36 protein-coding genes and 2 pseudogenes (1 of these 38 running past the window's edge) are annotated in these 57,671 nt (G+C 40.1%); 7 read left to right on the forward strand and 31 right to left on the reverse strand.

Translation table 11 applies throughout. The annotated features are described in order from the left end of the window. Both R2Q85_RS23055 and R2Q85_RS23060 read right to left on the reverse strand, forming a co-directional pair. Nucleotides 1–329 (reverse strand): annotated as a pseudogene (locus tag R2Q85_RS23055) (hypothetical protein); the annotation flags it as partial. Between the two features lie 879 nt (nt 330–1,208). Continuing rightward, entirely contained in the window at nt 1,209–2,099 is an 891-nt protein-coding gene (locus R2Q85_RS23060; RefSeq protein ID WP_316814165.1) for an AraC family transcriptional regulator, read from the reverse strand. Between the two features lie 112 nt (nt 2,100–2,211). Here R2Q85_RS23060 and R2Q85_RS23065 point away from each other — a divergent pair, with 112 nt between their 5' ends. The 7 genes from R2Q85_RS23065 to R2Q85_RS23095 all read left to right on the forward strand — a co-directional run bounded on the left by R2Q85_RS23065 (nt 2,212) and on the right by R2Q85_RS23095 (nt 13,157). Next, a complete protein-coding gene (locus R2Q85_RS23065) occupies nt 2,212–2,994 on the forward strand; it encodes a phytanoyl-CoA dioxygenase family protein (RefSeq protein WP_316814166.1) in 783 nt (260 codons plus the stop codon). 8 nt (nt 2,995–3,002) lie between these two features. Then, nucleotides 3,003–4,343, forward strand: a complete 1,341-nt coding sequence (locus R2Q85_RS23070) for a sugar MFS transporter (RefSeq protein WP_316814167.1) — start codon at nt 3,003–3,005, stop codon at nt 4,341–4,343. Nucleotides 4,344–4,483: 140 nt separating this feature from the next. After that, nucleotides 4,484–6,577, forward strand: a complete 2,094-nt coding sequence (locus R2Q85_RS23075; protein WP_316814168.1) for a phosphodiester glycosidase family protein — start codon at nt 4,484–4,486, stop codon at nt 6,575–6,577. A gap of 126 nt (nt 6,578–6,703) precedes the next feature. Continuing rightward, a complete protein-coding gene (locus R2Q85_RS23080) occupies nt 6,704–9,886 on the forward strand; it encodes a TonB-dependent receptor (RefSeq protein WP_316814169.1) in 3,183 nt (1,060 codons plus the stop codon). Nucleotides 9,887–9,904: 18 nt separating this feature from the next. Continuing rightward, nucleotides 9,905–11,263 carry a RagB/SusD family nutrient uptake outer membrane protein gene (locus tag R2Q85_RS23085; RefSeq protein WP_316814170.1) on the forward strand — a complete coding sequence of 453 codons (1,359 nt, stop codon included), beginning with the start codon at nt 9,905–9,907 and terminating at the stop codon, nt 11,261–11,263. A gap of 122 nt (nt 11,264–11,385) precedes the next feature. After that, nucleotides 11,386–12,564 (forward strand): Sb-PDE family phosphodiesterase, encoded by a 1,179-nt coding sequence (locus R2Q85_RS23090; RefSeq protein WP_316814171.1) that lies wholly within the window; start codon nt 11,386–11,388, stop codon nt 12,562–12,564. Nucleotides 12,565–12,617: 53 nt separating this feature from the next. Then, nucleotides 12,618–13,157, forward strand: a complete 540-nt coding sequence (locus R2Q85_RS23095) for a hypothetical protein (RefSeq protein ID WP_316814172.1) — start codon at nt 12,618–12,620, stop codon at nt 13,155–13,157. Between the two features lie 207 nt (nt 13,158–13,364). Here R2Q85_RS23095 and R2Q85_RS24630 read toward each other — a convergent pair. The 29 genes and pseudogenes from R2Q85_RS24630 to R2Q85_RS23245 form a co-directional block, all read right to left on the reverse strand. After that, a pseudogene (locus R2Q85_RS24630) lies at nt 13,365–14,356 on the reverse strand (aldose epimerase family protein). A 347-nt stretch (nt 14,357–14,703) separates the two neighbouring features. Continuing rightward, entirely contained in the window at nt 14,704–16,494 is a 1,791-nt protein-coding gene (locus R2Q85_RS23110) for a DUF4091 domain-containing protein (RefSeq protein ID WP_316814173.1), read from the reverse strand. Between the two features lie 129 nt (nt 16,495–16,623). Continuing rightward, nucleotides 16,624–16,878, reverse strand: a complete 255-nt coding sequence (locus R2Q85_RS23115) for a hypothetical protein (RefSeq protein WP_316814209.1) — start codon at nt 16,876–16,878, stop codon at nt 16,624–16,626. Nucleotides 16,879–16,918: 40 nt separating this feature from the next. Continuing rightward, the gene (gene eda, locus R2Q85_RS23120) at nt 16,919–17,542 is read right to left on the reverse strand and encodes a bifunctional 4-hydroxy-2-oxoglutarate aldolase/2-dehydro-3-deoxy-phosphogluconate aldolase (protein ID WP_316814174.1); all 624 of its coding nucleotides are present in this window, start codon (nt 17,540–17,542) and stop codon (nt 16,919–16,921) included. Nucleotides 17,543–17,545: 3 nt separating this feature from the next. Continuing rightward, nucleotides 17,546–18,235: a creatininase family protein gene (locus R2Q85_RS23125; RefSeq protein WP_316814175.1), complete on the reverse strand. Its 690-nt coding sequence runs from the start codon at nt 18,233–18,235 to the stop codon at nt 17,546–17,548. Continuing rightward, the gene (locus tag R2Q85_RS23130; protein ID WP_316814176.1) at nt 18,232–19,209 is read right to left on the reverse strand and encodes an ROK family protein; all 978 of its coding nucleotides are present in this window, start codon (nt 19,207–19,209) and stop codon (nt 18,232–18,234) included. The genes R2Q85_RS23125 and R2Q85_RS23130 overlap by 4 nt, the downstream gene beginning before the upstream one ends. After that, nucleotides 19,202–20,539, reverse strand: coding sequence for an FAD-dependent oxidoreductase (locus tag R2Q85_RS23135; protein ID WP_316814177.1), 1,338 nt, complete (start codon nt 20,537–20,539; stop codon nt 19,202–19,204). The genes R2Q85_RS23130 and R2Q85_RS23135 overlap by 8 nt, the downstream gene beginning before the upstream one ends. Before the next feature lie 6 nt (nt 20,540–20,545). Further along, nucleotides 20,546–21,331, reverse strand: a complete 786-nt coding sequence (locus R2Q85_RS23140; RefSeq protein WP_316814178.1) for an SDR family oxidoreductase — start codon at nt 21,329–21,331, stop codon at nt 20,546–20,548. Between the two features lie 6 nt (nt 21,332–21,337). Further along, nucleotides 21,338–22,156 carry an SIS domain-containing protein gene (locus R2Q85_RS23145; protein ID WP_316814179.1) on the reverse strand — a complete coding sequence of 273 codons (819 nt, stop codon included), beginning with the start codon at nt 22,154–22,156 and terminating at the stop codon, nt 21,338–21,340. Nucleotides 22,157–22,181: 25 nt separating this feature from the next. Then, nucleotides 22,182–24,848, reverse strand: a complete 2,667-nt coding sequence (locus R2Q85_RS23150; RefSeq protein WP_316814180.1) for an NPCBM/NEW2 domain-containing protein — start codon at nt 24,846–24,848, stop codon at nt 22,182–22,184. Between the two features lie 10 nt (nt 24,849–24,858). Continuing rightward, nucleotides 24,859–26,721: a right-handed parallel beta-helix repeat-containing protein gene (locus R2Q85_RS23155; protein ID WP_316814181.1), complete on the reverse strand. Its 1,863-nt coding sequence runs from the start codon at nt 26,719–26,721 to the stop codon at nt 24,859–24,861. Between the two features lie 6 nt (nt 26,722–26,727). Beyond that, complete coding sequence (locus R2Q85_RS23160; RefSeq protein ID WP_316814182.1) at nt 26,728–27,642, reverse strand: FKBP-type peptidyl-prolyl cis-trans isomerase; 915 nt, start codon at nt 27,640–27,642, stop codon at nt 26,728–26,730. Between the two features lie 60 nt (nt 27,643–27,702). Further along, complete coding sequence (locus tag R2Q85_RS23165) at nt 27,703–29,298, reverse strand: RICIN domain-containing protein (protein ID WP_316814183.1); 1,596 nt, start codon at nt 29,296–29,298, stop codon at nt 27,703–27,705. Nucleotides 29,299–29,354: 56 nt separating this feature from the next. After that, nucleotides 29,355–30,923, reverse strand: a complete 1,569-nt coding sequence (locus tag R2Q85_RS23170; protein WP_316814184.1) for a RagB/SusD family nutrient uptake outer membrane protein — start codon at nt 30,921–30,923, stop codon at nt 29,355–29,357. A gap of 10 nt (nt 30,924–30,933) precedes the next feature. Then, entirely contained in the window at nt 30,934–34,125 is a 3,192-nt protein-coding gene (locus R2Q85_RS23175; protein ID WP_316814185.1) for a TonB-dependent receptor, read from the reverse strand. Nucleotides 34,126–34,263: 138 nt separating this feature from the next. After that, nucleotides 34,264–35,640 (reverse strand): sugar porter family MFS transporter, encoded by a 1,377-nt coding sequence (locus R2Q85_RS23180; protein WP_316814186.1) that lies wholly within the window; start codon nt 35,638–35,640, stop codon nt 34,264–34,266. Between the two features lie 211 nt (nt 35,641–35,851). Continuing rightward, nucleotides 35,852–36,739, reverse strand: a complete 888-nt coding sequence (locus tag R2Q85_RS23185; protein ID WP_316814187.1) for an AraC family transcriptional regulator — start codon at nt 36,737–36,739, stop codon at nt 35,852–35,854. Nucleotides 36,740–37,240: 501 nt separating this feature from the next. Further along, entirely contained in the window at nt 37,241–38,773 is a 1,533-nt protein-coding gene (locus R2Q85_RS23190; RefSeq protein ID WP_316814188.1) for an arylsulfatase, read from the reverse strand. Between the two features lie 2 nt (nt 38,774–38,775). Further along, a complete protein-coding gene (locus R2Q85_RS23195; RefSeq protein ID WP_316814189.1) occupies nt 38,776–40,014 on the reverse strand; it encodes a glycoside hydrolase family 27 protein in 1,239 nt (412 codons plus the stop codon). Between the two features lie 35 nt (nt 40,015–40,049). After that, entirely contained in the window at nt 40,050–41,666 is a 1,617-nt protein-coding gene (locus R2Q85_RS23200; RefSeq protein ID WP_316814190.1) for a sulfatase, read from the reverse strand. Between the two features lie 10 nt (nt 41,667–41,676). Then, nucleotides 41,677–43,023 carry an MGH1-like glycoside hydrolase domain-containing protein gene (locus R2Q85_RS23205; protein ID WP_316814191.1) on the reverse strand — a complete coding sequence of 449 codons (1,347 nt, stop codon included), beginning with the start codon at nt 43,021–43,023 and terminating at the stop codon, nt 41,677–41,679. A gap of 45 nt (nt 43,024–43,068) precedes the next feature. Further along, the gene (locus R2Q85_RS23210) at nt 43,069–46,191 is read right to left on the reverse strand and encodes a glycoside hydrolase family 2 TIM barrel-domain containing protein (RefSeq protein WP_316814192.1); all 3,123 of its coding nucleotides are present in this window, start codon (nt 46,189–46,191) and stop codon (nt 43,069–43,071) included. A 100-nt stretch (nt 46,192–46,291) separates the two neighbouring features. Further along, a complete protein-coding gene (locus R2Q85_RS23215) occupies nt 46,292–47,830 on the reverse strand; it encodes a sulfatase (RefSeq protein WP_316814193.1) in 1,539 nt (512 codons plus the stop codon). A gap of 28 nt (nt 47,831–47,858) precedes the next feature. Continuing rightward, nucleotides 47,859–49,334, reverse strand: coding sequence for a sulfatase (locus R2Q85_RS23220; protein ID WP_316814194.1), 1,476 nt, complete (start codon nt 49,332–49,334; stop codon nt 47,859–47,861). A 35-nt stretch (nt 49,335–49,369) separates the two neighbouring features. Continuing rightward, a complete protein-coding gene (locus tag R2Q85_RS23225; RefSeq protein WP_316814195.1) occupies nt 49,370–50,827 on the reverse strand; it encodes a RagB/SusD family nutrient uptake outer membrane protein in 1,458 nt (485 codons plus the stop codon). Between the two features lie 56 nt (nt 50,828–50,883). Then, nucleotides 50,884–54,330 (reverse strand): TonB-dependent receptor, encoded by a 3,447-nt coding sequence (locus tag R2Q85_RS23230; RefSeq protein WP_316814196.1) that lies wholly within the window; start codon nt 54,328–54,330, stop codon nt 50,884–50,886. 160 nt (nt 54,331–54,490) lie between these two features. Further along, nucleotides 54,491–55,717 carry a FecR family protein gene (locus R2Q85_RS23235; RefSeq protein ID WP_316814197.1) on the reverse strand — a complete coding sequence of 409 codons (1,227 nt, stop codon included), beginning with the start codon at nt 55,715–55,717 and terminating at the stop codon, nt 54,491–54,493. A gap of 109 nt (nt 55,718–55,826) precedes the next feature. Then, complete coding sequence (locus tag R2Q85_RS23240; RefSeq protein ID WP_316814198.1) at nt 55,827–56,426, reverse strand: RNA polymerase sigma-70 factor; 600 nt, start codon at nt 56,424–56,426, stop codon at nt 55,827–55,829. Nucleotides 56,427–56,667: 241 nt separating this feature from the next. After that, on the reverse strand, nt 56,668–57,671 hold the 3' portion of the coding sequence (locus R2Q85_RS23245) for a cellulase family glycosylhydrolase (RefSeq protein WP_316814200.1). The gene runs 583 nt beyond the window's last position; 1,004 of the gene's 1,587 nt are visible here — the last part of the coding sequence; its start codon lies beyond the right edge, outside the window; its stop codon occupies nt 56,668–56,670.

A 57,671-nucleotide genomic window follows, 5' to 3' on the forward strand; every position in this document is an offset into this window, starting at 1 on the left:
TTAATGCATGTCAAAAATGAAAGCAAAATTTTTATAAAATCTATTTGATCAAATGTTGAACAGAAACCACCCCAATGTACTGTTGTGCCGCCAAAGTAATGTAGCCGCATTGCTTTTAAAGGGTAGTAAGGCTGACCCGTAGTTTTGCCATCGTACAGTTCCTGAATTTTATCTTCGTATTCAAATCCACCACCTTCCAAAAGGATTACTTTATAAGATGTATCAATCCATTCAAGAGCCATAATTATACCGGCTGCCCCTGCACCAATAATACAGATATCTCCCTCTATTACAGTGCCATCATCTATTGTTCTTGCATCAATATACATGTTAATCAGTTAAATGTGAACACTGGCGCGCTTCGGTAACGGATATTACCCATCCGTTGACAACAACTGTTTTACCATTCTCGATCTACTGCCCAATTTTTTTTCTAAGAAGTGATTTCATCCTTCTATCATCAGCGGATGCCGAAAGTCTATTTCCCTGGTCATCGGTTAAAAGCAAGTTTAATAACTGACTGGTACTGCTTTCGGAAGGAAACTTTGCTTTGTAAGCCTTCCCGATTTCAATGAGCATGGCCTCATTACATATAAGCGATAAGTATTCAGGTCTACAAAGCTGTAATCAACTTTTCAGCCTGCTTAAAGCCATAAAAAAAGGAAGACCAGTGGCTGCAACACTAAATAAATACATGAATGTTCTTCTTTTCATAACTTAGGCAATAAAGTATTTAACGTTTTTATCAGCACGGTATAAAACCATAATTTTTCCTGTTCAATTAAAGAATTAGCTACATTTTCAAAACAAGAAACTAACTTCCTGTTATGATAAAAACGCTCACCATCATTTGAACTTCTGGAAGACGTGGATTTAGTTTGGACAGCATTGTAGCAGAAGTTTCCTGCCAAAAAAAAGACAAGTAGTAGCGGTAAGGACGTTAATCAATCTTAACTTCAGTATCCATTGTCCGGGAATCAATGAGCTCAGAAGGCATTTGCTTGCAGCCGTAATCACACTTTCTTCTTCACCCTGATCAGCGGGGGCATAAAGAATATAAAACGCAAATTCATTTATCAACAGAACACTATTCAGACGTTTGGGCTTTCTGATCAAATCATCACTGCATTGACAGCAATGAAAATCGGAAAACGCAAAACACAGCTGCCATGGAAAAGCTGATGGCCATGGTGGAAAAACGATCGAAACTATTTTTTTAAAGTGGCCTTAAATTCTTTAGGTGATAAAAGAGTGTATCGCTTAAAAATAGTAGCGAAATGCTGTGGTGATGAGAATCCGAGATCGTAAGCAATACTGCTCATGGTCACTTCAGTTTGTAATTCCATAATCCTTTTGGCTTCTTCAATCCGCTTGCGTAAGATAAATTCTAAAGGAGGAACACCAAATTCTTGTTTAAACCATGATTTAAATCTTGATTCTGATAAATTAAGCATACTGGACATTAATTCTATTGATAAGGTCTCCTTATAATGGGCAGCTATAAAATGGTCAATTTTAGCAGTATAATCTGAGATTTGCCGCTGTGCTTTGGTTAAGCAGGAAGCAGCCTCAATGGTTTGGAATAGAAATGAAATTATTAAATTTTGGATAACTATTTTTTGCAATTTATGAGCATCCTTTTGTGCCGCCTTAATAATATTTTCAAGTGTTTTTCCCATTTCGGCTGTAGCTTTAAAATGCCTGTTTGGTAAATTTATCAAAGCATCAATAAAAGCCCGGCTATCTGGTTGACTGTACTCAAAGAATTTCTTTTTTACTGGAACATGTATCAGCAGCCAGTACAATACTCCTTTTTCTTCAGGATAGACACCGGTACTATGCACTTCATTCGGGAACGTAACAAATACATCGCCTCCTTTAATCTGATATGTGTTATTGTTAACAGTATAAACCTGGCTGCCTTTATGGCAATAACAAATTTCTATTGTATTTTCATGATAGTGATCGCTCAATTTCGCATGCGCGCAGTTGTATTTATACCTCCCAATAACCAATGCATTGCATAAGCCGTAGTCAGATAAATTGATAATCTGTCTCTCGTTTGTTGAGCTGGTATCTAAAGGATAAACGTTCATCATAGTACTAAAATATTATTGTACAAGTGCATCTATAGCATACTGATTACATTTGATTGTAACGAATATAATATAAATATACTTTTTTCTTTACAAGCATTATACTGATAAATACATGAAAACAAATACATTTTCCATAAGCAGAGATCAAATCAATTTCTTCAATGATGAAGGTTATCTTGTCATAGAGGATATCATCACCAAAGATGAAGTCGAAGCATACAAGCACATTTATGATCAGTTTCTCAATGGCACTATCGATGTTGGCAAAAATCGATCGGACCTGGGTGACGGCCTTGGCAATAACAAAACAACAGAAAATATCACTCAAATTATGTGGCCCAGTGACTTTGTGCCTGATTTATTAGACATGCCTTATCATTTACGTACGTTATTAATTGCTCAACAGATTTATAGCAATGATATGAAAATGGATTTCGATATGCTGATAAATAAAGCGCCGTACTCAAATACCCCAACGCCATGGCATCAGGATGCGGCCTACTGGATTAACCTACCTGACAAGCGTGCACTGAGCTGTTGGCTCGCCCTGGATTACGCTACAAAAGAAAATGGTTGTATGTGGTACGTTCCTGGGTCACATTTACAACCATTAAGAACACACACTTATGCAGGTAAAAACGGAGGAGCACTCGTATGCAAATGCTCGGAAGATGAAGGTATTTATATTGAATTGAAACCAGGCTCATGTATACTGCATCATGGCGGAACCCTCCATTACAGCAGGGGCAATATTACAGCTACATCCAGGCCGGCATTAATTACCAATTATAGATCAGCTGATATGATAGCATTTGAACGTGCACAAAATTTTGATCATGGCCGTAGTGGTAATTCGGCTGATAGGACGGTTAGAAATGATGATTTTAAAAAATAATGAGAATAATGAACAGAATTAAATCAACTGGTAATCAAAAGCAAAATGACTATCGTGCAATCGTAATCATTGGTATCCTCTTTTTCATTTTTGGCTTTATCAGCTGGATAAATTCTGTGCTCATACCATACTTTAAGTTAGCCTGTAACCTGGACAATAAAGAAGCGATGCTTGTAGCCTTTGCATTTTACATATCGTATTTTGTTATGGCGTTTCCTGCCTCGGCAGTTCTAAAAAAGACCGGCCTGAAAAACGGAATGTCTTTAGGCCTGCTTACTATGGCTGTTGGAGCCCTGATTTTCATCCCTGCTGCGTGGAATAGGATTTATTGGCTGTTTTTAATTGGATTATTTGTGCAAGCTACTGGCTTAACCTTATTACAAATAGCTTCAAATCCATATATAACAGTTTTAGGCCCTATTGAAAGCGCAGCCAAACGAATAAGCATCATGGGGATATGCAATAAAGTGGCGGGTGCTGTAGCCCCGTTAATCTTAATACATGCCATTACAAAGAGTCCTGATGAAATAGATCAATTACAAAAAACATTGCCAAGCCTTTCTCTTCAGCAGCAAAATGCAGTTCTGGATGCACTTTCAAACCGGTTAGCCATCCCCTATTTAATCATCGCCATTTTACTTATTGCGCTTTGCATTATGATCAGCTTTTCCCATTTACCTGATGTAGAAGAAATTGAAGAAAACACTGATCAGAAAGTTATTGATACCCGAACTAGTGTTTTAAAATACCCATATCTTGTTTATGGTGCTATTGCTGTTTTTTGTAGTGTTAGTGTTGAGGTACTGGCGATCGATTCAATTATTAATTATGCGCAACATATAGGATTTAGCTTTAAGGAAGCAAAATTCTTTGCCACCTACACGCTAATATTTATGATGGCAACCTATTTATTTGGAGCTTTTGCTATACCAAAAATTATCAGCCAGAAAATGGCACTTCAATATTCAGCAATTATCGGTTTAGTCTTATCATTATCATCCATTTTTATTACAGGGGAGATATCTGTTTGGTGTATTGCCTTGTTGGGCTTTTCTAATGCATTATTGTGGCCGTCTATATGGCCACTGGCAATTGATGGTCTGGGTAAGTTCACCAAACAGGGTTCTGCATTGATGATTATGGGTGTAATCGGCGGCGCGATTACACCTTTAATATACGGTCATTTAAGTGACACGGTTAGCCCACAAAAAGCATACTGGGTATTAATACCATGCTATTTATTTATATATTTTTTTGCTAAAAAGGGTTCTACCATCGGCAAATTTCAACACAAGCATATTGTACAAGACCCGCATCATATCCATGAAGAACAATTCAAAAAAAATTAAAAAAGGAGGTTTTTATTGACAGAAACTTACAACAAGCATTCTGAAAAGCAATAGTCGAAGTAGGGACTACTTACGCATTGTTAAACTATTAGTAATAACCTCTCAATTGTCTAGAAATTAATCTACTAATGAAAAACAGCATGAAAAAGTTAATATTATTATTAGTTGCAGCCATAGTTATTTATTCCTGCAAAAAGCCGCTTACTCCAGACGAAAATGAAAAGGAAAGGGCACCAGCTTATTCAAACGTTTCATCAGCTTTCGGAGGCGGAGGAGGAAGCGATTCCGTTTATAAAGCAGCAACTTTTGCTGGCACACTTGGTTCTTCGGGTTTTGTAAATGGTACTAGCCTAGCTTCAAAATTCAACAATCCCGAAGGTGTCGTATTTGATTCAGGCGGAAACATGTTCGTTTGCGATCGAGATAACAATGTCATCCGTAAAATGACTACAGCGGGCACTGTATCAGTTTTTGCCGGCTCATCAACCGGCTTGCCGGGTTTTGTTAATGGTACAGGTACAGCGGCTAAATTTGATTCACCGATAAAATTGACAATCGATGCCTCAAATAATCTGTACGTATGCGATAGAGATAACGGAGCCATTCGCAAAATTACAGCTGCAGGTGTTGTTACTACATTTGCAGGTGATGGTACCACAGGATTTGCAAATGGTGCCGCTGCCAGTGCCAGATTCAATTGGCCAATAGATTTATGTATAGCGAGTGATGGAACTGTGTATGTAGCGGATTCACGCAACCACAAAATACGTAAAATATCGGGTGGAACTGTAAGCACTTTTGCTGGAGATATAGCAGGTTTTGCCAACGGAACTGGTACTGCAGCCAAATTTAACCAACCCTGTGGCATAACTTTCGGTCCAAGTGGGATTTTATACGTAGCAGATAGATTTAATGCCTGTATCCGCAAAATTACTGTCCCTGGGGCAGTAGTGAGCACCTACATAGGTGCGTCTCCTGTTGCGGGCGTGGCCGATACCGGACATATCGATGGGCCGGTTAACAAAGCTAAGTTCAGAGAGCCTTTTGGTATTGCCTGTACAACAAGCGGCACAATATATGTGGCCGATATTGTAAATCACAATATACGAAGATATGCACCCGGAGGTGACGTGTCGACTATTGCCGGCGACAGTACCGCAGGTGCCCGGGAAGGAGATTTTATCAAATTTAGTACTCCAACAGCAATAACAATTGATGCGGCAGGTAGTTTATTTGTGGCTGATATGGATAATCATGCCATTAGGAAATTAACGACTACTACCCGTGATTTACTTAAAACAAACGGCTGGACATCAACAACCTTAGCGTCTGGATTAACCTGGTATAAAATGAAAAATATCAAATTTTATGCAAGGTACAGTCAGTTAACTCAGGCACAAAATGTTCATGTGCTTATTCTTGATCCCAGTTTGTTTAAATTTGTTGTTAAAACTGCTGCATTTGCGAGTGCGACTACGGTTACGAATCTGGCTAACCCTGTGCCTGGTGCAATAGCTGCTATAAATGGTACTTTTGGAAATCGTGGTTCGAGCGACACCAGTACTTCTGACTTCGATTATCATGCATCTTACATCAGACTTAATGGTAGTAAAGTTGTCGACGCCGATGGTGTAGTTTGGGATAATAACGTTTCCTATTTGAGTCAATATTGGTGGATTCATGAAGCAGAGTTTCATTGGGATTTTAGTACAAATGTGTTTGGAATGAGTAGGGCCAATATGACAGTACATCCTCATGTTTATGATGGCAGTGCTTATTCTTCTTATTCCAATATGATTTCTGGGTCACCATTGCTCGTTAATAACCATACACTAGTTGGATTAGATACTAGCTATTATAGTGGGTATCCTGGAACTAAGCAAGGATTAACAATGCGATATGCATTTCCCAGAACGGCTATTGCTGTACTCGATAATAACCGGATTATGCTCGTCACCGTTGACGGTCACAATACTCCAGATGTAGGGTTAACTGTCCAGGACTTAACAATGTTCCTGCAGCTTTATTTTAACCCAAAATATGCTTTAAATTTTGATGGCGGCGGATCAACAACTATGGCCATAAAGGGTTATGGCGACAATGGAGGGGTCAGTGGCGGATTAGGAGTTGTAAATTATCCTAACTGGCATTCAGGGCCACTGCCATGGCCAACAACCCCATATGCCCGTCAGCGGATTTCTTTAACAAATGTGCTGGTGGTTGTCCCAAAATAATTTAAAATAATATTCAAATCCCTCTGCTGCTTACTGTCAGCAGAGGGTTGAAGATCATTCATTGCTTTAAACAACCACATGGTAACAGGAATCCTTTTGCCCAAAAACATGTAAATTATAAATCAAATGAAAACAAACTTACCATTTAACTACCACAACAGATGGATTTACATTGTACTGTTGCTATGCTATTCTTTGGCTTCCTTTTCACAGGAAAGAACGGGAAGTGTGAACGGCGTGGTCCGCGATGAATCTGGAAAGGCCTTGCCTTTTGTTTCAGTCCTGGCTAAAAATTCACTTACAAACTTGACATCCGGGGCACAAACCGATTCGAATGGCATGTTCAAGTTCTTTAAATTGCCTGTTGATGGCACCTATAGCTTTACTTTTAGCAGTATAGGCTACGAAACCCAAACCTTATCTGGTTACAAAGTGCCTGTGAATGGTAGTAATTCCATAATGATAAAGCTTATCGGGGACAGTAAAGAGTTAAACCAGGTAGTGATTGTTGGCTATGGCAGTCAGCGAAAGCTTGAGGTAAGCTCATCAATCGCTTCTATAAAACCTGATAAAATTGATAAAGGTGCCATAAACGACCCTATAAAATTATTGCAGGGGCGCACTACCGGTGTAAACATACTGACTCCATCGGGAACACCCGGTACAAAGGCCATTGTACAAGTACGCGGAGTATCTTCCATTAGTGGAGGGAGTTCTCCGTTATATGTTGTGGATGGTGTACCGTTTGATGTTACCCCAAACCTTAACCCCGGTGATATTGAGTCTATCGAGGCTTTAAAAGATGCTGCTGCCTCTGCAATATATGGCTCAAGGGCCAACGGTGGGGTGATCATCGTTACCACTAAATCCGGTAAGGAAGGAAAGACAAAGGTAGGGTTAAACTATTTAGCCGGTAAAGGTAACATTCATAATGATATCCCGGTTGCCAATACTGCCCAGTATATCAGTGTAATGCAGGATGCTGTTAGCAATTACAATGCGCAGAAAGGCACGAATATGAGCCTGTATATACCGCCAAATCCTTTAGATGTTGACTGGGGGGAATACATTACCCGAAATTCAGCGTTTAATTCGAGGCTGGAGCTTAACCTCTCGGGTGGGAACAGTACAACCAATGTGTTTACTTCATTCGGTGCCTATACGCAGCAGGGTATCCTAAAAAACAGCCATTACGAACAGTACAATTATCGGTTAAATGCAAACCATGTTGCCAATAAATACGCCACTTTTCATGCCAGTTTATCCGGTTCCTATACCCCTCAAAGGTTACTGGAAGAAACCAGTACAAGTTTAAAACCACTTTATTATACCAGAACAGAGCAGCCCTGGTATGCACCCTACCTGGATGATGGTAATTATACTGTTGCGGGGATTGACGGAATCAGGAACCATAATCCGGTAATGATCGTAAATGAAGAAATCTGGAAACAAAGAAGTTCTGAAATAATAGGCCGGGTTAGCCTGGACCTTAAGCCTTTAAAAGGCTTAACTTTTACACCTTCTGTTAGTGGTTATGGCAATTTATTCATCAACAATAAAAAGCTGACCGCTAAAATGGCTGCCAGAAACGTAACCGCGGGTAATGGAGCTGTGCTGGAAAACCGGAATATTCAATATAAATATGTGATCGATAATGTTTTAAATTATAAAAACAACATAGGAAAACTGGATTATACAGTACTTGCAGGCCATTCTTTCGAAAAGTATGTAAATGATAAATCAGGAATGTACAGCAGCAATTATGCTAACCAGGCCTTTCCGTCTGAAAACCTTGATGCAGTAAATGCAGGGACCAATATTTTTCCGGATGTGATTACTTATGATACCTATGCTTTGGACAGTTATTTCGGAAGGATGACGCTGGTATTTGACAAGCGCTTTATTTTTAACGGCAGTTTACGATACGATGGCTCTTCGGTTTTTTCTGAAAGCAAACGGTACGGGGTATTTCCTTCATTTTCATTGGGTTGGCAGCTCATCAACGAATCTTTTATGAAAGAAAGTTCCTTTGGTAGCCTGTTTTCAGATTTAAAGCTGCGGACAAGCTATGGGGTAACGGGCAGCCAGGCGGGCATCGGTTACTATGCAAACCAATCGCTGGTTTCGGGGGGTAACTCCTATAATAACCAGGGCGGACTAAGGCTGTCGCAGATTGCCCAAAATGTGACCTGGGAAAAAGGCAAACAGTTTAACCTTGGGTTGGATGTTGAAATTTTTAATGGTAGAGTAGGATTAACTGCCGATTATTTCTATCAGAAAACCACCAATCTTTTATACAATAAACCTGTTTATGCCACTACCGGCTATAGTACCGTGGCCGCTAATATAGGTGCGCTTCAAAATAAGGGTTTTGAGCTTGGGATAAATTCAAAAATATTGCAGGGGGAACTCAAATGGGATGTATCTGCTAATATATCTATTGTAAGCAATAAACTTCTTTCCCTATATGACGGGAGCAATCAGTTTGTGATTCCGGGCGCGGGAAGTACAGTACTTGCGGGCGGATCTGGTATTCACGCGCTCATAAACGGAAAACCGATCAGTGCGTTTTATTTACTTAAGCAAACCGGTATTTATCAGTATGACACTGAGGTGCCTGCAAAATTATTGGCCAAGGGTATACGGGCCGGTGACATTATTTACCAGGACGTGAACGGAGATGGAGACATTTCGGCGGCAGACAGGCAATATGTTGGCAAAGCCACACCTGACTTGTATGGGGGTTTTACCAGCTCATTAAGCTATAAAGGCTTTGATCTGAATGTATTTGCCCAATACTCGGTTGGCGCGAAGGTTTTTGCCAACTGGAAAGGGGGTGGGCCGGAAGGATCCCAGACCCTTGGAAATACTTTTTCATCGGTGGTGATTCCCGGCGGAGGCACAGCTATCCAGTTTTCCAATATTGACGAGTATGCTGCAACACATTACTGGAAAGGTCCTGGCACAAGCAATTTTATGCCGAGGGCAATAATGGGTGGTTTTTCAACCGGGTACACGAATGGATACAACCAGGAACCTTCCAGCCACTTTTTGCAGGATGCCTCTTATCTGCGCATCAAAACTATGACCCTGGGGTATCAATTGCCTGCGGCAATTTTAAACAAATTAAAAGTTGAATCCATCAGGATATATACTTCAGTTGATAATTTGTGGACATTGACAAAGTATGATGGTTACGATCCTGAACAGTCTTATGTGACCAATCCGGGTGACCCAAATTATGGGGTTGACTTTGGACTTCAGCCCGCCCTCAGAACTTTTATCCTGGGCATAAATATCAAATTTTAAGACCTAAAAATAGACGATATGAATACTTATAAATTTATATTTTTCAGTGCATTGACCATCAGTATTATGATCTGTGGCTGTGGCAAAGAATTAAACGTTTCTCCTCAAAATGCAATTCCAGAGGGTTCTTTGGGTGTTAATGATATTGCACAGTTAAGAACAGGTATGTATTCCAGGATGGAAGACGTGGCATTTAGCTTCTATTTTGATTTTGACAGGAGAGGTGAAAATCTTCAGGCAGGCCCTGCGGTGCCCGCGTTGATCGATCCTGTTGGTTTAACACCTACAGATGCAGATGTTGCTACCCTATGGCAAAATGCTTATAATGGGATCAGTACCATTAATTTTTTAATTGAATCGGCAGACAATTTAGGTAACAATGCGACAGCAGCCACAAAGTCTTATAAAGGAGAAGCTTTGTATTTCAGGGCCCTGATGTATTATTACCTGGTTACCAGGTGGGGCGGGGTGCCTATCTTGTTAAAAAATACCAACGAAGCGGTTCAGCGGTCTACCGAAGCTGCTGTCTGGGCACAGATCAAAGCCGACCTTCGCGCTTCAAGATCATTGGTAGGCCCGTTTACCAACAATTTCTATGTATCGGACCAGGCTGTAAAAGCATTAATTGCAAAGGTGTCACTGGCAACAAATGATCTTACAGCTGCCGCGCTTTATGCCGATTCTGTCATCAATTTTAGCAGCAACAGATTTGCACTGGCAACTGATGCCACATCCTATTCCAGTATATTTGTTTCCGGATCTACCAGCAAAGAAACCATATTTGCACTGGCCAATAACAGCCCTGCAAATACCCATATTTTATATGGTTTTACAAATGATACCAAGGCTTCCTGGACATTTTCTCCTACTGATTTTATTTACAACAACCTGTTTTCCGACCAAACATCGCCAGTGATAAAGACGGATGATAAGAGAAAGACAGCAACATTTATCGCAGATAAAACACGGATTATCAAATACTCGAACGGAAGGGCCGGACAACAACTAGCCGTCTCGGCAAATCCGAACGCTGCACCTATTGTACTTTCACGTTTAGCTGAAATGTACCTGATCAAAGCGGAAGCACAGGGTGCGGCTAATGGTGCTGCTACGCTTACACCATATTTTGCATCCCGGTATGCCATGTCCCCAAGCCAGGCATCGGTAGCTGCTTTGAATCCAACCCAATATCAAAATCTTGTATTAAATGAAAACCGACGGGAATTTTATACTGAAGGGCATTGGTGGTATGACATTAAAAGAACCGGGAGAACGGATTTACTAACCACACTGGCCGGACGCAACCATTTACTTTACTACCCGATACCACAGGTTCAGCGTGACCTGGCAGGCTATACGCAAAACCCGATTTACTAAGTTTAATACAACAGGAAATAAATTTCATTAACTATAAAATGTTATGGGTAAATTACAATTGTTGTTTCTGTTCCCTTGAAACCATATATAAGCATAAATAGAGAATTACTTAATTTAAATAAATGAAAAATTGTTTAATACTTTACTTTTTATTGTTCGGGCCAATCAGTATCACATCTGCACAAATCCAGGATGCAAAAGAATTACAACGGCGTGTGTTGTTGCCTGACATACCTGGATACAAAACGTTAAAATGCGATTTCCATATGCATACGGTGTTTTCTGACGGACATGTATGGCCTACATTTCGCGTATTTGAGGCTTTACGTGATGATCTGGATGCCATATCACTTACTGAACATACCGATTATGAAGGCTCCCCTGATGATATCAAGAAGGATTTAAACAGATCATATGATTTAGCATCTGAGTACGCCGAAGGAAAAAATATCTTAATTATTAAAGGTGCTGAGATATCTCCCAGGGTACCGCCATATCATAACAATGCATTATTTTTAAAAGACTCAAATTTACCATTTGATTATATGAAGATAAGCAAGAAGCAATTTATCATGAAGGATAACCCAACTCATGCTGATTTGTTAGCACCTTTTCTGGCTGCACAAAAGCAAGATGCTTTTGTGGTATATAATCATCCTGGTAATATGCCTGCATGGGTTGTGCATGATACTGCAGTTTTTACAAATTTTCACAAGGAACTCCTTCAAAAAAATATACTAAAAGGCATTGAAGTAGTTAATTCAGGCATTTATAATGTAACAGCACATAGGTTGGCTATGAAATATAACCTGACAATGCTATGTAATACTGATGAGCATAACGATATGTATCCAAGATACGCTAAAACTCATCGCCCTATGACATTGGTTTTTGCGAAGGAAAAAACTGAAGCGGGCATAAAAGAAGCACTATTAGCTCGGAGAACAGCTTTATATTTTGATGATTATCTGATAGCCAGACAAGTAGAGGCTGAATCATTTTTTAAGGCTGCTATCAAGGTAAAAGCAGAACGGCGTAAGCTAAGGGATGAGCCAATTTTGGTGGTCAAGCTATTTAATGACAGCGATATTCCTTTTAAACTTCAAACATCAGGCCCCTTTACATTGGAAACTTATTCATTGGGACAGATAATCCTTGCACCCCATAAGGAAACAGAATTAACAATAAGGGCGATGTGGCAATATCCTAAACAAATTAACTTTAAAATTAACGTAATGAATATCCTGATATCGCCCGATGAAAGTTTAAAGACAAGCTTTATAGTTTCAACTGAAAATTAGCTCGCCTTAATTTAAAGTCATTTAATATTGTGCACTAAAATTACAGTACAAAATTGAACACGGGAATTGATACAAATAGCACCTCGAAAAAAATTATTGTAAATTTTGATCATCTGGGAATAGAAGAAATTGTTAGGCTGGAGAAATATTCTAATAATAAAATTCAGACATTCGATGGCCAAACGAATTCAGATATAATGGGAATTTGTTATTTGGATAAAGGCAGTCAGATTTATGAAGTAGGAGATGCAAAGTATGCTTTAGAAGGCGAAGATATATTTATCATTTTTCCTAATGAGCTATATAGCACATTAGGAAAACCGAAAGATAAAAGTGTATTGTACTTGTTTCAAATCAAAATCGCGGGCAATGGACGATTTTTAGGCTTTAATGATGAAGAAGCATCATTTTTTGAAACCGCATTGTTAAATATTCCTAGTAGGTTATTTAAAGGATCTTTAAAGTCAAAAGAAATCCTTGATGAACTTCTTGGCCTTGCCATCCAACCTTATTCTGGGTTCCTCAAGATAAAAATTAGAAATTTAACTGTACAGTTTCTTCTGGATGTATTGGATTGTGCTGCTAATGTCTGAGAAAAAAAGGAGTTATACTTACGGTGTTTTAACAAAATCAATTAAAAGAGATAGAGTCAATTCGGATCAACCTGAATGGCAGAGAATATGAGCTTATCCGTAGTTTAAAAGTTGACTGTGCCGCTGCTGATATGACAAATAACTATAAGCCTTGCTTTTTGAGAGCGATAGCGAAAAATGCCGAATGGGGTAATTATCTATTTGTGCTTAATTACTATCAGAATGATAAAATTTATAGCACGTTTGCTCATCGTATTTTTGTCCGATTTTCAAAAAAGTGCTTGGAAACTCAGCATGATTTGGTGAATCAGGATAATATTGCGGTTCTAAGCAAATGCCTGTAAATGGCATAAATTTGCCGGCTAAATAGTTGCCACAATACAATTGTAAACCTGGTGCGGTAGTGCTTACTTCCATACCTCTGCCGCTTAACGGATCTTTTAAAATTGCCGCAAGCATTAGATTTGAGCTATTGGCCAGACAGTAATTTGCAGTGGGGATTTGATGCATAATTGTTTTTATTGTCACCGGTTGACGCAAATCATACATCGTATTTTTTACCTGTTCAACTGTTCCTAATGGAATATTAGTTTCATCAGCTGGAGTATAATTTTGGCAGCTATTCTGAGCGAATGACCAGAAATATCGCGTTTACCACCTGAAAGATTAAAATAACTGTGATTAGTAAGGTTAATCACAGTGTCCAAATCAGTTATTGCCTGGTAGCGGATGGTTAATTCATTCGCATCATTTAAGGTATAGGTTACAGTTACCCGCACATTTCCCGGGTAACCTTCTTCCATATGTGGACTAAACAAAGTGAGTTCCAAAAAAGAGCAGTTTTTTGTAATCAGGGTTCTCTGAATATGCCATAATTTTTTATGAAACCCATTTTTTCCGCCATGCAAATGGTGCACTACATTTTCATTTAAGCCAAGTTGAAACATAGCGTCCCCTACATTTAATTTACCCCCTGCGATACGGTTGGCGTAGCGCCCCACTACCGCCCCAATGTAGTGCTGGTCGTTGTAATAATCAGTCACGTCGGGATAAGACAAAACTAAATTTTCGATATTGCCATATGCATCAGGCATAAATATTCCTTGTATAATGGCACCATAATTAATGATGTCTACTTTATATCCGCTATTATTAATCAGACTTATCTTAATAATCTCACCATCAGCATGTTCACCTATTTTTTTTAGTTACCATCATAAATTTCCAATGCATCACTGTGCCGTCTTTTAAAGTTGCTGCCGTAATTACTTCAACCTGTTCTTGTTTAAAAGGATGTCTAACTGCTAGTTTTCATCTACATCCGGCCAGAGGCTGCTTTTTTAATTCAAAGACCTTAAAATGTCTTCTCATCAAGGCCCCAGGCCATACCATTGGATACGGAAACATCTAAATATTTTACCGTATATGAAATTGAACAAGCTATAACAGAATTGGTTTAAATGTACAAGACAAAATTCCATTTGCCAATATTAAGCCATTGATAATATAAAGCCTGCTTATCTAATGACAGCAGGCTTTTTATGTGCTATTTAGACAAGGATACTGAAATGCTGTTGAGCAGTTGTTTTGCTGTATTCAGATCGCTGTTCCAGCCATCATAGCGGGAATAACTTTTCAATTTATCAATGGCATCATTCAATTTCTTTAACGTAACAAGGTCATTCTTTTGCTCCAGCATGTGCTTTACCACAAGCACTTTCTCATAGTCCTGGATGCCTTCCAGCAAACGCTCGTATCTGATGGAACTTCTGGCTTGCGGATAAGTAATATAAGTGTCTCCGGCAGGCCATGTTCTGAACCTGGAATCTATCAAAGGATTTTCCACCCAGGAATTATAAGCCCAGCGCAACACGCCATTATAGCCTGTAGCCAGGGTATACCAGCCTAAATAAGCAGACTCAGCGGGATCGGAAAAAGTAAATTGATTGGGAAAGCTATTTCCGCAATAGATATAAAAGGTGGTGTTCAACCCCTTATTTCTGCGCTCGGCGATATCATTAGCATCGATCGGATGTTGGACCGCGGTACTCACATCATCACTGTTGGTGTAACGCTTATAGGTCTTCTGGTTATCTGCATAGGCAACGCCAAGCTTGGGGGCTACCTTTTCTATAAGCGCAAATGCCAAGCCCATATCCTCCTTATTCCTTTCATCCAGGGCTATGTTCGTAATTTCGAGCCAGCCTTTTTGTTCCAGATGCTTTGCAAAATCTTTCAGGAAAGGTTCCCACATATCGGTAAATGCTTGGGTGCCGGGCTTGGCTACTACGTTTACAAACTTGCTAGTGATGGCATCTTTATAATGGATTTCATTATTCCAGGGAACAATAGAATAGCAGTTGATCATCTTCTTGATCCCAAGCCCCATCATAAAAGACACCCATTTATCGAAAACCCGATAATTATACGACCAGCTTCCATCCTTTTCCTTTGTCCAGATGATCATATCCTCATAAGGGTCAAAAGTTTGCACATGCCAGGGATCTTTGTTCAACGTAGCCGTAATCACTTTCTGACCGGCATTTGCCAGGAGCTGAATTTGGGGTTTCATGGCCTCGAAATGCGCCCCGCTCCATACCGGTAGTTTATTTATCCGGGCAACTGCTGAGGGGTGTTGCCATTGATCCAGATGAAAGCTCCATGATGAGACTTCCGGAAGCAGCTGACCAATAACATCCAGGGATAAGTTCAGTTTCTGTTGTTTTCCCTGGCGGCTGGTAACCTGTACTGTTGCCGAATAGGAGCCTTGCTTTGCTTTTCTGGGAATTTCTATGGTAATCCACACCGGCCTCACCTTTTTCCTTTCCAGGTTGAAGGAGGAGAGATCGTCCAGCATATCTGCAGATAAAGAACTGGGGAAATCTGCAGCGTTGCGTTTTCCGCAAGCCCGACCAGATCCGTATTCGTCTGTTAATACATACCGTTGGAACCGGGCATAAGCGATTGATTTGAGTGTTTTACCCTTTTTCGATTTAAAATCGGATACCGTTACTTTCAGCCCGGGAATAGAATCTGCGGTCCAGAGTAAGAGTTGGACCGACAAACGTTCTCCTCTCCATCCTACTACCTGCGCTGACCGCTCCATCTTAACCTTGGGCACTTCAGATTTAGCATAACGTTGATCAATAGTAACAAAAGAACTGTGTAAGCCCGGTTTTACCTGTAACCAGTTTTTGTTGTCTGTTCTCAGGGGGTCGTTAGCTTCTGTAAATGTTTGCCCTTTGTCCCAATTCGTTTGCTGACAAAATCCGGCCCCGGAAATTCCGATTAAGGCGCTTAAACAAATTAACTGGTAAAGCTTTGTGGTCACTTTCATAAATTAAAATTTAGTTCTGGTTCGGTTAAATATATCAACTCATGTGATTTCTTTTTTAATCTTTAGCGGATCAGGATGTATTTTCCGGTAACTGTTAATTAATTTTGTGGCAATCAAGATAGATAATGATTATTGATGCAATTTTTTCTTCCTTAAATATTCTAGCAATTGTTTTGGCCTGTCTGTTTGGATAATATTTGCTCCATTATTTATTAACCATCCCCAGGATTGGTCAGGTTCATTCATCTCCACAGCTCTATCGTCATCATGCCCTCCATTATGGTTTGGCCACAACGCATTTACCCATAGTCTGAGTCCCATTTTATTAATATTCGGCATCCACTTTACTATTTCTACGGTGTCTTTATCAAAGGTAGGATGTATTACTGTCCGTTGGTAAGGTTAGTCATAGTGTCCAAATCTATTATTGAGCTAACTTTGCCATTGCTTCTTTGGTATTTGCGGTAATCCGCGCATAGGCGGCCTGATTCACTAAAGCCTCAGACGCTAGCCAAGAACCTCCGATAGCCAACACATTTCCTATGGACAGATAATCATTCATATTGTTCACATTAATACCCCCCATCGGGATAAATTGGATACCTGTATGCAGATAGGGCCCATTCAGGGCATTGATCATTCCAATACCTCCCAGGTTACCTGCCGGAAACAGCTTCATTAATTTACAGCCTAACGCTAATGCCAGTTCTATTTCTGATGGGGTCATCACCCCTGGAATAAATGGAAAGTTGATTTTATCTGCTTTTGCTATGATCTTTGGGTTTAAGCCTGGTGACAGCCCAAATGCAGCACCAGAATCTTTAGCTTGATAGAGCTGCTCAATGGTCAGTATTGTACCCGCGCCAACTAACAAGTGGGGATAGTTTTCACGGATTGCTGTAATCGATTTTATTGTTGAGCTGGTGCGGAAAGTAATTTCCAACTGGTTTAAGCCTCCTGCAATTAGCGCTTCAGCAACTAATATGGCCTTGTCAGGCTGATCAATGGTAACTGCAGGCAGAATTTTTTCAAATGATATTTTTCTCATGCCTTAATCATTTTTAGCCGCCAGTACTTTTTCGGTTAACACCGCCAGTGCTGTCGCGACCACCTTTTTTCCATTTTCTATACTCATTTCACTTGGTTTTCCGTTTATGCCACCAGACGCCGGATCAAGCTCATGTCTCGATCTGATGGCGTGCCATGGCTTTTTAACCTGAAAGTCCTTAATTCTGTCTTTATAAATAATGGTACCGATAGCAGCAGCCACTTCTGTTTCACCTTTATCAGCATGATGGATCCCTGTGATCCCGCAATCTGACCACCAGTTCCAGCAGACACCCTTAAATTTTGGATATTGCTCCCAGACCTTGTAAAAAGCCAATTCGCAGGGGGCTTTGTTGGCGCCATGACCGGTAATAAAAATTATTTTCAGGAAACCCTGCTGGCAGAGGCGGATGCACAGATCGCTGATGACCGACATAAAAGTTGTTGCTGATATGCCCAGTGTGCCGGGATATTCCCGCATCTCGTCGGCGAAAGCGTAAGGCAGCCCAGGAGCAAGGATTACGCCTGTGCCAGATGCGACCTGCCTGGCGAAATAATTTGCGGAATCTATATCAACACTTACCGCCAGGTGGGGGCCGTGTGCTTCTACTAAGCCTAAGGGGATGATCACCGGGAGACTTCTGTCCAGCTGGTTGATTTCTTCAGAAGTTAAATTAATCCATTCGAACATCATATGGCTTTAATTTTTGATTTTTCAATGATCATGGCTGCTGCACCCAGCACGCCTGCAAAGTCCTGCATCGAGGAAACAATGATTTCAACAGGCTGGTTTAAGGAATAGCGGAATACCTGTTTGTTAACTTTCTCCGTTAACTTATCCAGGAAAAGGTCGGCCGATAAACTTGCGCCCCCGCTCAGAATAATTCTTTCCGGCCCATAGGCATGCACGGCATTAATCAGCAAAATGGATAAATTATCAATCCACACGCCCATTTCCTGCAAACACAAGCGGTCTCCGGCCCTGCAGGCATCACTAACACTTTGAAAATCTATAGCATTCGGATTTTCAAAATACAGATCTGTCAAAATTGATGGTATCCCACGCTGTATGGCGCTTTTGACCTGCAAAGCCAATGCAGTGCTGGAACAGAAGATTTCTCCGGTGCCCCGGTTTCCGGTCAGGCAAGTTTGGTCAGCTGTTTTGTTGATAATCAGGTGGCCCAGTTGTGTGCCGAACAGCAGGTGCCTGTCCATTAAAATTTTACCATCTACAATTACACCAGATCCGACGCCCGTACCCAGGGTAACCACAACTGCCCAGTCAATGTCCATCGCCGCCCCGTAATATTTTTCGGCATAAGCAGCCAACCGGCCGTCGTTATCCGCCATAACCGGACAATCATACCTTTCCCTTAACAATTTAACTACCGGAAAGCCTTCCAGCCCCTTAAATTTTCCGGGTAGCAACACCACGCCAAAATCCGGATCAACGCCACCCGATAAGCCTAAACCAATACCTTCAAGTTCACCAGCAGTTTCCGCAAGAATTTTATCTATGTTTTTGGTCAGTATGTTAAAAAATATAGCTGCCCCGTCATTAACCGGGGAGGCAAAGCTCCCTGACCGGAGCAATTTACCTGAAGGAGAAACCATACCGTACTTTACCCTGGTACCGCCAATGTCGAAGGTGAGAAAATAGTTATCCATTTAAATTTAGTTTAGCTCCGGATTCTGTTAATTTTTTACGCAGTACGGTTGGGTCAACCTGAGCCGTATTTTGTCCCTGATTTACCGCCATGGCCGCAGCAACACCAGCCGCCTCGCCCATCACCATGCACTGGGCCATAGATCTTACGCTGCTGTGTGCCACATGGCTCGCAGAAAAGCATCGTCCAGCCACGAGTAAATTTTCGCTCTCCTTTGGGATCAGCGTACGGTAAGGTATCCCCACGCAACTGCCCTCAGGAAGGTATTGCCATTTTGTATCAGCCCCGTCATGGTGGTCTTCCATTGGTGCCCCACATAAACCAATCTGGTCATCAAATTGCCTGGCAGACAGTACATCCTCGCTCGTTAACCGATAATGCCCTGTTATTCGTCTGGTTTCCCGCACACCGATCTGAAAGCCAAAAGTAGAAAGTTCTGCCTTTTCGTAACCAGGAACAAAATCTTTTAAGAACCTGATGTATTCTATGGCCTGTAATCTCCCTTCCATTTCTGCAGTACTCCATAATTCCGGATCGGTGGCATTGATAATTTTTCCATTTCTGCTTTCGTAGGACTTTAGCCTGGTCATTATGGTGGCAGTCATGTGGTCTACTGGGGTGATATGGTCACTTCCTTCCTTACGGGGCAGGTTATACTTTCCGCCAGATGCCGCTTCGGCCATCATCGCGTTGATGTCGTTCTTAGCCACCTGCCTGCGTTTAGCCAGGTCCACATTTACCATTTTAAATGTGGTGGTTAAGGTTTGGGCAGGATCTGTTTCTCCTGCCAGTTCAAATGGGAAACCACCATAATAGCAAACGTCTGCGTCCCCGGAGGCATCGATCACAAATGCGGCCCGGAAGAATGACAATCCGGTTTTGGTTGCTATCAACAATCCTGTGATCCGGCCATTTTCCCGGAAAACATCTTGTACCCATGCATTCAGCAGCACCTGGCATCCGGAAGCTTTCACCAGATTTTCCCACACTACTTTCAGGTACTCCGGGTGATAAGTAATTCCAGTTCCTGCACCAAAGGTATTTGGCCGCTCAAAAGCCGCATTGTAGGCGTTTAGCCCGGTTACTACATCATCTGCCAGGCCACCAACCACTTTAACCGCAGCTGATCCGGGAGTGTAATAACCATAGAAAGTATCCAGCACAGCGGTACTTGTGCCACCAAGGAAAGGCAGCCTGTCAATCAACAGGGTCTTCGCCCCGGCACGTGCCGAAGCGATTGCCGCTGTTGCCCCGGCAGAACCCGCGCCAACTACGATGACGTCAAACCTTCCCGCTGCTGATATTTGTTTTTGATATGTTATTGTATCCATTTCTCTTTACACTAAATCCCAGCCCGCCGCAGTTATCAACGTTTCTCCCGTAATAACCGCAGATTGGCCACTTAACAAAAACAGTGCGGGGCCGGCAATTTCGCTGGCTTCCATTATCCGTCCTGTTAATGGTTGTTTTTGTTTCATAAATTCTATTATTTCTGCATCCTGAGCCGCTCTTTCACTCATTTTTGTTATCGCCAGGCCCGGAGCAATGGCATTGACCCTGATGCCTTGTCTGGCATAACAGGCCGCCATGGTCCTGGTCATGCTTAAAATAGCACCCTTAGATGCTGCATATGCAATGGTGGAGAAGTATTTGGGTTCCGGATCGATGCCCAGTATACTCGCCATATTCAGGATGCAGCCGCGCAGGCCCTGCTCGTCCGGATCTTGTGCCAACATCACCTTCAGCACCTCACGGCACATGCGAAACTGCGTATCTACATTGGTCTGAAGCGTAATTGTCCATCCTTCATCTGTGCACTCATGTGCAGGCCCGTCACCAAATCTCCTGCCGCTGATGCCGGCAACATTGAATAACCCGTCTATTCTGCCGTATTTTGCCAGACAGCCTTCAACCAGTTTTCCAGCTGCGTCAGGATCTGTAAGGTCTCCCGCCAGATAGGCAGCCTCCAAACCTGAAGCATTCAATTCCTCCTGAAACACCCGGCAAGACTGCTCCGTTCTGGCTGTATAAAAAACCTTCGCTCCCTGCTGCAGGGCAAGCTTAATGGTTGCTGCCCCAATACCAGATGAGGCAGTAACCAGGAGTACACGATCTTTCACCATTTCAGCCTAAATATTTGGTTTTACTGCCTGCGGATGATGTTTGGCCATTGCGTATCTTTTCCTTTGGTCACGGAGCCAGGAGTCATAATTATCGGCGGTATTGTCCAGGTGCATATTGCGGAGCACCGGATGTGCGATGCCTCTGCGGTCAAGCTCTTTAATGGTCAACTCGTTGAGCGACTGCGTTACCGCAAGTGCGCCAATTGAGCTTAAAGGGCAAACCTGATAAGTTCCGGTTTGTCCGTTCACACCTACAGTTAAATCACCTGATGGCATGCCATTATCAATAAAGTAGCCATTTTTAGCCGCCTTGACCACATGCCAGAGGTTTAAACCGGAGGAATGTTTTACAGGGGCCTGTTGCGACTGCTCAGCAGAAGCCAGCGCAACCAGGGGTAATTCCGGATACTGCTTATTAAATTCAAGCGCTATATCGACGGCTGCAATGGTAGTTCCGGTAGCAGTCACTACCAATAGCACGTCATTAGGCCCAAAATCTACTTCGGCCAGCTGCTGTTTACCGCTCCCCTCTACTTTTTCAAAGAACTGGCACATTCTCAAACCATTGGAACCGATCACATCCGTAAATGTAGTCAGGCCGCCGGATAAAAGCGGATGAAACCCGGTCAATGCACCCATCCGGACTGTGGTTTCTTCAACAGTAACCCTGGAATGTCCATTGGCATAAATGTGGACCAGCCCCCCGCTTCCAAGTGCGTCAGCATATACGCTCGCCACTTGTTTCAGCAATGCTGTTTGTCTGATCAAATTATTTTTTACAACATCCAGTTGTTCAGGAAAGCTTAATGCCAGATCATCAATCATAATTGTTATCGTTTATTTTTTAGTTTTAGTTGTTATTTTTTATCCGTACAAGGGCACACTGGCTCTGGATGGGGATCTGAATTATATTTTTGCCTTTTATTAATTTAGTGGTATTGATCACTACAGGGCTTTCGCTTCCGGGGAGTAATACGTCTATGGTGTAATTCCCGGATAGCTTCAGCTTAGAAAGGTCAATGGACAAGTCTACCGAAGACATCCCTTTCCTGGCCATCACAACTGGCAGGGCATAACCATTTTCAACCTCAAATAAATTGGCCTTGGCTTCACGATCAATAATTTCATATACATCTGGTTCCAGTACCCATTTCTTTCCCATAATGTCATTGAAAAGTGGTCCGTACCTGAGGTACCAGTAATCGGCAAACTCACCTGGCTTAATCTCGTGGTTATTATCAGGAACGGGTGCTGAGGGGAACACACCCAGGTATAAAAAGCGCTGAAAGTAATAGTCCGGATCTGGCTTTAACGAATATTCGTTCCAGGTCCATGCGGCAACAGGCTTGCGCATCCCCAGAAACACACAGGAATTGAGTCCAGGCCCCATCTCATTGTATTCACTATAGATACCATCAGCATTTTTCATAAGATCCAGCCGCATGGTTAAAATGGGATTTACAAAAACGGATTTGCCCTGTTTATGAAAGATCGGGCCAATTTCATCCATTAAGCCCTTCCAGGAATTTAATAAAGAACGTGCCGGCTTATCTTCAAACCAGGTGGTTCCATCATCGGCATGCACATTGAAATAAATTAACCAATCCATCCTGTCAATACAGATACCGGCTGAGGATGGCAGGTAATCGATGTGGCGCTGAGCCTGGTCTAAAATGAACTGCTTATAATTTTTTCCTGCCGGGTCCATGATAATGGCATCGCCCCAGGTACGGTAATAGGCCATGCTCCCCGTCTGGTCATACAAAATGCCGTCAGCAATTTTACGGTGAAGGAAATTGTTGCCATCCTTCCAGAGGTCTTCCTCCTTCACAGCAGGATCAACACTTTCCGGTCCTTTAACTTTTGTACCGAATTCTGTTACATTGAAGTAATTGAGTACATGAAAACCATTCTTTTTCATCCACGCTGAATATCCCTCCAGTTGCTTCCTGGAGGTTGTAGCCCCAACATAAGGAACGTCTGCGCCAGGATTTTTCGCAGCTTCGGCAGAAGTTGCAAAAGTTTTCCATTTTTCCGCCGGTGGAAGGAACATGCCCATATATGGAAAATCGAAGCTGGCCTTCCAGTTAAATTTAAATGCCATTTTCTTTAATTTCTCTGTCTCAATTTCGCCTTCCCAGCTTGAATAAGCGGCAGCACCCCCAACCTGCTGGGCATTTGCAGCCAGCGGTTCAAAATAATCCGGGTATCTTTTCACCGTCCAGTTCAAGCTACTTTTCCAATCGCCTTTATGGCTAACCAGGTCCATGGAGAACTTCAGCTTGTTTCCACCTCCAATGCGGTGATGGCGCCGCTGAAATTCCACAGTCCCGTCACCAGTGGTGATTAGTTTCATATACAGCAATTTGTCTTCAGGGGACTGGACCAGGCTGATGGCGTAGCCAGTTTTTTGATCAATGATACAAGCCTGTGGGATGGTAAAGAGGTCGCCGGATGTAGGCACTAAGGTACTGGGATTTCCCCCGTACCATCTTGAACTGTTCATCATAGGCCGAACTTCAAGTGGATCGCTCCAGAAAGGTTTAACCAGGTCATTATTTGAAACACCCGGACCTGCTAAATCGGGATTGGACCAGGCTGTCCAGAACCGGGTATCCTTATTTACCGGATAATAAATGGAGGAAACAATTGTTGTACTCCATGGTTTTCCTTTTCCGTAAATTTCAATGTCCCAGCGGATCGAGTTCGATGTTGGTGTATAGGTATCCGTTACCTCACACTGGTTGCCTTTTTCGTCTTCGAAAAGACGGGTAAAGGACAATGCCCCGGCATCCAGCTTTTTCGCACTCAGCAGGCGGAGTTCCTTACACCTGGTAAGCAACGTACTTCCGGCAAGGGCCAGTTTATTTCCTGCTGATACCGCTCCGGTAATTTTTCCGTTTTCGTCAAATTGAAGCGAAAGCCCATTCCCTCCTTTGATTTGGTAGGCTACTTTCGAAGCTGCTGGCTTTTGCAGCTGTTCCACAGCCTCAGTCAACTGCGGTTCCGCCCAGTTAACCAACAGCTGACTTCTGATCTTGCTGGTTGGATAGCCCCCGATTTCGGCATCCACAACACGGAGTTCAAGCTCTTTAATATGGCTAACATCCAGGTCCAGCTGCTTTGCAGTCGTTATTGCCTCCATTGTACCGCTATCATATAATTTATTCCCGTCGCCAAATACCTGGAACTTCACCTTTGCTGTTTCCGGTCCCTTCCCATTTTTTTCAACTCCAACCCAGCTTTTAAACCTCGAATATTTTCCATCCAGGATATAAGTAATGTAACTGTTTGAAGCTATATTGATGCCGTATGCAAATTTTCGGGCACCGATTTGCGGTAAGCGTCCGCCCGGCTCATGGCTCAGGCTAAGCTGTCCGATGCGTTGGGTAGTATAGGTTATCGGAAAATAAGTGAGTTTGATATCCTGCGCAAGCGCTGAATTACTAGCACAGCTTAGGGTGAGGCATACAAAAACTGCTAGGTTGTAAAATACTATTTTGCTGGGTTTAGACATATAATTAGTGTTATTTATCAAAATAAAGTTCTGGTTGTATTAATGATACATCGCTTTTCTGCATATGCTGGATAGAAATATTCTTGCCGAGCAGGTTTTGGTCTATTTTATTGTTCCGTATTTCGACCGCCTTACAACCGATCAGAGAAAAACCTACTTTTCTTTTGTGAAAAGGGCTGAAATCGTAACTTCTTGTAAGTGTATTATTTTCAAATATTAGGCCTTGTACAGATTGTGCAAATAAGATGGGGTAATCGTATGGATTAAAGTTGTTATTGATAATCTGAATGTTTCGATGGTATGTTGGTGTAGACTGGTTCATAATAGGTATTTCTGGAAAAATACTGATGATCGCTTCGCTGAACTGGTAATTTGAAGTAAGTACTGGTGCAAGGAATGTATTTCCTTTAATTACTACATTACTTACCGCACCTGATTCATACCATGAATTCACATCACCTGCGATGAGAATGGCTGAGCCACTGGATCTAAAAATGTTGTTTTCTATCAATACATCCTTAGGTGTGGTTACCAAAATCCCCCTTGCACGGCAACTTTCAAACGTAGAATTTCGAATTGTTGCACTGGGTGTCCAAGTTAGATTTTCAAGTCCGAGACCCTCTTTAACGTATATCGGAATGGCAGTAGTTAAAGTAATTTCAAAATCTGTGGTACTTATTTGTTTAAATGCAGTTACACTTGCTTTCCCTAAAGTCTTTAGTGATGCATTATCTGTAAATCCAATATGATCGCCCTTCCTTGCCCATACCATACCTACACTCATACGCTCCATAAATCTACAGAGGAGTTGGTTTGTACCTAATTTTTTAATCACTTTAACATAAATACCATGGACATTGATGGGATCGTCCATCAGCCCTTCGTACTTACAATTATCTACTAAGATCTGTCCTTTACAGGAAGAAAAATGCATCCCGTCATCATGTCCACTAAAATATCTTCCTTTTTTTGAGTTGGGGATAATATTGACTTTCATGAAGCTGAGGTTTTCTGAAAACTGGCTCAATATGCCCAGACCGGCACAATGATATAGATTAAGATGTTCGATTTTAATATTTTTACTTTCTGTGATGAAGATCCCGGCATGATCCCGGTCGCTGTGCCTGAATATGAGCACATTACCTGGCTTTGGCCTTCGTTTGAAGGAATGATAGAGACGCAAAGTTCCATTTTGGAGTTTTTCGGCGCGATAATTTTGCCACCCTTTACCCAGGGCGTGGTCGTCGCCTGTTCCTGCGGCAATGAGGTGACTGTCATATTCGTACTCCATTACCATTTTAACGCCACTTTTCCATCCTTCTCCAATAAAAGAAAGTTTTCCTGCATCTATTTCATAGGGGTATTGCTTTTCGTCGAGCATTATGGTGATATACGTTGCAGTAGTATCGATAACCCGGGCCTGTGCCGTTAGTGGGATATCCCAGTCTATGTTCAGGTTCTTAATCAGGATATTCGTGCTTTTCTCCACCGTAATGGGTTGCATCCTGTTATGATAAATAAAAGCAGCATCATTACCATCAATTGTTAAATTGGATTGCCCTTCAAGTAAAATGCCATTCCGCTTTGGATTGTTATCTGAGGTGTTTGATTCATAATATACCTTTTCAATGGCATGCTGCGGCCAAAGGTCATAACGTCCCTTTGGAAAAAATAACAGCGGATTCTTTTTCAGCTTACATACTTTTAGTGCCCTCTGTATCGCAGGAACAGCATTCGCTCTACTATTTGGTGTTATGCCATAAGCTGTTACCTTAACAGTGTCAAACAAATCCTGTTTAACTTGATGCTGACCAGCAAAGCCCACTGAATGAAATGATATACATAAAATAACTAAAAAGATACCTTTGATCATACGATGTTATCTGGTTTTAAGATGAATGATATCAAGAATTTCAATGTCACACAATAATGGTGTATATGGTTGTAGTTCTCTGAAAGGATTTGCACCGTAGGCAAGTTTTGAGGGAACGATTAACAAAACCTTAGTTCCTTTTGGAAAGGTTATCAGTGCTTCATAGAAGCCTGAAGTTGGATTCAGCATTGATAAGGGATATTTCATAGGTTTATAGGGGAGAAGTTGATTAAAAATACCACCTTGTTTCGCATTTTCAGCCAAGTTTGTATCAAATACTTTTCCGCTAAAACATCTTAAAGTAGCATTTACCTCTACCGTATCCTCCCTACTGGCAGGCTTGCCTATACCTTTTTCCCTGATAAGGTACATAAGGCCTGAGGAACTTTGCTCTGGTTTTAAATTATTAATTTTAAGATAGCGGCTTATTTTTGCAGGTTCCTGTGCTTTGGCAAGCTCTGCTTCCTTCAGGTAGAAATCATTAATGGCCTTATTAAACAAGCTGTCATTAAGATTTCCGCGGTGGATCACTTTATGTATTTTTACTGAATACTCCAAAAATTTACCGGTATTTACATGTGTCCCTTTGACTTTACCTATTGAATCCAGGCTAACTTTAATGGTCGCGCTATCGCCTTCACTTAGTAAACCAAGTCCCGTAAAAAAATCTCCCCGGAAAGCAGACTCCTCCCGAAATTTAACTATCGGACGGTTGTCATAATCGTTGGAATTATAAACCACTCTCCCGTCATGGCGCTTCTGGATCATTGATAACTTAGTATAGTCACCGACGTTAATAGTGTCGCCACTTTTGTCGTCATGGATGATATACCACATGCCTCCTTGACCTTTTTGAAAGCAGCTTTGTTTCACACAACCTTGAAACATTACAAAAACCAATAAAATGTAAACAATTCTCATATAACTGATTTAAACGAACAAAAAAGTAAACTGCCCAGAGGCAGTTTACTTAATATATGCTTATGGAACAGAAACAAACTGAAATAAATCATTGTCTATAGCATCCGTAGCAAGATATTTCCACTGTTTTACCTGAGCACCCAATGTATTGTTACCACCGGCAACGTTCAGGCACAATCCGCTGTGGCGGGCTATCACTTTGTAATAACCTGCACTAACAGGTATCAATGCCCATTCATCGTTCCATGGATAGGCAGCATTATAAGGCCATTGTATTGCTATCCCGATATCACCGGCACCATATTCTGTTGACCCTCCAGAAATGGCCATATCTTTGCCACTCAGTACATTTATAAACCGGTAATAACCAGATGTTCCGATCTGCGTAAGCGTCCATTGATCATTGTTTACACCATTATCTGCATAAGTCCACTGTACTATTCTGGCACCGTTGGCGGTGGAAGCGTCTTTAACTACTAGTGCCTGGCCGCTATGCTTTGCAATAATTTTATATTTACCATTTGCTATCGAAGCGGTCGGAGCTGGGCCAAATAAAGGCTTCGTGAACTGGCTGCTATAATCCGTCTCATAACTGCTAGTGGATGTCGAATACGTTTTTACACTCACATCATCTCCATCAACAGAAAATTTCATTAGCCTAAGAAGCCCATCGCCGCCATTCACACGGCCCTGATAGTCAGACATATAAGAACGAATGGTACGGCCATTGAAATTATCTTCCCTGTACCCTTCACCTAGCACCGATGTTGCGCCTGATATGTGCCCGCTAAGGAACATAAACACGTTTGGCACAACCTTAAGCGAGTCATAAAGACCCTGTCCCTGAGCTCCGAATCCCCCTCCATCAAAACCTTGCGTACCATTTTGTACAATGTAATGGCTTACAACAATAACTTTGCGGGTAGGGTTAGCCAAACATAATTGCTTTGCCCAGGCCGCCATATTACCTCGATCTGCGTTGTACTGATCGTATTCAATGTAAATGACCATAAAGTTAAGCCCTCCAGCGGTAAAAAAATCGTAGTGGCTATCGTTATCAGTGGTTTTGTAACTGCCTTTCCAGTAAGAATGTGAAGCGTTGTTAAAGTGTGTGCGACCGAAATACTGGTTATATTTTGCTGTTGGGCTGGTTAATGGATTGCCCCAATCGGTATATGGATCAAGTCCCTGGTCATGATTTCCCACGGCCAGACCATAAGGAATATTATCGGTCTCGAGTTTATAATATCCGTTGGTAGCAGCATTCGTCCACTCCCCAACATGGGTTGGGTTATCACCATGCTCCACCACATCGCCTACACCAACCACATAAACGATATTTTGTGCAGTCTTGTTAGCTCTGATCCAGCTTATCTGGGAGTTAAACATGGCTACCGTACCCCCGAAAAAGCCGGCCATATAATGCTGTGTATCTGGCATTACTACCACTGTAAATTCAGTTCCTGCCAAGGAAACGCCTGCAGAACCATTGCTTTGGGCCTTGTTGTCCACAGTCAATGGCTCGGCGGTGATCAGTTCCTCTCTATCACAACTGTTGAATGTAAATAAAATGGTGAGGCTTATTGTTGCCCTACCCCAGCGCAACAATGTTCTGGGGATAATTACAAGGCGTACTTGTTTTATGAATTTTAGCATTCTCATATTTTTTAGTTTATAGCAAGTAACATTCTATTGCCATGGTTAACAATTAATTAATAACCAATATTTTGTGTCAGGCTTGGGTTCAAATCTCTTTCACCTTGTGGGATTGGCCATAGATAAAAAGCATCCACAAAAGTCCTTATATCCAACTGATCACCGTTTATTTTACGGATACTCTTACCATTCATTAGATCCTTAGCAATTCCCCAGCGACGAATATCACTATAATAAATCCCTTCAAATGCAAGTTCTATTTTACGCTCGTTACGGATGATTTCACGCATTTCATCTTTTGTTTTTCCAGGATCAATTGCAGGCATAGCTACGCCGGGCCTGGCTCTAACCTGGTTTATAGCATTATATATCGTTACATCTGGCACTGCGGTTATTTCATTCTTTGCTTCGGCATACATCAACAGAACATCTGCATATCTGAAAACAATAAAATTAAGTGGTGAGTCATTTACAAGATTCCCGGTTACCGTTAAAACATACTTACGAAACAGGTATCCAAGATATGTTGCACTACCGCCCTGTATCTGGATACTAGCATAAGGAAGTCCCCTCCAAACCGCGCCAGGTCGTACAATTGTATAATCTAAACGAGGATCCCTGTTTGAATAAGGATTCGCGGGATCATAACCGGAGGTTGGATCTGTAATAGATTTTCCATTTTTCATTTCATAGCTATCAACCAGTTCACGTGTAGGAAATACAGAATTAAAGCCGGCGCTGCTGGTACTTGCAGGACCAAATCGGGCGTCGTGAACACCACCTTCTCCTAATCCACCTCCAACATACTGAATATCAAAGATTACCTCAGAATTATTCTCCGCTGCTACGCTGGTAAACATTGCTTCATAATTGTTATAGAGGCTATAATTCATAGCCATCACCTGCTGACAGGCAGCAGCTGCCTCGGCAAATTTGTTATCCAGCAAATAGGCTTTTGCCTGCAAGGTAACTGCTGCACCTTTTGTGGCACGCCCTACATCAGTGGTAGTATAAACAGCTAAAAGATTAGCCTGTGCTATGGTACATTCTGCTACTATAAAACTAATAACTTCAGCTTTAGAAGATCTGGCTGGTTGTTCTTCACCTAATTTCAAAATAGAAGTAACGAGCGGCACGCCACCATAAGTATCTACCAAATTATAATAAAATAGCGCACGTAAAAACTTTGCCTCAGCAATTAATCTTGCTTTTAAGGTTGCATCCATTGGTACATTGGGAAGATTTTCTATCGCAAGGTTGGCAAGGTATATTCCTCTGTATAAAGCTTTCCATCTCTCTGGAATGGCACCGGAAGAAGCAGCGTTGTGATTTCCTTTACTAATAAGCTGATATCCAAGACCCGACTCGGACCATATCCAACCATTAGGGGTGATTCCTTCAGTAAACAGATACCAGCCATATATAAATACGCTTTGATTAGCAGCAGCCATACTATTAGACTGCAACTGGTTGTAAATCGCTGCAACTCCTGCTTTTGCATCATCGCTTGTTTTCCAGAAATTAGTATCAGAGAGTTGATCAGATGGCTTACTGTCCAAAAAATCTTTGTTACAGCTGGTTGCTGTCAACAGCACAGCAAGTAATATAAAAAGTGTCTTTTTCATAAAAGTATTTTTAAAATGATACATTAACTCCAAATGATATAATCTTGACATTAGGATATTCAACCATACTATTTGTAGGAGTTGCCGTCTCCGGATCTAAACCGTTGAACTTGGTTTTAGTAAACAAATTCTGGCCGTTGGCATAAATTTGAATATTTGAGGCCAATATCTTATTTGCCCATTTAGCTGGTATAGAATAAGATAACTGAATGTTTTTTAACCGTAGGAAAGAGGCATCTTGCACCCAATAAGATGATGCGATTGTATTGTCTGCATTTCCGTCTGTTGTAACACGCGGTACGGTAGTGTTTTGATTTTCAGGAGTCCATGCTTCAAGAAATTTTGCATTTATAGCTCTCCTATATCTTATCCCACTAGTATACCATAAGTTCTGATAATATCTGTCGACATTGCTTACGCCTTGGAATAAAAAGTTTAGATTAAATCCCTTGTAGCCAATTTCTCCACCAAATCCGTAGTAAAAATTAGGTATATTATTTCCAATAATAACCCTGTCGCTGGCATTGATCACATGATCACCATTCTGGTCTTTATATTTCAAATCACCAGGGCTATTGGTTCCAGAGGTCTTCTGCGCAGGCCAGGCATTAATTTCGGCCTGATTCTGAAAAATACCTACAGCCTCATACCCAAAGATCGAATTTATGGGTTCACCCTGTTTGATAATTAAATTGTTACCAAGACTTTGAATTGTATTTGGATTGCTCTGGAATTTAACAACCTCATTCTCTACATGGTTTAAATTTCCCGTAATACCATAACTGAACGCTCTGAATTTGTTTCTATAGGCTACTTCCAAATCCCATCCTATATTCTTAACAATACCTACATTTTGAAAAGGTGCTACCAGATTTCCTAAAGTAGCCGGTAAAGGCAGTTGTACCAATACATTGTCGGTTTTTTTGTTAAACCAATCCATTGATATATTTAACTTATTCGTAAAGAAACCCAAATCCACCCCTACGTTTGTAGTAGTGGTAGTTTCCCAACTAATTCCCGGATGAGATAACGCGGTAGGTGCAATACCCGAATTCGTAGTGCCGCCAAAAATATAATTCTGTCCTATCCCATAAAGGTTCATAGATCTATATAATGGAATATTCTGATTACCTAATTTTCCCCATGAGCCCCTAAATTTAATGCTACTTATAGCAGGGATATCTGCGCTTTTGAAGAAAGGTTCTTCACTTAGCCGCCATGCTCCTGAAAATGAAGGAAACAATCCCCAACGATTTCCTTTGGCAAAGCGTGAAGATCCGTCGTAACGAAGATTGCTTTGGAATAGGTACTTATCTTTATAATTATAGTCAACACGGGCAAAATAAGATGAGAGGGTAGAAACATTAGATTGTCCGCTAACCCTGGGCTGTGACAAACCTGCATTTAGTTCCCATAGATCATTTGAAGGGAAACCAACCACAATTCCCTGCATAAATCCATCATTGAACTTTTCTCTGCTTATTCCGGCCAAAATATTAAAATGGTGATCCTGATTAAAATCCTTAATATAATTTAAAGTGGAGAAGAAGGTTAAGTTCAGCTCATCGTCATTTCTTTGAGTAAGGGTTGACGGGGTTGCGGCTACAACAGTATTGGCAATCTGCATGGTTTGCATGTTCCAGGTATATTGAATAGGCCCGCTATACTGATAAGTTTTCCTTTGTTGATTTCTAAAAATAGCACTACCATTTACCTGTAGCTTTAACCCCTGTAGTATTTCCCATTCGCTATACAGCTTTGAAAAAATATACTGCTCTTTTTGAGGCGCAAACCATGTTTCGGCGTATTGAAGCGGATTTACTACTTCAATACTTTCATCATTAGTATTTCTTCCGCCATATCTCGTTTCGCCATCAACTATTAATTTAGGGGTAGTGCCCGGTGTGGCATTTGCGCCAAAATTATAGAGCGTAGAAACATTAAATGGTTCGTTTATTGTTTTCAAATTTGCTGAAATGTTTCCACCAACTTTCAATTTTGTGTTGATGTTATGGTCAAGATTCAATCTTAAACTATAGTCTTTCATGTCGGTTTTTATCATTGCACCCTTATTATCAAGGTATTCACCAGACAAATAAAATTTGGTTTTATCAGTACCTCCGCTAACAGATAAATTATGCCTGAGCATGTTACCTTGTTCAAAAATAACCTTCATCCAGTCTGTATTAGGATATAATGTTCTATCGGTAGCATTTCTCCAGGCATCTATTGTAGTTTGCTGAAAAACATTTGCCGCGAGCGGATTATCTGCCTTATAGATCTTGTTCATTGTTTCCATGTAAGTCGCATAATTATTTATCGTCTTAAATAGATTCGTAGCTTCCTGAACACCATAATAGGCGTTATAATTAACTATGGTTCTACCACTCTTTCCCTTTTTTGTTGTTACCAATACAACTCCATTCGCTGCCCGTGATCCATAAATTGCTGCGGAAGCGGCATCTTTCAGAATGGAGATATCAGCTACATCATTGGGATTAAGGTTATTTAAAGTACCAACAATCCCATCAATAAGTATCAATGGATTTGCATCATTTAATGTTCCTACCCCTCGTATCCTCAATGTAGATCCATCTCTGCCAGGTTGACCGGAGGCTTGTGAAACGGTAATACCTGAGGCATTACCTGAAATTGCCTGGGTTAAATTTGTAATAGGCCGGTTCTGTAGCTCTTCATCGTAATTAATAGAAGAAACTGCTCCCGAAAGATCTATCTTTCTTTGAGTTCCATATCCAACAACAACAACCTGGGCCAAACTTTGTGATTGTTCTTTAAGGGTTGCAGCGATCACCGATCGATTATTTATCGGGATCTCAGTGGTGGTGTATCCCACGTAGGAAATGATTAAAACGTCATCGCCCTGAACATTTATTAAACTAAAATCACCCTTACTATCCGTAATAACAACAGCATTGGTTCTTTTGACCTTAACTGCGGCTCCGGGAACAGGCAGGCCTGCTTCATCCTTAACACTTCCGGTAACGTTAATAGCAGTTGATTGAACAGACCATTTAGCTACCGCAGCGTTTCCAGCCGGGACAGTAACGTTTAAATCATTTTCTGAAGCATTAGCTTGCAATGCCGACAGGATTACTAAAACAGTGCTTAGCTTTATAAGCCCTGTAATCTGGAACAAGGTATGGGACCTTCCCATACACCTGAACAATGAATAAAATTTCATACTTTTGTTTGGTTTTTTGGTTGTTTATCGAACAATTCATATTAATCAATTTGCATTGAGCAACACTTACCAGGGATGTGCTAGCATTCCTGGTTTTTGATTAACATCATTTTTGCTTTCTTTTGGTATGCTCCATATTTATTTGATTAAAGTGGTTTCAATTTCTTCGAGAGACTTTCCTTTGGTCTCTGGAACATTTCTCCGGATGAACAGGAAGTAGATTAAACAGATTCCTGCATGTACTGCAAATGTTCCTGGCAAGCCTAAATACGCTTTCATTAAAGGAAAAGATGCTGTGGTAAAGAAGTTGGCCAGCCATAAACCCAAAGTGGCCATGGACATTGCATTTCCACGAATTCTGTTCGGAAAAATTTCTGAAAGTACAACCCAGGTTACAGGGCCGAGGGTTGCAGCATAGATTGCAATAAAGGCCAATACAAATGACAGCACCCAAATTCCCGGAAGCTGTGCGTAAAAGGCATAACCTAGTGCAAGCGCATCTATGAAAAGTAAAATAGATCCCATCATTAATAGCTTTTTACGGCCGAACTTATCGATGGAAGCTATGGCGATGAAAGTGAACAAGAAATTAATGAACCCTAAAATTACAGACTGTAAGAATGCGTTGTCTTCTGGCATTCCTGCCTGTTTAAAAATCTCAGGGGTATAAGAAAATAAGGAGTTCTGGCCAACGGCCTGAGAAAATACCGCAATTAAGATTCCCAAAAACAAGATAAAGGCCACATCGCGTTTAAATAGGTCCTTTACATTTTCTTTTATTTCGTGCGAAAAGCTTCTGGTAATGATTGCTGTTTCTTCCTGTGCATACCCACTGCCACCAATCCTGGTTAAAATGGCTTTTGCTTCTGCAGTTTTTGATTTGCGGATTAACCATCGCGGACTTTCAGATACGATAAACAAGCCGAAGAAAAATAAAAGCGAGGGAACCGCTTGCGATGAAAACATCCAACGCCAATTGTTTTCGCCTGTATTTAGCAATAGATAATTTGAAAGGTAAGCCAGCAAAATTCCGGCAGTGATTGCAAGCTGGTAGAATGCGACAAGGCGTCCGCGTAACGGAGCAGGAGAAATCTCAGCAATATACATCGGACAAACCATAGCCGCAGCACCCACAGCTACTCCGCTGAGCATCCTGAATAAGATAAAAACAGAAAAGCTCTCCGCCCACCCGGTTCCCAAGCCTGTAATTCCAAACAGAAATGCACAGATTAACAAAGTCTGCTTCCGGCCAAGAAGGTCGCTGATTTTACCCGCAAGCAGCGCACCAACAGCAGATCCCAGGTTAATGCAGCCCACGGCCCAGCCAGTACCGACCTCAGTTAAATGAAAATATTCACTAAAGAAACGAACGGTTCCTGAAATAATGGATAGGTCAAAGCCAAATAATAGTCCCCCCATTGCAGCGATAACACTAACCAGGTAAACATAGCTTCGGTTATAGCTGGTTGCGCTCTGCGCGGAAATAACTTCAACATGAGGAATGATTGGTGCCATTGATGTAATTATTAAATTAATCTATATTGGGTAAGAATCTCCGTTTGATAAAAAGGTATACAATAACACGTTCAAACCTACTAATTACGCGTGCTTAACACTATCTTACCAAAATCTCAATTTTATGCTATATTTGATTGATTAACTCAAAGTTATGTCCAATACAGGGCTGATAAAATGAACATTGTTGCCAAAAAGATGCACAATATTACTATTTGTAGCCATGTTTTCCACGATATTGCTTAGGCGATAAACCCATTACTTTTGTAAAAAGCCTTGTAAAATAATAAGCATTGGAAATCCCCACGCTGAGCGCAACTTCTTTGATCCGTTGGTCTGTAAACTGGAGGAACTGGCAGGCCCGTTGAATTTTTAGCTGGGTGAAATACTCCATAGGAGAAACGCCGGTGTTCTTCTTAAAAATATAAGAAAAGTGAGATGCGGAAATGTTGACCAGATCTGCCAGAAAATTAATGGTGAGCGATTTCGCTATATTTTGTTGCATATATTGTATAGCGGCATTCACGTTGTCTAAAACCAGTTGATCGTTCGAATCGCTCTCAAGCTCTTCCGGGAAGAGAAACGAACTCAGGAAACCTATCAAACACATATTTATATAACGGAGATTGTCAAGACCATATCCTCTTTCAATATGTTGATACATTTTCTCGAAAATCCGGATCCTTTTTGGACTATGAAGTATACTTCCTTTGTAACTTCCATGTTTGGATACATGTGCGTCTATAAAGGCATCTGCTGCCTTTCCCTTAAAATGGATCCAGTATATTGTCCAGGGTTCGGTATCGTCGGCCGCATACCTGTGATTGCTGCCTTCGGGTACTAAAAAAAAATCTCCCGGGCTGATGTGAAGCTTATCGCCATTAATTTCAACCCATCCTTTACCTGTAAAACTATATATTAATTTATGATGATCAGCAGCCGGAATTTCGAAGTAATGAAATTTAGCCTGGGGGTAAAAACCAATTCCTGTGATGTAGGCATGTTGAATGAGCTGGAGCTTTGCACTAAGTGCCGCTACTTTGGGCGGAAACCATATGGCTCGCTGTCCTTCAAATCCATGGTCTTTTAACTTTAACATATCATATAATAAGTATATATCAGGATATCCCCGGCTGAAACAAAGTAAAGTAATCTGGAGAATATACGGAAAAGGCTTATAAAAAAAAGAACGACAAGTAATTCTGTACAACACACCCTATATCAAAGAGAAATTTCTTTCAAATAGGTGACGAAGCTCCGCTTGGCTCAGGTTGAAGCTGTATACTTATTTAACTCTTCTTTCGATTTTTTCCTTATTTCAAATGTTGAGGATCCCAATTACCTTCCAGAACAGCTTTAATAATGGTCATGCATGATTTGCCGGTGATATCACGGAGGGCTGCATCGAGCCAGCATTTTGTCCAAAAGAAAAAGCACAGCAACACATCAGCAGGTTGAACAAGCACAATCTCACTATCATCTTCGGGTGAAGACCAACAGGTTAGAAACTTTCAAATGGCTATAAGCCTGCCAGAAAAAGATAATTCTATTATCCTGAATATGAACAACTAGTTTTTACGCTTTAAATTTCCAGTGAAGCCTATTTATCAAAGTCTGGACGGGTTCCTTTACTTTGCTGTATTTTTTTTAATAAAAGTTGCATTTCCAGTTCCTTTTGTGGATATTCTTGTGCTTTATTAATCTCTTCACTAACATCTTTCTGAAGATTATACAATTGAGGGTAAGGTGTTAAACCAGTTTCGATTTTTTTATCTTTCAGCCAAGCAGGAACAGATTGGATCTGAGGGGCGATATATTTCCAGTTTCCAGAACGCAAACCAAGCGTAAAGGATTCTTCTAGCATTAATTTACGCCCATTCTGAGAACTACCAATCCATGCTGGTAATAGATCAAAACTATCGGGTGCATCGCCAGAGTTTAACTTTTGCCCCGTTAAAGTAGCCAAAGAAGAAAACAAATCAACCTGGTTTACCAATGCCTTGCTGATGCCAGGCTTAACTTTTGAAGGCCAGTATACAATAGTCGATACACGTGTTCCCGCTTCATATGCACTGTATTTGCCTCCCCTGAACGGACCCGCTGGCTTATGATCTCCAATAAGTTCTTCTGCTTTGTCTTCATATCCGTCATCAAGAACAGGACCATTATCACTAGTAAAAATGATCATGGTATTTTCTGTTAAGTCAAATTTCTTAAGTACTTTCAACACTTCTCCCGTTGACCAATCCATTTGGCTGATGGCATCACCTCTGGACCCCATTGTGCTTTTCCCTTTAAATCGTGGATTTGGATCTCTTGGAACGTGAATATCGGTATAAGAAAAGTAAAGAAAAAAAGGGTTCTTTCTGTTATCGGCAATAAAATTATTCACCTTTTCCAATAATACAATAGGAATGTCCTGATCTTTCCAAAGTGCCGACGTACCCCCCATCATAAATCCTATCCTGCTTATTCCATCAGTTATGGTATTACTATGCTGGGTATCTGCTCTAAATTTTAATAACTCTGGATGTTCAAGTCCAGTAGGCCAATTCCCAATATTCTTGTTATAATTTACACGGATTGGATCTTTAGGATCGAGATTTACAACACTATGGTTTTCAACAAATACTGTGGGTACACGATCCAATGTTGCTGGTACCAGAAATGAGTAGTTAAACCCTATTTCAAGTGGCCCGGGTTTAATATCTCCATTCCATTGCAGGTTTCCATTACCCAATCCCAAATGCCACTTACCAATAACTGCGGTAGTATATCCCGCCTTTTGTAGCATAGCAGGTAATGTAGGCGTGCCTGGCGAGATCAGCAACGGTGCGTCTCCGGGAAGTATTTCGGCCTTGTTTCGAAAAGCATAGCTTCCTGTAAGTAAGGAAAACCGTGAGGGAGTACATGTTGCGGCTGTGCAATGTGCATCGGTAAACCTAAGCCCATTTCTCGCCATAAAATCAACATTTGGTGTTTCAACGCCCCTAGCCCCATAACAGCCTACGTCACCATAACCAAGATCATCCACGTAGATTATAATGATATTTGGTCTGGAGATTCTTGAATTTTGCGCCAGTACGGCCGTTGCTAATCCAATGCAAAATATAGCTATAAGAATTTTGTTCATTTTTATTTCCCAACAATTACAAACAATCCAGAGCGTGATTTCAACTTTTTGGACACAGATTTAGAAAAACGACCGAGATCCTTTTTCTCATAAACATCAAATATTCTAACTTTTGAAGAAAACCCAATGCTTGCAAGATCAAGTTCAATATCATTAACTGAATCACTTCTATTTAAAAATAAAACGGCAACGTTTCCATTTTTAAGTTTTTTTGCCCAGATCTCTGTATCACCATTGTCTTTGATTAATGTTCCTTGTTCAGTTGGATCCTGATTGATTTGAATGGCAAATTTGTTAAGAATAATGTCTTTTTCATTCATAGTCATTTGCCTAGGATCATTTCCTAAAAACAATGGCGAAGACATGATGCACCATAGTGCAAAATGCGATTTCTGTTCTTCTAAAGTTAACCCCTGCTCACCGGTAACAAGCATATCAGGATCATTCCAATACCCAGGGCCGGCATATTTAGCAGATTGATTGTTCTGTTCGGCGATGGCCATTACGCTTAAAAAGTTCTTTACTTTTTCAACATAATCGAAACTGGCGCCACCGGTTATTTTTGCTGCAATATCGTATGTAGTTCGTGACATCTGACTAATTTTTGGATTCCAATCTCTGAATTCATAAGCGCTGATATTCAGAATAATATCTCTATTGCTCCTTTTGATGATATCACCCCACTTTAAGTAAATGTCCTTTAACAATTCCTCATTCCATCCCCCGGAAAATTTACATTTATCCAACTTGATGAAATCAATTCCCCAATCTACAAATTGCTTTATTTGCACTTCTTCATTGCCGTACCCTCCAACCGGATCTCCACCGCAGTCTTGAGTGCCGGGTACAGTATGTAATCCTAATTTTAGCCCTTTAGAATGTGCATAATCAGCCAATACCTTTATTCCGTTTGGAAACTTAACAGGATGTGGCAACAATTTTCCATTAGGTCCTAGCTTTTTGTCTCGCCAGCCACCATCTATTATTACGTATGTATATCCGGCATTCTTCAAACCCTCAGTAGTCATGGCGTCGATAACCTCTCTTACTACCTTGTCGTTGATATCTCTCTTTCCAAACCAATTCCAGCTGTTCCACCCCATTGGAGGTGTAAGGCCCAAGTCTTTAATATCCTTATTTGCACTTTGAGCACATGACTTTTCTAATGGAATCGCCACTATTAATATGCCAAACAATGACGTCAGCAGTGCCCTTTTATATTGTTTTAATCGATTTTTCATTTTGATATGTTTTGATAGTTAATAGTGCTTGTATTTTATGGAGCTTGTTTTGAAACTGGCATCTCAAAGTCCGTATTATTGATCCATCCAGTCTTTATTTTTTCACCTTTCATATATCTTTCATAAAAATTTCTAACCCCTGGTTGCGCATAAGGATAATGATCAAAAATATCCCCTAGGCCAAGTTCTCTTGGATCTTGCTGATTAGTAAGTTCTTGTTCCATTTGATCTTTCAAACTTTCTTTAACTTTCGTATAGACTGGATCACCTGCAAGATTATGCATGCTGAAAGGATCTTTTTCTATATCATACAATTCTTCTTCAGGCCTTTTTCCAAAAGAAAGTTGCCATGGACGGATATTTTGACCAGCTCTGTGAGCGTTTAAAATGACTGTTTTAGTAGGGCTTCCGTCGGTATCCATGTAACCTGTTTCGGGATTTCCGGATGGCCATCTATTGGCTTCGTAATTTTTAGTATAAATAAACCCGTCTTTTATTATTCCTCTTACGGGATACCCCTCATCATTAGGCCTGCCCACATCCTGTCTTTCCCGACCAAGTAAGACATGATCCCTTGCAGCGTTAATGAGCGTTCCTTTTTCAGAAGAAAGTATATTCATTATCGATTGTCCCTGAATCTGTTTCATATTACTGTCTTTTTCCTTAAGTCCGGCGGCATCTAAAAAAGTGGGTGCAAAATCAATAAAACTAACGTAATCTAATATAATCCGTCCGGGGTGTTTTATATGATTCTTCCACATGATAGCTAGTGGCAAATGATTGTCAAATTCGTATATGTGTCCTTTTACTCTTGGAAATGGCATGCCATTATCTGAGGTTACCACAACGATTGTGTTTTCCAGTTGGCCGCTCTTTTCAAGTAGCTGCAACATTTTTTCAAGATGGTAATCAAAATATTCAAGTTCATAGGCGTAGTCAAGCATATCATTTCTGACCTGTTCATTGTCTATCCAAAAGGGAGGAACAATATCTATATCAGATAGCTTTTTTTTTCCTTTCGCTACGCCCGAACCAAATTCATAATTACGATGGGGTTCCCAGCCTCCATACCAAAAGCAAAATGGTTTATCTTTAGATTTACTTTTTAAAAACTCTTCCAGATTAGCGGTATAGTCGGTTGAAGAAATGCCCATTGTTGGAGCCTCTGTTTTATTGGCATTGAATTCCTTTCCGGTGAGCATACGAGATTTTCCGTTGACCTGCCCCGGCTGTCCTGGAGACCATCCTTTTCCGGTAAAGCCAACTTCATAGCCATTCTCAGCTAAAGATTCCATAAACGTCACGAACTTCGCAGGGAAGTATGCATTATGATTTCCTGCTGCCTCCAATTGCCAGGGATTTCTTCCGGTAAGTACACAGGCTCTTGAGGGTGCACATTTTGCATTGGGAGTATAAGCCCTGGTAAATAATAACCCTTCTCTTGCAACACGATCAAATCCAGGTGTATTGACCCACTTCGTAGTTCCATATGCACTCATGTGCTGAAATGAAGCATCATCAGCAATGCAAAATAATATATTTGGTCGTTTTTCGACAATATTTTCTACACCTACCTGTCCTTTTGCCTTAGAAAACATCAATATCAGCAACAGGATCAACGTGAAATAGTTTTTATATCTTGTTTGATTCATAATAATAGGACTAGAATTCAGCAATTAACTTCCTGTTCTCCAACCAAGCTAGCATATTCAATACCAGATAATTCCAATTTTGAAATCCACGGTTTAAAATAGGTTCACCATTTTCAGGTTGATAATATTCGTGTAATGCACCAAAACGTTCAAAATCCCTTCCAAATAAAATTACCGTTTTTGTAGCAAGCTCTTTTGCCTCTTTGTTGTACCCATATTTAACCAAGCCTTTCCAGGTTAAGTAGTTAGATATTCCCCAAATTGGCCCCAACCATGAGGATGGATTTCCGCTTGCTTTCAGGTTATACATTTTTTCCAGTTTGGAGAGTGTTCTCACACCATAAGGAGCATTAAATGTTCTTGTATCCTTGTAATTTTCTTCTACCATTCTTTTAGCCTGTTCAGGTGTTGCAATTTCAGCCCACATACCCAAAAATCCCGACCATATTCCAATTCGCTGAATAAGTCCATCCCAATCTCTGGGAGCTCCGCTATGACTTGTCCATCCCAATTCGTTCTTCCTGGGCAATAAATTAAGATCTACACTATAAAAAAAACCATCTTTCTCATCCCAGCAATGTTCCTGAATTGCTTTTTTCAGATTTTCGGCATCTTTGGCATATTGGGGTGCTATCTCATTTAAATTTAACTCATTGCATAAATAAACCATTGCTTTAAGTTCTTTATACATAAAGCAGTTTAAAAGAATGGAGGCAGAGCTTCGAGGAGGACGGTCCCATGTAGAAGGATCATTGTCTACTCCTATTCCCCCATCCTTTTGCCAGAAGTAAAGCCCTGTCGCGCGATCCCTGCTATGATTGGTATAGTTGTTCACAAAAGTTTGAAGATGGTAAAATTTATCTCTCAACCATTCTGCCTTACCTTCCTGTTTTACAAGAAAAGCCGCATGTTGGGCGAGACAGGGTTTATGCATATTCTGCGCATAAATCTCTTCAGGCTTCATCTTTACCTTATCTGATTTTCTATTAATATTAATCGGAATCCAACCATCAGGCCCACTAAATGCCAGGAAATTCAGAACGCAGCCCTGTTCATATTTAAGCGCGGCTTTCCGGTCCTCTTCCGTACCTGATTCCAATAGGATCTGCCTTAATGCAATATTGCTGAACCAGGAATCCCAATCCCATAATACGTCGGCATATTGACTGCTGCCCGGCGTTAAAAAAGGGAATTTTAAGGCTCCCCCTTCTTCTCTGTACATTCCTTTATATCCTTTGTAAATTGATTTCTTTATGACGGCACTATATTTCTTCCAGTCCTTATTAGTTTGTGAATATGCTAGGTAGGCATGGAATATGATACCGTTTAAAATAACAATCACTATTGTTTTCTTCATTTGGGATATTTTAATTTTAAATCTCTATTTGTTAGTTAAGCTTGGTTATTTTAAAGCGATCGGTTTAAGGATAAATGAATAGGTATAGATTTTACCAGGCAATTGAAATTCTGGATGCACCCTTGGCTGCCAACTGCTATCGCCACCCAAGCCCATTTGTGCCAGGTCCAGGTTCAGAACTACCGTTTCACCATGCTCCAGCTGTTTTAATTCTCTTGACCTTAATAAAGCCTCATCTGTAAAATCATGGACACTCACATTCAACAAAGGCAGCCCTATGACCCTAAAACCTACATTACTATTGTCAATCTGCATCCAGCGCAAATCTGTTTTATTTCCACTTTCCTGAGCCATTGCATAAGGATAGTATTGATCTGCTACTTTTCCGACATAAACGCCCACCTTTGCTCCTTCTTTTCTATCCTGATAGGTTTCATGCGGACCTGGTCCAAACCATTTAAAATTCACAAAATCAGCCGGCAACTGCATTTGCAATCCTATTTTTGCCAGAGACGGTAATTCTGACTGGGGTGTAAACGTATTTTCAATGGTAATTTCACCATTTCCATTAATCATATAAATGCCTTGATAATCGATTTTGGCATTTTTACCTTGCATATGGTTTCTCAACTTAACAACGATCAAATTATGGTTACGCTGTTCTACAGAGATATCAGCCAAGTTAATTTCCATTTTATCTAATCCCGCCTTTTCCCAGTTATAGGCAAAGGCTTTAATCTTGCCTCCCAGGTCATTATCTGTAGGTACACGCCAAAAGTTTGGCTTTGGTCCCTTAATTATTAAATCAATCCCCCGATAACGATAAGCATTCAACATCGCCATTTTTTTGCTAAATGTTATTTCGAAATCAATTCCCTTAACCAAAATTGAATCTGCATTTTGAGTAAAGCTCAAAGAAGGTCCCAAATCCGCTTTAGCTATTTTATTGTTTTGGATTTTTGCTGGCAGTTTGAATTGTTCCCAGGCTACTTCATGGCCTTTTTCTGCCCATGGTTCGTTACTTTTTAGTCTGTAGCTTATATTCAGTAAATGTTCCTTTTCAGATGTTACATTGCACAATTTATATGGGATGGTAACTTCACAACTTTGCTTTGCCTTGAGATCTAATTTATCCAGCCTGCCTTTTTGTAAGACTGCCCCTTCCTCTAAAAGCTCCCACTCCAGGTTTACAAAACTTAAATCACGAAAATTATAGGCATTCTGTATTTTAATTATGCCTTCATTTAAATCTGTTGCCCAGGATTTGATGTATTGCTGCACTTTTTTTACTTCATGTAACTCAGGCTGTATTTCTCTATCTGCGGTAACCAGACCGTCAGCAGCATTAGCACCGTCAATACCATTTAGGTAATCCCACACGATGTTACCATTGGAACTTTTCATCCGCAAAGTCTGATCTACCCAATCCCAAATAAAGCCTCCCTGCAAGCGCGGATATTTTTCGAAGACATCCCAATATTTTTTAAAATTTCCGACACTGTTTCCCATAGCATGAGCATATTCACAAATTATTACAGGCCTGGAAGGATCTTCATCCATGAATTGAAGTACATCATCTATGGTTGGGTACATCATGGTAATGATATCGTATTTTGAAATCACCTTTTTACTGGTACGGCCTTCATAATGAACAGGCCTGGTATCAAGGGAGCGAATCATAGCAGCCATGGCATCAAAATTTTGACCGGGCCCTGCTTCATTCCCCAATGACCAAAACACAATTGAAGGATGGTTTTTATCCCGTTCTAACATATCTCTGCCCCTTGCTAAAAATGCTTTAAGCCAGATGGGATTATCAGCTAATATTATTTTTTTTGTCCAAAGTTCATGGCTTTCGACATTTGCTTCATCCATTAAATAAAGCCCGTATTCATCACAGAGTTCGTACCATTCTGGTTGATTAGGATAATGTGAAGTCCGGACGGCATTGATATTATATTGTTTCATTAAGATGATATCCTTAACCATTGATTCCCGCGTAACTGTACGGCCATGATCAGGATCAAATTCTTGTCTGTTCACTCCCTTTATGTAAACAGATTTGCCATTTACCAAAAGTTGTCCGTTGCTGATCTCTATCTCCCTGAAGCCTACCTTTGCGCTCAAAACTTCCAGAAGCTCTTTCTTAGGGCCTCTCAGTTGCAATGTGAGCGTATACAAATAAGGAACTTCTGCATTCCATTGGGTTGGTTTTTCGACTTTTTGATCAAAACTCAACGTAATTTCATCCTTAGCATTTATGCTTTTGGGCCCATCAACTGTTTTAGTGAAGACAATTTCTCCCTGATTATTTAACAAAATAGCAGTTACCTTATACTGCTTCATTTTTTTTGGAGCATAATTTTTCAGCTTCGCAGAAAAAGAAAAAGTTGCATCCTGATACTGACGATCAAAATCTGTTGTTATTTTATAATCGCGAAGGTGTACAGTTGGTGTTGCAAATAAAAATACATCACGAAAAATTCCACTTAAACGCCAATAGTCCTGATCTTCCAGATAACTACCGTCTGACCAGTTCAATACTTCAGCAGCTAAGGTATTTTCTCCTGGTTCTAAATAAGGAGTAATATTAAATTCTGCAGGTGTAAAGCCATCTTCACTGTATCCTACCTTTTTACCGTTAACCCATAAATAAAAGGCAGACTGAACTCCTGCAAAATGTAAAAAAACCTGTTTACCTTGCCAATTATCTGGTATTGTAAACTTCATTTGATATAATCCTGTTGGATTATAATCATGGGGGACATTTGGCGGATCTGCTTTAAAGGGATGTTTGATATTAGTAAAAACAGGAGGATCATAAGTTCTGCCATGATTGCGACCATAAACCTGCCAATTTGAGGGGACCGGCAAATCGTCCCAGCTTTTGGTATTATAATTTTTTGCATTAAAGCCTTCGGGCGTCTCATATGGATTTTTCAAATATTTGAACTTCCAGGTACCATTTAATAACTTATAATAAGCAGACTGATTCTTATCAAAAGAAAGTGCAGTCTTAATGTCCTGATAGGGAGTTAGCGTAGTATGTACCGGCTCAGTATTAACATCAAATACACCAGGATTCTCCCAGTCATTCTGCTGTGCCCAAATTATATCCGGATTGCTGAATAGTACAAAAAAAACTAAAAAAAACTTAGTTAAATTCATATATTCCATTGTCAGTTATTTCCATTACAATTTCATTTGTACTACTGAGTTTAAGAAAACTACATGGCGCCGATTATGGCACCACCGCTTTAGGATTAACCTATTTTTTAATTAGATAATCGGGGAAAGGAGCAGTTGATGACGCTGATCCACTTCTTAAATTCATTTGTTTACCAATATTAGGTCTTAGTTGAATAGTAAGGCCACCAGTTTCATCTAAAATCGAAAATAGCTCTTTACCCATATTCTGGATGATTTCCTGGTGATCTTTGCTTGCGATAAGATTTACTGACTCTCTTGTGTCCTGCTGAAGATCGTAGAGTTCTTCGATATCCCAAAGTCCGTAGTAGTAAATATATTTGTATCGGTCGCCTCGCAGGGCAAACATAGTTGGCGTATGTGGCAAATTTCTCTCCCAGTAGTATTCATATAAAATATTTTTACGCCAACCTATCTTTTCGCCCTTCAGCAAGGGAAGAAAACTTTTACCGTCCATATACGAGGGTGCTTTCAGCCCGGCTGTTTCTAGTAAGGTGGATGCGACATCGATATTGGCCACAACCTCTTTTACCAGTGTTCCTGGCTTGATTAAATCAGGACAATGCGCCAGCATAGGCACGCGCATAGATTCTTCGTAGGCTGTTCTTTTATCAATCAGTCCATGTTCACCAAATGAAAAGCCGTTATCCCCCATATAAATAATTAGCGTAGATTCCAATAATCCATTTTCCTTAAGATATTCCATCACTCTGCCAACGGACTCATCAACAGCCAGTAAGGTTTCGCCATATTGTTTATAATACTGAATTAAATTCAGATCAGTCTGATAAGGAAACTCAGAGCCATGAAACGAATTTCTTTGATTATATACCCACATCGGCGCATTTTTATGATTCTTCGAATCCAGGGTAAATGGAGGTTTAAATTCATAATCTGCGAATTTATCCTTATGTCTTTCTGCCGGCTCAAAACGGGAATGCACACCTTTATGAGAAAGGTACAACATAAAAGGTTGCTCTTCTTTTAAACTCTTCAGCCAGTTTAAGGCGTAATCGGTTAGTTCATCAGTGATATAACCTTTTTGCGGCACATGTTTCCCGTTAATATTTAAGCCTTTGGGGCTAGGATAATACGAACCCTGACCACTAAAGGAAAGCCAAAAATCAAACCCCCTTTGTGGTTCATCTGAATTTCCACCCATGTGCCATTTGCCAATCATTGCAGTTTTATAGCCTGCCTTTTGAAGGTACTGAGGATAAAAGATCAAATCAGAAGAAACACCCTTATTATTATTGTCAATTATTTTATGGTTGTGCGCGTATAAACCCGTCAAAATAGATCCACGAGAAGGTGAACATAGAGCAGTTGTTACCATTGCATTTGGCAAATAAGCCCCTTCTTTTGCCATTTTATCCAGATTAGGTGTTTGGATAAATGTTTGTGATTTAAGAAAACCTAATGCATCATAGCGATGATCGTCTGATAAAATAAAAACTATATTACGGTGCTTACCATTCTTTAATTTTTCCAATAATAAGGATTGCTCCTTCCATGAATTCTGAGCCTGCGAAAAGCCCTTCAAAAAAGATAAACATACTAGCACACCTATTACTAAATAATTAATTGCCTTGTATTTCATATTAATTCCTGTTATATTTCATTAGATTTTAAAAGGGTCCGGGATGATTATTGTGGGTAGCATTTCTATCAGAACCGGGCGTTGCACCCCGTTTTCCCTTATTAATTAATGGCTTGAGACTAATTCTGTCATACCAATCTTCCGTTAAGTCCTGAGGCTGCGAATCATCAGTTTCATTTTGCCAGGCCTTCAGAATTTTGGCTAGCTCGACCTGCTTTTTTTTGTATTTATTCCGACCAGATAAATTATTCATTTGTAAGGTATCTGCCATACAATTGTATAATTCATATTGTGGCTGAGGGGTTATAAATATTTTTTTTTGGAAAGTGCTGAGGCTGTTTTCAAGAAATGCCTTTTGCAATTCGGCACCGGAACCACCTTCCATTACATCTGCTGCACCCCGGTTATCCAGATCAGGTAGCCCGTTTTCTATATAAAGAAATTTTTCTGTTCTTACCATCCGTTCAAAAGCTCGGAAATCATGCCAGTTATGTTCAGCAAAAACATAATTCCGGAATTTCTTATCAGGATGTTGAAGTACTTTACTAAAACTCCTACCCTGAAAACAAGATGCTGCTTTCACTCCTGCTAGTTCCAATATTGTCGGTGCAATATCAATAACACTTAACAAACTGTTTGATACCGCTCCATTTTTACCTATTCCTTGCGGCCAATGGATAATGAATGGTGTTTTTATCCCTTCATCGTACATTCTTGTTTTATTTCCCGGGAAAGGGCGTCCATTATCTGCCATTATTATGATAATGGTATTCTGTAAAATACCCTGATCCTCCAACTCCTTTACAACTGTACCTATATAGAAATCAAATCTGCTAACTTCATTATAGTAAGAAGCCAAATCTTCTTTGGTCCTTTCCGAATTCACAAGAGCAGGAGGTACAACCTGTTCTGCTTTATATTTTATAGGCACAAACTGATTATCCCAGGGTCTGTGGGCATCATGTGCTGCAAACCACATGAAAAACGGCTTTTCCCTTGGGCGCTGCTGAAGGTATTGTACCCATTTTTCTGCTCCGCTTGCCCCCCCACCATCAGACGAGGATCCACCAGTCCGATCAAAAACACCTTCCATTGCGTCTCCCCGTTTAGGGAATGCTGATCCAAAATGCCATTTTCCAGCTTGTGCAGTATAATAGCCCACTTCCTTCAACGTTCTTGGAAATGCGATCTGACCCTTAGGAATATCCGAATGTAATTCGGCTGCCCCTGTGTTATGAGGGTATCTTCCCAGGATAATACTTGTACGGCTTGGACTGCATGAGCTTGTGGTGAGGAAAGCGTTGTTAAAGCGTATACCATTGCGAGCCAACTTATCGATATTAGGCGTTTTAATGACAGGATGCCCATAACACTCAAAATCATTATATGAAATATCATCACCAATAATGATAATAACATTAGGCTTCTGTTGAGCAGATAGAATGGATGGCCAAAATCCAAAAATTACAAAAAATAAAACAATTCTTTTATTTATCGGTCGCATTTTTATTGTAGTTTAGATGAGATGTTCTGATCATCTTAGTATCCTAAATTCTGAGGTATATTTTCCGGATTGATTTGAACTTCTTTTCTGGGTATAGGATATAACAGGTGAAAAGGTTTGATTGCATATCCTTTAGCTAATAAAATTTCCTCTGCCTTTTTGAATCGCTTCAAATCAAACCATCTGTGGTTTTCAAAAGCAAATTCTACTCTTCGTTCCTGAAGCAACTTTAGCTTAAATTCTTCATAACCAAGATTACGTGTAACTACAGGTAGCCCGGCCCTTTTCCTTACTTCATCCATAGTATCATAGGCTTCAGGCAGAGGTGCTTTATTGGTTTCATTTATAGCTTCTGCAAGCATGAGCAACACATCTGAATACCTCAGGATGGGTATATTATCTTCCGAATTATTCGCACTGGTAGGAACGCCCCGATATTTATATATTACAAATACATTTGCTGCTTCCTGTTTAGAATAATATTGAATTATAGAATAGGTCCTTCTCGAATCATTAGGTTCATAAGCCGCCCACATATTTGGTGTAGGCAGGTTTATTCCCTGTCCGGTATTACCTAAATATGCAGCCCCATAAATATCCTTTCCGGCAGTCCCATCATTCGTTAAGAAGAAATTGGGATAAGGATTCCCTTCATTAGGAACACTTGACGTATATTGAACTTCGAAGATGGATTCTGCTGTATTGTCTGTATCAAAGGCTGCAGCATAAGTATTCATCAATCTGTAAGTATACGGCGCCTTTCTTAACTCCCGTAATAAAGGAAGAGCTAGATCAGGGCTACCAGCAGTCAAATACACCTTACATAGAAGCGCTTTGGCGGCACCGTTGGTTGCCCGGCCGAGATTTGCGCTATTGTAAGCAAGGGGCAAACCTGTTATTGCCTCTTTTAAATCACTAATGATTGCCTGGTATACCTCGGCTTCAGGAACACGTTTTAAAGCAAAAGATTCGCTGGCAGATTTTATTTCTGACAATGAAACAGGTACTCCTCCGAAGAGTCTTACCAGATCAAAATAAAAAAGAGCACGAAGAAATTTAGCTTCTGCAATATACTGACCTTTAACGATTTGGTCGGAAAAGGAAATTTGCTCTATTTTTGCCAGTAATAAATTGGCTCTTGCAATTCCTGTATACAAACCACTCCAACGGCTTTGGATGTAAATATTCTGATCAGTAAGCTGGAAAAATTCCAGTTCACGCAAATCTCCCCTACCTGCATCGCCTATCCTGGATGGCTGAACCATAGTATTGTCAGTGATTAATTCAGTTAACAGCGCCATATCTTGTGCATAACTTCCCGTTTGAAGTGCATCGTATACGCCCATAACGGCTAAATTAGCATCATCTGGTGTTTTAAATGAGTTTTCTACGCTTGCTTCATCCAGAGGATATAGATTAATAAAATTATCTTTACATCCAGCTAAAATGAATATAAAAGCAAAAGCCAGTAATATTTTATTCAGATTTTTCATTTTTTTATTATTCTAATAGTCAACTTATTTTGTCTTGAATAATTCTGTTATTTAAATTAAAAAGCAACATTTAAACCGAATGTAAAAACTCTTGCCATTGGATAAATCCCTGCATCTATCCCTTGCTCTAAAGGATTTTTTCCACCGGAACCAGTTTCAGGATCGTATCCAGGATACTTATTTGAAACCGTAAATAAATTCTGCCCGCTTACATAAATGCGTGCATTTTGAAGTCTGACATTATTAATTAGTGTTTTAGGAAGGTTATAGGCAAGAGTCACATTTGTTAGCCGAAGAAAAGAGCCATCCATTATGTAAAAATCTGAAGCAACATCGCTTAAGGTAGTAAATCCGAAAACTGCTTTAGGAATGTTACCATTACCTGGATTTTCGGATGAGCGCCAGCGTTCTCTTGCTAGTCCAATTTGATTTACGTTTCCATTTAGATTAAGTGCGGCAGGGTCCTGATAATAAATATCATTTCCATAAGACCCGTTCATTATAATATTTAGTTCGAAGCCTTTAAATGAAAAGTTATTCGTAAATCCAAAGATGAAATCAGGATTAGGGTTACCGGCAAAATCAAGATCATTATTATCTACTTTGCCATCATTATTTACATCTTTAAACCTACGGTCGCCTGGCTGAGGACTGTTATCCTGAGGAACATGGTTCATTACCTCTTCCACAGAATTAAATATTCCATCTGTTACCCTTGTATAAAAAAGGCCCATCGGCCGCCCTACCGCCGTTCTTGAATAATTGCCTGCATCAATAAAATCTCCGGCAGATCCACCAAGAGAAATTACTTTATTCCTATTAAGAGATACATTAAAATTAGTATTCCATTTAAAATCACCAGTTAAATTTTTAGTATTTACAGCCATTTCGAGCCCCCTGTTTTCAACTTCACCTATGTTTTCAAGCGATGTACCAAAACCCGAAACCGCAGGTATGTTGACAGCTAATAACAATCCATCGGTATTTGACTTATAAGCATCAGCGGTAAATTCTATCCTGTTCTTTAAAATCCCAATATCTAGCCCAGCATTGAAAGAACGCATGGTTTCCCATGTTATAAAAGGTTTTGCTAATCTTCCTGAATTGTTGCCATTAACAATTGTTTGACTTGTGCCGAGAACATATGCATTCCTTACAATATTTGGGATAAAAGCATAATTCGGGATACTGTTGTTACCCGAAATACCATAGCTCAATCTCCATTTAAGATTTGAAATGTAAGAAGCACCTTTCATAAAAGCTTCTTCCGACATGCGCCATGCAAATGCTGCTGACGGGAACGTTCCGTATTTATTTTTTTCTCCAAATCTTGATGAACCGTCTCTCCTCAAAGTAGCTGTAATCAGATAGCGGTTATCAAATGCGTAGTTGATACGTCCATAATAAGACAATAATGATGATTGATTACGAAGCTCTGTCCCTGACTCTACCGTACCCGCACCCGAAATATACTGTACATTGTCATTTGGAAAATTGGTGCCATTGATCTGAATAAATCTATAATCATTTTTTTGAAGAGAAAATCCGGCGATAGCTGTAATCCTATTTTTTTCATTAATTGCTGTTTCGTAAGCAAGTAAATTCTCATTCAGCCATTCAAGCTCCTGGGAAGAAGAGGCGGATCCTGATGGAATGCTTGGCGGAGGTGAGCCTGCACGCCCTGTTTTGGAACTTAGAAAAGTATGCATCCGGTTAAAATTAGCATCAACACCAATAGAAGATCTGAATTTTAAATTGTCTAAAATCTGATATTCCAAAAACAGATTACTTAGCACCCGACCCTGATCTACATCATACTTATCTTCAATTATCTTGGCAACAGGGTTATCAATAGCGCCTATACTTCCCAATGTGGTCGCTGTACGCAGGGCAAGGGGATTCTCGTAATTTCCATCTGGCAAATATGGGCTAATTAGAGGAGGCATTCTTAAAGCCATCCCTAATACGCCTCCACTACTAAAATGTCCGTCACTTCTTACTCCGCCATTGATCGTATAGGAAGGAGTAAGTCTCAAACCAATATTCAATTTTTCATTAATTTTTGCATCTATATTGGCTCGAAATGCATATCGGTTAAGATCAGATTGAAGTATGATTCCTTCATTTTGAAAATAGCTGGCTGATAAGGCGTAACGGATATTTTCATTACCACCGGTAGCGCCCAGATTATAATTTTGAATAACACCTGTTCTTAAGACCTCGTTTTGCCAGTCTGTGGCTCTCCAAATCGATGGATCAAAATAGATTGGAGTTATGGCAAATCGACCGCGACTTGAGTTGGGTGCATTAGGATCACCACCATTTCTTATCCAGCCATTATTTCTTGATTCTATGTGCAGCTCTGCAAACTCTTCTGCATTTAATACATCCACCGTTTTTGACGCATTCTGCATACTTACATATGTATCAAACGTTAACTTTCCTTTACCGGACTTTCCGGATTTAGTGGTGATGATGATCACCCCATTGGCTCCTCTTGATCCATATATTGCAGTTGCTGAAGCATCTTTAAGTATATCAATGGATTCTATATCAGATGGATTAATCGTGTTTAATGGATTTCCTGTTCCAGTAACACCATCTAAACCGCGACTGCCACCTGTAACTGGAAATCCATCAATTACATATAAAGGGTCATTTCCTGCAGTGATGGAATTTGTACCCCTTATCCTGACCGTAGCGGTGGTTCCTGGAGATCCTGTGTTTTGAGTAACCCTCAAACCTGAAATCTGTCCCTTGAGTGCCTGATCAACACTAGATACTGGAAGATCTTTTATCTTGTCTTGTGAAACTGAGGAGACGGATCCAGTAATATCTGTTTTTTTTTGGGTGCCGTATCCTATTACAGCCACTTCACTCAACGCTCTTTGCTCGTCGGTTAGTTTAACATTTATTGCTGTACGTCTGTTTATTTGTATTGCCTGGGTGGTGAATCCAATATAGCTAAATACTAGCGTCCCCGTTTCCTGCGAAACATTAATAGCGTATATACCCTCTGCATTTGTGATGGTGCTAATAGAAGTTCCCCGAAGATTTACACTTACACCAGGAAGAGGTAAATTCTGGTCATCTGTTACTTTCCCTGTTATCTTAGATTGAATGTTTTTTGAATTTTCAGTAATATTCAGTCTCCTGGTTACCACTATTGTTTTTTTTGTAATAGAATATGTTAAAGATTGGCCTTCAAGACATTCGTCAAGCACAGTTGTTAATGGAGCATTTTTAAATTGGATCTTTGAAACTTTTGTTTGTATAATTTCTGTGTCGCAAAGTATATTGTATCCGGTTTGTTTCCGGATTTCCTGGAATAGTTTCTCAAGAGTTACATTTTCCTGCGACATAGTTATTCTTTGCGCATAACTTTTAGCGCTAACCTGAACAAGAGTGACAATAATTATTAAAAAAACAAGTTTCATAACAATCAGGGCTTTAAAGGATAAATACAATAATTTATTGTACGAGCCAATAGATGAAAATTTCATACATTTGAATTGTTGGAGTTTATATTTGATTGATTGAACAGATTAAATTATAGACAATCCAATGTTTACTTAAATATGTGATCCGGGAGCGTCGTAACCGCTCCTGGATCTTTTATTTTTAGCTGTTATGGAAAGGATATCTAATTATTGAATGTAAAGTTTATGGCATAACAATCACTCTCCTTCCTTCCAGTTTAAAGTGAATTGATCTGGTTAGCTCCAACATATTCAGCACCTCTGATACATTTTCAAAACGCGAAATATCACCCCATAAAGTTTTTTTTGTAAAATCTCCTCTATATTCTATATCTACATCATACCAACGTGATATTTTTCTCATAATACTATAGATATTTTCGTTTTCAAAATGAAAATAACCTTTTTTCCAGGCAACGGATGCTTCTACATTTCCGGCTGAAACATTTACTTTTCGTGATTTGTTATGAAATACTGCTTGTTCTCCAGGTTTCAGTAACGCTTGCGTTATACTACTGATAATCTTTACCGACCCTTCCAGAAGTGTAGTAACGGCACTTCCCTCTTCTTCATAGGCCATAACATTAAAATGAGTACCCAAAACCTGTATACTCATATTTTCTTTATGAATCTCATTTGAATTTTTACTATTTGAAACCAAGACAACAGTAAACGGCATGTTTCTGTTTTTTGTAACCTCGAAATAAGCTTCGCCCGATAGTTCAACTTTTCTTTCTTTACCATTAAAGACAGTAGGAAAGCGCAATGATGAAGATGCATTAAGCCAAACTTGTGTTCCGTCTGGTAGCACTACCTCATATTGTCCGCCACGAGGGATTGATATTGTGTTAAACTGTGGAGCTATATTCTTTTTAATCTGGGAATAATAAACTACTCTTCCGGCATCTTCTCTGTTTATTGTAGTATGCCCTTGTTTTGCCAAAATTCCATTTTTAGCGTCTTCCAAAATAATCTGTTCGCCACCATCCAATATTAATAAAGCTTTATTTCCACCCGGCACAACCTTATCTTTTAATTTCTCATTTTTGACAACCGAGGGCTGCTGGGAAATTTGGTTTGTTTTAAAATAAAAGTACAAAACTGATGTAGATATCACCAAGACGATGGACGCAGCGATTTGAAGCCATTTGATGTAAGATGGTTTTATAGGTACTACTGGTACCGACGCTATCTGAGCTGCTAATTTCGCCTGAATACGGTTATTGATTTCTTGCGGCATCTCATATTTTGCCTTAATAACTTTGTTAAATTCTTCCTGTATACTTGTTAACAATACACGATTTGATCTTTTATCCTGTAAGTAATCAAATAATTCCTCCATTTCTGAAGGGCTACATTCATCAGACAAGTACTTTTGCAACAGCATCATGTATCTCTTTTCTTTATTCATCACTGTAATATATATCCAAATTTGTTAATGAAGGGGGGGTGTAAGAATTTATTTATTTTTCATAAACCTGTGAATAGATCATAATGATTATCTTAAGCAAGATAAATCACTATAATGAGATTAATTTAATTATCAAGATTGGCAGTAAAATATCGGCATTATAATAGAAGTATTTTTTGATAAACTTCAGAGATAAGGTCATATGCTCTTTTACCGTATGCCTCGAAATTCCCAATAAAGTAGCAGCTTCCTCATAAGTCTTTCCTTCAATTCTGCACAATTTAAATACTTTCTGGCGCTGGGGAGGTAATTGATTAATTGCTATATTTAACAAATGCTCATATTCACGCCATTGCAATTCCTCTCCCCCACTATCCTGTCCTTCAAGTTCGTCAATTTTTATGAGTAGCTGATTTCTCAGATCAACATCAACTGATATTTTTTTCATGAATTTAAAAACCTGATTACGACTGATGCGGTAAAGATATCCTACAATGGACAATTCCGGCTTTATTTGCGCTCTCACTTCCCATAACTTTAAAAAGACATCGTGTATAATATCTTCAGCCAGTTCTGGAATTTTAACATATCGAAGTATATAACAATATAGCTGGCTATGGTATCGTTCATAAATTGTGAGATAGGCATCTGAATCCCCATTCTTAAAGCCTTCAAGTACTTCAACCTCAATATCAGCCTTAACTTTCATTTTTTTGGTATTCCAATTTGGTATACAAGATAATAAATTAACTTCATTAAAGTCTCTGCTTAATGACGAATGTAATAATTGTAATTTTATGAGCAACAAAGGGAGCGCCTGAATTTACAAGCACCCCCTGCGTTTATTTCGGAGTCAAAAATGTCCTGAATTAGACATCAGCTCAATCTTCGCTATGATGATAGCTCCTGGAGACTTTTAAGTACCCTTCATATAAAATTGTAGAGTGATATTATTGTTTAATTAAGTATACCGGGGTTGTAGAAATAAGACCTGTATACGTACCATTTGACGGCACAGTAATAACGGTTCCTGTATCTGTACTGGAGATACTGCTTAGCCGCTTCCAATTACCTGGGGCCAGGTTTGACAAGGTAATTTGGGATGGACCGCTTGAAGCTCTATTCCAAAACACATAAACCGGGTTATTATTGTTAGGTTGTTTTAAAAGTTTGATCCAATAACTTCCAGATGGTGCAGTAGCTCCAGAAATCCAACTCTTTTCTACAATCTTATAATTTTCTAAAGTTGCAGAAAACCGAGTTGCTGCAAATTCTGCTGGTTTACCTATTATCTCATAAAAACGCATTCCATTATTCACTTCTCCATCCGGATGATCCCACTGAAAATAATTATGGGTCATCACACCTTCGCCTGCAAGTAGTAAATGAGCACGAACCAAATATGCAGCCTGCACATTCAGACTTACCGGCTCAATTTGATTAGGAGCACTACCGTTTACGTCGCCAGTAGGATATCCCCATTCTCCACTAATGAATGGAACATCTGGACTTATAGCATTACCAAAACCATCTGAACCATTTCGCCAGCGGTAAATAGTTTCTATTACTTTTTCTGGCGATTGATCTACTTCTTTTTGATAAAAATGAATTGTTATAGCATCAAATTTCCATAGCGGTTTATTAGTGGTGTATGCCTTTATACGCCCTATCCAATCATTGGTTTGATCATGGTTTGGTGCTAATGCCGGGCCAATCACGCTTGCCCCCGCAGTTTTCATATCAGGAACAATAGCTCGTACCAGTTCCGTATATTGTTCTGCCATTAACTGACTGAGCGCTGTGAGGCAGGCAACGTCATCCTTATCGCAATTAACTCCGTTATCCCAATAATGGGGGCTATTAGGCTCATTCCATATTTCAAACATTATTTTACTATATCCATTAGTCACTTTCGCCCAATTTACGCTCGCATCTGAAAATTCTTTGAACTTTA

Origin of the sequence: Pedobacter heparinus (assembly GCF_032678725.1) — a bacterium.
GTDB lineage: Bacteria > Bacteroidota > Bacteroidia > Sphingobacteriales > Sphingobacteriaceae > Pedobacter > Pedobacter heparinus_A.

What these genes read in the sequence shown, in the direction of transcription:
- R2Q85_RS23060 (WP_316814165.1), bottom strand. Translation starts at nt 2,099, where the DNA reads ATGATGAACGTTTATCCTTTAGATACCAGCTCAACAAACGAGAGACAG.
- R2Q85_RS23065 (WP_316814166.1), top strand. Translation starts at nt 2,212, where the DNA reads ATGAAAACAAATACATTTTCCATAAGCAGAGATCAAATCAATTTCTTC.
- R2Q85_RS23070 (WP_316814167.1), top strand. Translation starts at nt 3,003, where the DNA reads ATGAACAGAATTAAATCAACTGGTAATCAAAAGCAAAATGACTATCGT.
- R2Q85_RS23075 (WP_316814168.1), top strand. Translation starts at nt 4,484, where the DNA reads ATGAAAAAGTTAATATTATTATTAGTTGCAGCCATAGTTATTTATTCC.
- R2Q85_RS23080 (WP_316814169.1), top strand. Translation starts at nt 6,704, where the DNA reads ATGAAAACAAACTTACCATTTAACTACCACAACAGATGGATTTACATT.
- R2Q85_RS23085 (WP_316814170.1), top strand. Translation starts at nt 9,905, where the DNA reads ATGAATACTTATAAATTTATATTTTTCAGTGCATTGACCATCAGTATT.
- R2Q85_RS23090 (WP_316814171.1), top strand. Translation starts at nt 11,386, where the DNA reads ATGAAAAATTGTTTAATACTTTACTTTTTATTGTTCGGGCCAATCAGT.
- R2Q85_RS23110 (WP_316814173.1), bottom strand. Translation starts at nt 16,494, where the DNA reads ATGAAAGTGACCACAAAGCTTTACCAGTTAATTTGTTTAAGCGCCTTA.
- eda (WP_316814174.1), bottom strand. Translation starts at nt 17,542, where the DNA reads ATGAGAAAAATATCATTTGAAAAAATTCTGCCTGCAGTTACCATTGAT.
- R2Q85_RS23125 (WP_316814175.1), bottom strand. Translation starts at nt 18,235, where the DNA reads ATGATGTTCGAATGGATTAATTTAACTTCTGAAGAAATCAACCAGCTG.
- R2Q85_RS23130 (WP_316814176.1), bottom strand. Translation starts at nt 19,209, where the DNA reads ATGGATAACTATTTTCTCACCTTCGACATTGGCGGTACCAGGGTAAAG.
- R2Q85_RS23135 (WP_316814177.1), bottom strand. Translation starts at nt 20,539, where the DNA reads ATGGATACAATAACATATCAAAAACAAATATCAGCAGCGGGAAGGTTT.
- R2Q85_RS23140 (WP_316814178.1), bottom strand. Translation starts at nt 21,331, where the DNA reads ATGGTGAAAGATCGTGTACTCCTGGTTACTGCCTCATCTGGTATTGGG.
- R2Q85_RS23145 (WP_316814179.1), bottom strand. Translation starts at nt 22,156, where the DNA reads ATGATTGATGATCTGGCATTAAGCTTTCCTGAACAACTGGATGTTGTA.
- R2Q85_RS23150 (WP_316814180.1), bottom strand. Translation starts at nt 24,848, where the DNA reads ATGTCTAAACCCAGCAAAATAGTATTTTACAACCTAGCAGTTTTTGTA.
- R2Q85_RS23155 (WP_316814181.1), bottom strand. Translation starts at nt 26,721, where the DNA reads ATGATCAAAGGTATCTTTTTAGTTATTTTATGTATATCATTTCATTCA.
- R2Q85_RS23160 (WP_316814182.1), bottom strand. Translation starts at nt 27,642, where the DNA reads ATGAGAATTGTTTACATTTTATTGGTTTTTGTAATGTTTCAAGGTTGT.
- R2Q85_RS23165 (WP_316814183.1), bottom strand. Translation starts at nt 29,298, where the DNA reads ATGCTAAAATTCATAAAACAAGTACGCCTTGTAATTATCCCCAGAACA.
- R2Q85_RS23170 (WP_316814184.1), bottom strand. Translation starts at nt 30,923, where the DNA reads ATGAAAAAGACACTTTTTATATTACTTGCTGTGCTGTTGACAGCAACC.
- R2Q85_RS23175 (WP_316814185.1), bottom strand. Translation starts at nt 34,125, where the DNA reads ATGAAATTTTATTCATTGTTCAGGTGTATGGGAAGGTCCCATACCTTG.
- R2Q85_RS23180 (WP_316814186.1), bottom strand. Translation starts at nt 35,640, where the DNA reads ATGGCACCAATCATTCCTCATGTTGAAGTTATTTCCGCGCAGAGCGCA.
- R2Q85_RS23185 (WP_316814187.1), bottom strand. Translation starts at nt 36,739, where the DNA reads ATGTTAAAGTTAAAAGACCATGGATTTGAAGGACAGCGAGCCATATGG.
- R2Q85_RS23190 (WP_316814188.1), bottom strand. Translation starts at nt 38,773, where the DNA reads ATGAACAAAATTCTTATAGCTATATTTTGCATTGGATTAGCAACGGCC.
- R2Q85_RS23195 (WP_316814189.1), bottom strand. Translation starts at nt 40,014, where the DNA reads ATGAAAAATCGATTAAAACAATATAAAAGGGCACTGCTGACGTCATTG.
- R2Q85_RS23200 (WP_316814190.1), bottom strand. Translation starts at nt 41,666, where the DNA reads ATGAATCAAACAAGATATAAAAACTATTTCACGTTGATCCTGTTGCTG.
- R2Q85_RS23205 (WP_316814191.1), bottom strand. Translation starts at nt 43,023, where the DNA reads ATGAAGAAAACAATAGTGATTGTTATTTTAAACGGTATCATATTCCAT.
- R2Q85_RS23210 (WP_316814192.1), bottom strand. Translation starts at nt 46,191, where the DNA reads ATGAATTTAACTAAGTTTTTTTTAGTTTTTTTTGTACTATTCAGCAAT.
- R2Q85_RS23215 (WP_316814193.1), bottom strand. Translation starts at nt 47,830, where the DNA reads ATGAAATACAAGGCAATTAATTATTTAGTAATAGGTGTGCTAGTATGT.
- R2Q85_RS23220 (WP_316814194.1), bottom strand. Translation starts at nt 49,334, where the DNA reads ATGCGACCGATAAATAAAAGAATTGTTTTATTTTTTGTAATTTTTGGA.
- R2Q85_RS23225 (WP_316814195.1), bottom strand. Translation starts at nt 50,827, where the DNA reads ATGAAAAATCTGAATAAAATATTACTGGCTTTTGCTTTTATATTCATT.
- R2Q85_RS23230 (WP_316814196.1), bottom strand. Translation starts at nt 54,330, where the DNA reads ATGAAATTTTCATCTATTGGCTCGTACAATAAATTATTGTATTTATCC.
- R2Q85_RS23235 (WP_316814197.1), bottom strand. Translation starts at nt 55,717, where the DNA reads ATGAATAAAGAAAAGAGATACATGATGCTGTTGCAAAAGTACTTGTCT.
- R2Q85_RS23240 (WP_316814198.1), bottom strand. Translation starts at nt 56,426, where the DNA reads ATGAAAGTTAAGGCTGATATTGAGGTTGAAGTACTTGAAGGCTTTAAG.